Raw genomic sequence first — 57,671 nt, forward strand, 5'->3', positions numbered from 1 at the left:
TTAAAAAGGGAACCTAAACTATTTTAAAATAGTTTAGGTTCCCTTTTAGCCTTATTTTTCACAATTAAATTGATACGATGTCGTGACGATAAAGCCACCTTTTTCGACGATTGCCTGGCCGCCCTCACTCTCACAATTTGTAACCAGCAAATCAATTTGTTTATTATAAATAACTGACATAGCTATGGTGAAACCTAGTCCGATAATGGCAATAATTCCACCAATAACAAGCCACGCTCGGGCATTATTTCGTTGTTCATTTTGTTCCATTTCAAATTCCCCTTAAATGAATGTAAACGGCTCTGTATGAATTTGGGATTGAATAAATTCTACTGGCAATTTTTTCTCTGAACAAAGCGTTGCCATTTTCTCAACAACACCTTTGATCATCACTTTTTCTACATGATGACCTGGATCTACAATGCTCAGTCCTTGAACCTCTGCATCTTGCGCCATGTGGAAGCCGATATCACCTGTAACAAATACATCTGCACCGGCACGTTTTGCAGTACGGATATATTTATTACCATCACCACCAACAACCGCTACCTTTGATACAAGCCCTTCAACAGGACCTACTACACGCACACAAGGCACGTCTAGCTGCACTTTAACGAACTCCGCGAACTGCTTTAATGTCATTGGCTCAGCAAGCTTTCCAATGCGTCCTAAGCCCTGTTCGTTCGTTTCAAGCGCCATGACAAATAAATCATACGCTGGCTCCTCATATGGATGTACGTTTAACATTGCCTTCAATACTTTATTTTTCATCCAAGTTGGAAACACGACTTCAATTTTTTGTTCTGTCTCCTGTTGTACCTCACCAATTTCACCAACGAACGGATTCGCGCCTTCAAGTGCTCGGAAGCGCCCTTCACCTAATACGCTAAAGCTACATGTATCATATTGACCAATTTGGCCTGCACCGGCTGTAGCAAGTGCCGTACGCACAGTTGTCGCATACTCCACTGGTACAAACACAGCGAGCTTCATTAATTGCTCACTATACGTATGCTCTAAAATTTGACGTTGCTGCAATCCTAGTGCGTCTGCTAATAAATCGTTCACACCACCTTGTGCAACATCCAGATTTGTATGTGCCGCATAAACAGCGATATCATTTTTAATAAGCTTTTCATACAATTTGCCTTGTGGGTTGTCCGTTCGTAAATTCGCCAGTTTGAAGAAGATCGGGGGGTGATGTGCAATAATTAGCTCACATCCCTCCGCAATCGCCTCCTCTACAACAGCATCAGTTACATCTAGCGTGACAAGGACCTTAGTTACTTCTTTATTTAATGTACCAATCGCTAGTCCAATCGGATCATTTGGCATACATGCAAGTTTTTTTGGCGACCATGATTCAAACAATTGAATGATTTCATTGCCATTTACTTTCTTCATGCAAGCGCCTCCTGTACGAGCGAAATGAGATGATTTAATTCTGCACGTTTTGCTTCAATTTCAGCTGTTGCATCTGCTTTTTCAATTGATGTTAGTACACGCTGCCAATTTGCCACTTCACGGCTCCATTTTTGTACAAAAATATTCGTACGATTCGCAAGCAACTGCTTCCCTAATAGAATTTCGGCTTCTGTTAATGCCATTGCACCTCGTTGTAGTACTAATACTTCATACACTTTCTCATCTTCTTCTAAAATCACTTCATCTTGTAAAGCCCAACCATTTTTTAACGCCCATTCACGAATGACTTTCGCATGAATATTTGGTTGAAGGATTAAGCGTGTCACAGATTTCAAGGCCCCTGGATGCTTTTCTAAAATCGACACAATTAATGGACCACCCATACCAGCAATCGTTACCGTATCAACACGATCCGACTCCTCTATAGCAGCTAACCCATCTGCCATACGAACGATAATTTTTTCAGTTAGTTCTTCTGTACGCACTTGACGCACCGCCGATTCATAAGGACCCTTTACAACCTCGCCAGCTACTGCACGTGCAGCGATGCCTTTATGAATTAAATAACACGGTAAATACGCATGATCACTACCAATATCTGCAAGTACTGCTCCTGTTGGAACAAAGAACGCTACCGATTCTAGTCTTTTTGAAAGCTTTTGTGCATTCATAATTTATTACCTCACTTAAACATTTTCGCTAAATTTCAGCATTCCTCTTCTATTATATAAAAAAATAAATCCTTAGTCGCCTAAACAACTAAGGATTTACAAAAAATATTATTTTAATGAAGAAATGTAATCAGCAATTGCTTGAGCTTCAGCTTCAGATTTCATACCTGGAGTCATAAAGTTAGAGCCTTCTAAGCCGTTTACTAGAACGTCAGTGATATGTGCTGGATCTTGACCTACTAATTTAGGACCCATACCACCCTCTAATTCGCCGCCGTGACAGCTAATGCAAGATGCTACTAAGTCCGCGCCACCTTCTGCTGTTTCAGTAGTTTCTCCGCCTTCTGCTGCTTCTTCCTTGGTTGCACCTTCTAATGACATAAAGAAAATAAGTCCGATACCGAATGCCATAATTAAGATGTAAGGAATAATTGGATTGTTTTTCATCTGTGTACCCTCCCTCATTTATAATTCTACTTCTATAAATAATAGAATCTAGTCAACAATCATTATTGTACTGCATTCTATTCAAAACGAAAAGCCCTAAACACGAACTTTTACGATGATTGTAACAAAATAGACATTTATCTGTTATTGTTGCAAAATATGTCTTGCAATAACCATTTTTTGGACTTCGGACGTTCCTTCCCCAATTTCAAGTAATTTTGCATCGCGTAGGAAGCGCTCCACCTCGTATTCCTTCATATAGCCATATCCCCCGTGTATTTGAATTGCCTCATCACAGACCTCCATCGCCATTTCCGAAGCAAAGTATTTGGCAATGGCCGCTTCCTTGCCAAACGATCGACCTTGATCTTTTAGCCATGCCGCCTTATAAACAAATGTGCGTGCCAGCTCGATCTTTACTGCCATATCAGCTAATTTAAACTGCGTAGCCTGAAATTCAGCAAGCGCTTTACCAAACTGCCTACGCTGTTTTGAATATTTTACCGCTTTATTAAAGGCTCCTTGCGCAATCCCTACAGCCATCGCAGCAATTCCTATACGCCCACCATCCAGTGTCGTTAAAAACTGCTTAAAGCCATTACCGCGCACACCTAGTAGATTTCCCTCTGGTACGACGACATTATCTAGAATGAGTTCAGTCGTATTTGAAGCATTAAGGCCCATTTTGTCATAATCCGCTTTAATGGTAAAACCTTGCGTATCAGTTGGAACGATGACCGCACTTATTTCTTTTTTCCCTTTTTCAATATTCGTAATCGCTGTCAATGCTAAATGCTTAGCATAGCTAGCATTTGTAATAAACACTTTTGAACCGTTAATTGTAAACTGTCCATTTGCAAGCTTAGCACTCGTTTCGGTACCTCCCGCATCAGAACCTGCATTCGGCTCCGTTAAACCAAATGCACCAAATGACTCGCCTTTACAAATAGGCACCAAATATTTTTGCTTTTGCTCCTCTGTACCGAATAAATTTAGCGGCGCGCCGCCTAGTGAAATATGTGCAGAATACGTAATTCCTGTCGATGCACATACGCGGCTCAGCTCCTCTGTAACAATGGCAAAACTGATAGTATCAGCACCTGCCCCCCCGTATACTTCTGGAAATGGTAGTCCCATCATGCCCATTTCAGACAATTGTTTAAATACTTTCAGGGGGAATTCCTTCGTTTTATCACGTTCAATCGCACCAGGGGCAACTACCTCATCAGCAAACTCCTTTAGTGTCTGTTGAATCATCTTCTGTTCGTCCGTTAAATCGAAATGCATCACGTTCACCCTTTCGGTAAAATGCTAGCTATAATCCTATTTTAATAGAAATTCCATTCTTTTAACAGAATAAACCAAACATATTGTAGAATATTTTAATACCACAAAATTATTTCAAGGTTTGTAAAATTTATTATTCAAGGGATTTATTATGCTGATATTTTTTTATATTAGAAAGACACAACTCACCCAAAATAGGATCAGTTGATGTCCTTACTTATGTGGATGAGAAAGCTATACTTTCTTATTCACCAAAATAAAAAAAAGCCCTTCCTCGAAAGGAAAGACCGTCATGCTTTACCAAAAATAAACCAAAAACCCGCCATTACAACTAAGCCAAGCCCCCCTGAAAACGTGAAATAGACTAGCTTCATCTTTAAACCAGATAATAACCACATAGCACAGTTTAATGCGAGTAAACCGTATAGCACCATATCATTATTCTCGAAATAGGAGGCACTTACTTTTACACTTAACCCTAAAAACAATAAGGCAGACGTCAATTGTAATACAGGTGCCAATACGTTATTTTTTTTCGCAAAATAAAACGCAGTCATTAAACAAATAAAGGCCGCTACACCTACGATAACTGCAACGAGCCACACAACTTTCACTGTAAATAGTAGCGCTAATAAAATAATTGCGACAAGTGGAAATATTAAAGCTCGTCCCTTACTTTTACGATTTTCCTGTGCTTTAACAGCCTGTGTGGCATTGCCCTTCATTTCTTCTTGATCTTGATTTCCTTCTGTGTAAAGCGTCAACAAAAAGTCACAATAATGTTCCGGCAATAGTTTATTTTTCTTCCAAAATGCAATTTCATTAACAATGATTTGCTTTTTTTGATTTGACATAAGCATTTCTCCAAAATTGTTTAATTATGTATATACAACTATTGTAAGTGAATCGGAGTTGTTCTCGCATCCGTAAAAAGTAACATCATTCACACATAATAGACCTATTTTAAAGAAAAGCTTTGTTGAACGCTACTATTGATTTTTCAACAAGCGTATAGTCTCGCCAAAGGTCAACACAACGTCGGTTATGCTGCATGGATGCCGTATTTTTACGGTTCTTTGTCAATAGTTGGGGTGGGGATACAATTCTCCACCCTTATCCTATTTCATTGCCGACTGTTTTGTATTGATGTGTTAATAAAATTTTGGCGCGTAATCGATCAAATCGACGGTAGCCAAAAGCATTGCGTTTAATTACTTTTGTTAAATTATTTAAACCTTCTACGAAGCCATTTGAATAGTTAAATGTAAAAGAGTTGAGGATTTCTGTTTGCCAATTTTGAAGGGTTTTCACACTGCGTTGAAACTCCGGAATATCAGCTTCTTCTACCGCTTCATAAAACTTCAGAAGGAATTCCTTCGTTTCCTTTAGTTTCTCTGCACCATTCTCTTTCGCCAGTTCAAACCATTCTCGAAACTGTTCCTTTAACTGATAAGCCAATTTTAATTCTGCTGAAAAGCTGAAATAGCGTTTTAAATACCACTGGTCTTTCTCAGTTACATCCTTAGGTTTCTTAAAAAATACATGACGCTTCTTCTTTACTTTCTTACGATCGTAATCATTCCATTCCTTCTGAATACGTACTCGAACACGATCGATTGCCCAATAAATATAGCGAACAAAGTGAAAGCGATCCGCAATGATAATTGGGTTATCCAGCGCTTCTTGAACTGCTGCTTTAAATGAATGACTCATATCCATAACGACCATTTCAACATTTGCCCCATGCTCACGCAAATAGGCTTTAATGGTTTCTTTTTTCCGGTCCGGTAAAATATCAATAGGTTCTTTTGTCACTGCATCGGCAATAATTAGTTGAAACTTTTCCCCACCTGCATTGCCTTTGAATTCATCAATGGCAATCACCTTTGGCAAGGCTGTTTCTCCCTTAATTTTTCCAGGAACAATCCGATCAAATCTGCGAATGATGGTACTAACCGATGCCCCATATTGGTGCGCAATCTCAGTGAAGGTTTTGGCTTTCACTGAACGGATTTGAGCCATTTGATTCCACTCATTAGAATAGCGTTGATAGGGCGAAACAACTTGATTCTTCTCCGCAAAACGCTTCCCGCACGTACAAGCATAACGGCGTTTACGATAAAATAAAGTCGTCATTCGTTCTGCCATTTTTAAATGTTTTACCTTAGTCCAACGATAATCGTGCACACGGCGTGTATCTTCTCCACAGTTTGGACAAACCTGCGTCGTTATGGGCATTTCAAAATGAATCAGATACTGCCCTCCACGCACCTCTGTCTTTAAAATAATCGCGTCTTCAAATCCTGGTAAACTTATGTTAGAATGCATGTACACGTAACCCCCATCTTATCTTTTGTTCAGCAACTAAAGTATAAGACATTTGGGTGTTACGTGTCTTTTTTTACCCTCAAATTGTAGTAATACCCCAACATTTAGTATAGAACCATTTTTACCAACCCCACCTGCTATACAAGGCAAGGTTGCACAAAGTTTTTAGCTACTAACCCTTTTTTCATAAAATTCAACAATGAAATTTAACAGAGCCTATAGAAAAAGAGCACTCCGGCTAACCGAAGTGCTCGTAAATACTATTCTAAAAAGTCTTTTAAACGTTTAGAGCGTGATGGATGACGTAGCTTGCGTAGAGCTTTTGCTTCGATTTGGCGAATACGCTCACGTGTAACGCCAAATACCTTCCCTACTTCTTCTAAGGTACGTGTACGGCCATCATCTAAACCGAAACGTAGACGTAATACATTTTCTTCACGGTCTGTTAATGTGTCCAACACATCTTCTAATTGTTCTTTTAATAACTCGTATGCCGCGTGATCAGATGGGGATTGTGCTTCTGAGTCTTCTATGAAGTCTCCTAAGTGGGAATCGTCCTCTTCCCCGATTGGTGTTTCAAGAGATACTGGCTCTTGTGCAATTTTTAAAATTTCTCGTACTTTTTCAGGCGTTAAGTCCATTTCTTCCCCGATTTCCTCTGGAGAAGGCTCGCGACCTAAGTCTTGAAGTAATTGACGTTGTACACGAATCAGTTTATTTATTGTTTCAACCATATGCACAGGGATACGGATTGTACGCGCTTGGTCAGCAATCGCGCGTGTAATCGCTTGACGGATCCACCACGTTGCATAAGTTGAGAATTTGAATCCTTTGCGATGGTCGAACTTTTCAACCGCCTTAATAAGACCCATATTCCCTTCTTGAATTAAATCAAGGAATAACATACCACGACCAACATAACGTTTTGCAATTGATACTACAAGACGTAAGTTCGCTTCTGCTAAACGTTTACGCGCTTCTTCGTCACCTTGCTCAATACGTTCTGCTAAACGAATTTCTTCTTCAGCAGATAATAAATCTACACGGCCGATTTCTTTTAAATACATGCGTACTGGATCGTTAATTTTAACGCCAGGGGGAACACTTAAATCATTTAAATCGAATGCTTCTTCGCTGGCTTCTTGCTTAGAAAGTGCATCCTCCTCAAATTCTTCTTTCCCATCAACTGTAATATTATCATCGGCATCTAATAATTCGGCAAAGTTGAAAATTTCTTCATTCTCAACATCGAATTTAGATAATCGATCCGAAATTTCCTTCATTGAAATTTCGCCGTCTTGTTTAGCCTTTTCTTGAAGTAACTTTTTAACCTCTTCTATTGAAAGCCCATTTACTAATGTTTCTTTCGAACGTTCTGACTTGTCCGCCATAAACCTTCCTCCTTCTAACAACCAAATCGCGTTAAATTCCCGTTAACGATCTTCTTAAATGAATTATCTGTTGGGCAATTTCAAGTGCTCGTCTATGTTCGTGCATCTTTTCCGCTTCTTTTTGATCATGACTTAATCTATCTATTTCTACTTTTAAACGGTGTTTTTGTATTTGCTTTAAACAATCTGCAATTTCGGCTTCAGCATGTTCTGGATCACGTTCTACAAGGGCCGCCTCCATTACTATTTTGCGCAATTCTGCATCATTTAAAACTTCGGCAAAGCGCTGATAATCAGCTGTGGGAAATTCCTCATAAAAACCGATTAAACGTACAAATACTGCAGCGTATTCATCTCGGATAAATGGATGGGGATCCTCACTATTTAATACTTTATCCACAACATGTACATTGTGTAACATGTGTGACAATAATAAACGTTCTGCACGGTCAGTCGCGGTTAGTGGCTTCCTATGTTGCACCATTTCAAGCTGCGGTCGCATTTTTTGCTGTACGCGCTTCTGATGCTTCACTTCATCTGCCCCTAATTTACGAAACTGTGCATAAATGGCCTCTTGCGAAATATCCGTTTCACTCGCAAGCTGTCGAATATATAAATCGCGTTCGGTTGGCGAAGATTTACCCGTAAGATGCTCAAGCACCTCTTGGATATACTGCAATGTATCATTTTCAAATTGAAAATTTTTACCTTTCTTAGCGTGCATCATCATGAAAGCAATGTAAGCATGAGGTTTTTCTAATATTTGATCCGTAAATGCCTCTGCTCCGTATTGTCGAATGTAGTCATCCGGGTCAAGCTTATCGGGTAAAACTGCTACCTCAACTTTCAGCTTTTCTTCATGCAACATTTGAGCGGCCCTCTTTGCAGCCTCAAAACCAGCATTATCACCATCATAGCAAATCGTAATTTGCTCCACTAAGCGCTTGAGCTTTTGTATATGCTGGGGTGTTAAAGACGTACCCATTGTTGCTACTACATTAAAAACGCCTGCTCGATTTGCGGCAAGCACATCGACAAAACCTTCCATTAATACAACTTGGCGACTTTTTCGAATCGCGGCTCTTGCCTTGTCCAAATTGTATAGCACCTGACTTTTATGAAAAATCGGTGACTCCGGACTATTTAAATACTTTGCTTCATCGGCACCTGTAGTTAATATACGTCCAGAAAAAGCAATGACCTTGCCGTTTTCATCGCGAATCGGGAATATAATTCTGCTCCGGAATCGGTCAAAATACGTTTGATCGCTTTCTTTTTGAATAATGAGGCCACTTTCAGCCATTTCGTCTAGCGGAAACCCTTTTCGTTCCAATAGTACAGATAGGGTGTCCCAAGAAGGTAACGCCCATCCTATACGATTTGTTTCGATTAGTTCACGGGTAAATCCTCTTTCTAGCAAATAATTTAATGCAGGTTCCCCGTCTTCCGTATTGACCAACAAATGATGATAAAATTCGACAGCAAAGGCATGGGCCTCGCGCATCGATTCCTCTTTCTTTGAAAAAGGCTTGGTAGCTTGTTGTCCAGTTTGTACCTGCACATCTATCGAAACGCCTACGCGCTCTCCAAGTTTCACTACCGCATCTGGAAACGCGATATTTTCCATGTCCATAATGAACGTAATCGCATTACCTCCTGCTCCGCAGCCAAAGCAGTGAAAAATCTGTTTATCTTGAGACACTGAAAAAGAGGGTGTTTGTTCACCGTGAAATGGACATAATCCAAACCAGTTGCGCCCTCTCTTCGTTAACTGCATATAATCGCTAATTACATCGACTATATCAGACTGCGAACGAATCTGCTCAATCAAATGTTCAGGTATTTTCCCAGTCATTTCATCACCATCTATAAGTTGCTATCTAACAAGATTCGAGATGAATTCGAAAAATCCTCTATTTTACGACAAAAAAAGTAGGTTGTTTCTTACTTATCTCTCTTAAATAATATTTTTACCACAATTTTATTATTATAAAACAAAACGAGTAATATATCCATGTTTTTTAAATAATTCGCGTTAAAAAAACCTCCTCTTTACCTAGAGGTGGCTTTATTTAAATTATTTATTTGTTTCGTTCAAGAATATCTATTATTTTATTTGCTGTTTCTTCTACCGCTTTATTTGTCACATCAATTACCGTACATCCGACTTTATTCACAACTTTATAGAAATGTTCAATTTCTTGTTCAATGCGAGAATGCTGTGCATACACTGCATCCTCCGTTAAACCAAGTGCAATTAAACGTTCCTTACGAATATTATTTAACTTTTCTGGAGAAATAACTAAACCAAAACATTTTTTCGGATCAACTAATTCTAACTCTTTAGGTGGTTCTACTTCTGGTACGAGCGGGACATTTGCCACTTTTAAACGTTTATGAGCTAGATATTGTGATAAAGGCGTTTTTGACGTACGTGAAACACCGAGAAGTACAACATCTGCAAGTAAAAGCCCACGCGGATCTCTGCCATCATCATATTTCACTGCAAATTCAATGGCCTCTATTTTTTTAAAGTAGTAGTCATCTAGCTGATGCACAAGTCCTGGCTGCTCCAAAGGTCGCTCGTCCACTGAACGTTCAATGAGTTCCATCATTGGACCAAGTAAATCTATTGCTGGAACATTATTTTCGACCGCTATACTGTACAGCGCTTTACGCATTTCCTTTTCAACAAGAGTAAATACAATAGCCGCCTTTTGCTTTTTAGCAATATGTACAATTTTTTCGATTTGATCAATTGTCTCAATATGAGGAAATCTACGAATGCTTACTTTTTCGAAATTTGGTCTAAACTGGCTTACAACAGCCTTCACTGCATTTTCACCTGTTTCACCTACAGAATCCGAAACAACAAAAATCAATAGTCTTTTCATGTTATACTCACCTTACAAATCATGCGTATCTGCTAGAGAAATAAACGCACGCGTAATATTTGTTTTTGTTAAACGTCCAACAATTTCAAGTCCGTGCTCCGTTTCATTCACAACTGGCATGGAATCAATTTGACGATCAATTAGCTTTTTTGCAGCTAAAATAAGCGAATCTGTTTTTAAACAATACGCAATATTCGGCATTCTCGTCATAATAATATGTACAGGAATTTTATTTAAATCTTGCGTCCCAATACTTGATCTAAGAAGATCTTTACGAGAAAGAACTCCTTGTAAATAGGCATTTTTGTCCACAACAAATAAAGTACCCACATCCTCTAAAAACATATGACAAATGGCATCATATACCGTCATATTTTCAGAAACGACAACTGGTACTGCCTGAAAATCTTTTACTTTTAAATTCATCATAGACTCTGTTATTGATACTGCTGATTTCTTACCAGCGTAAAAATAGCCTACACGTGGTCTTGCGTCTAAAAAGCCCGCCATTGTTAAAATTGCTAAGTCTGGTCTAAGCGTTGCGCGAGTCAAACCAAGTCGCTCTGCAATTTGCTCTCCTGTAATAGGTCCATTCTCTTTGACGATTTGTAAAATAGCGTCTTGACGTTTATTGAGTTCTATTGGACTCACCCGCTTCAAATAGTGTTATACTGATTACTTAATTATTATATACTATTCTGTTATATATTGCTAAGAAAAGAACTGCATGCTAAAGTATTGACACAGGTTAATTTTTGACGCATAGTAAAGTCAAATAAGCAATGAACGGACAATAAGTATCTTTTCGACACGAGCGAGTAGGAGATGGTGAAAGCCTACAACAGAAAAGAGAAACGGCATCCGGGAGCTATCTTTTAAAAAAGTGGTTTATGAGTAAATAGTGATTACAAATATTACGTTTACTTATTAACAAACAGGGTGGAACCGCGGGTATTAGCACTCGTCCCTGGGCAAATATGCCCAGCGACGGGTGCTATTTTTGTTTCACTAGTCAGAAATTTAGCTCTCGTACTTGCTGTGGCAACACTATTATTGAAGGAGGTCATTTATATGACAAAAAAAACAATGGAAACAATCGTTAGCTTAGCTAAACAACGTGGCTTCGTTTTCCCAGGCTCTGAAATTTATGGCGGCTTAGCAAATACTTGGGATTACGGTCCACTAGGGGTCGAACTGAAAAACAACGTAAAAAAAGCTTGGTGGCAAAAATTCGTTCAAGAATCAGAGCACAATGTTGGTCTTGACGCTGCTATTTTAATGAATCCACGTGCTTGGGTTGCATCTGGTCACGTTGGTAACTTCAACGACCCAATGATCGACTGTAAATCTTGTAAAGCTCGTCATCGTGCAGACAAATTAATCGAAGACGCTTCCCTTGAAAAAACAGGCAAAGAAATTATTGTTGATGGTATGTCATTCGACCAAATGAAAGCAAAAATGGAAGAATTAGAAGTAACATGCCCAGACTGCGGTAAAGTAGACTTCACTGACATCCGTCAATTCAACTTAATGTTTAAAACATTCCAAGGTGTAACAGAATCTTCAACAAACGAAATTTTCCTTCGTCCAGAAACAGCACAAGGGATTTTTGTTAACTTTAAAAATGTTCAACGTTCAATGCGTAAACGTACGCCATTTGGTATCGCACAAATCGGTAAGTCATTCCGTAACGAAATCACTCCAGGTAACTTCACATTCCGCACACGCGAATTCGAACAAATGGAGCTTGAATTCTTCTGTAAACCAGGTACTGACCTTGAGTGGCACGCTTACTGGAAAAACTTCTGTAAAGACTGGTTATTAAATTTAGACATGAAAGAAGATTCTATGCGCCTACGTGACCACGAAGAAGACGAATTATCACATTATTCAAATGCAACAACAGATATCGAATTCCGCTTCCCATTCGGATGGGGCGAATTATGGGGCGTTGCTGACCGTACAGACTTTGACTTAAAACAACATATGGAGCATTCAGGTGAAGATTTCACTTATATCGATCCAATTACAAACGAACGCTATGTACCTTACTGCATCGAGCCGTCTCTAGGTGCTGACCGCGTAACGCTTGCATTCTTATGTGACGCTTATGATGAAGAAGCTTTAGATTGCGATGACAAACGTACCGTATTACGTTTCCACCCAGCTCTAGCTCCATTCAAAGCAGCAGTTCTTCCTTTATCTAAAAAGTTAGCTGAAGAAGCAACTGACGTATGGGCTGATTTACGTAAAGCATTCCCAGTTGATTATGATGAGTCACAATCAATCGGTAAACGCTACCGTCGTCAAGATGAAATCGGTACACCATTCTGTATAACGTTCGACTTCGACTCAAAAGAAGACGGCCAAGTAACAGTACGTCACCGCGACTCAATGGAACAAATCCGCATGCCTATTTCAGAAGTTAAAGCCTATATTGAAAAGCATTTACAATTTTAAGGAAAAGATTGGGACAGTGCCGCACTTAGCGGACTGTCCCTTTTTCTATGCATGCGGATTGCTGATGTAAAAGCCTATATCGAAAAGCATTTACAATTTTATTAATAACATTAGCGCTACCCAACAATTGGGCGGCGCTTTTTCGCGAGTTTTCATGGAAATAAATTGCATTTCACAAACTAAAAAGAATCAGATGAATATGTTGGATACTACACTAGTAGATATATAGGTGGTTACCTATTTTGAAGCAGGTCAATTTCGCTACTCTATTAATAAGACGAGGTAACCATTCTAGCATGTAGTAGAAATCGTACAACAAGCATTAATACACGTTCCAACGGTATTAAACGCAGTAGAAACACCAACAGTCGAATCATTTGACGAAGCATAGAAAAGTTTAAAGGATGACAGCGAAGAAATTATAAAAGCAAGCTATGGTCATCTCGATTTTTCAGCAACAGAAGATCGCTTAAAAGTACTTAAATAATAAGAAAGGCTATGCGGAAGTTATATAGAACTCCCGCATAGCCTTTTTTATTTCGTTAATTCTTTATATTCATCTATCCTAATTACTCACTTTAACATTTGCAACACGTAAGAGCTCTGAGATGGTGACAAATTTATAGTTTTGTTTTTGCAGTTCCGGTAAGATTTCTTTGAGTGCTTCTACAGTTTGCTTACGATTCCCTCCGCCATCGTGAAATAAAATGATATTCCCGGGTTTCGTCCCTTGCATTACTTTTTTGACAATTTTTTTTACCCCTGGATTTGTCCAATCTTCCGTGTCCTGATGCCAAGACCACATGACTACTTTATAGCCCTTATTCGCAACAAGGTCGATCATATCATCTGTATATTGCCCACCAACCGGTCGAAACAGCACCGGATAAAATCCTGTAATGCTGTAGATAATATCATTTGTCTGTTTTAATTGTTTTTCTAGCTCTGGCACAGTTATTTTCAATGGATGTGTAAAAGTGTGATTTGCTAGTTCATGTCCTTCGTTATATTCCCGTAAAACAACATCAGGATTCTTTTCTGCGTTTGCACCAACTACAAAAAACGTTGCTTTTGCATCGTATTTGGCAAGTAAATCTAAAATTTGCGCAGTGTATTCTGGATGTGGCCCATCATCAAATGTTAGGGCAATCTTTTTTTCCTCTGTTTTAATCTCCCAAAGCACTTGTCCGGTTTCTTCATAATAACGTCTCCCCTTGTCAGCGGCAGTAGTAAAGGTAACATAACTTATCGAAATGCAGATGAATAATACAATTAAAATAACAATACTTTTACGTGTCAAATCGTCACCTACCAATCATCAAGGACATCGTGTTCTTAATATTTTCTGAAAGCGATTAATTATACCTTCATAATTTTTAACACATGCAAAACTTAGTAATTGTTGATTTTTTCAAATAGGCACAAATAATAAAATTTAACTCGTTAAAATACGCGGTTTTGGTTACCGAAACGACTCTCATTTCTTCCTGTAACTTCACTTTTAAACGGGGCGTTAATTTTGTCATGCCCGGCTTTTCGGGATGAACCCAATCTGACTAACAAATATATATATATATATATTTATTTATTATCTAACGACCAGTTTAAAAACTACAAATTACTACCAATAAAATTTTACTTTTCCAAATTGATTATAATTTACTTTTTTTGCGAATTATTAAATATAGAACAATATCCATACATTTTGGAGAGGAGGATTTATATGAGTTCGGATAATAATAATAATAATAATAATAATAATAATATATCACGCCGTAACTTCTTAAAAACTACAGGTATTGCAGCAGGTACACTCGTCGGTGGTGGATTAATAGGAGGGCTTGTAGGGTACAACCTAAACGGCAATATAGGTACTTCTACTTTAGATCATGCACAAAATGGTGTAACTAATGAGGCTACCGGTTCACCAAAAGCAAAGATGTTTTTCATGAATAATCGTGATTTCAGTATTTTATCGAATGCCACAGAGCGAATTTTCCCTGAGGACGATTTAGGGCCAGGAGCTATTGGCTTAGATGTACCATATTTTATCGACCACCAACTAGCTGGGCAATACGGAAGTAATTCAAAAGAATATATGCAAGGTCCGTTTGCTGAAGGGGCGCCAACCCAAGGCTATCAAAGTCGCTTAACACGGGCAGAAATTTTCAAGCAAGGCATTCAGAAAATAGAAGCCGAGGCGCAAAGCCGATTCAAGAAGGGTTTTAACGATTTAGAAGGTGCTCAAATGGATGAGATTTTAACTGCCTTCCAGAAAGATGAGGTTAAGATGACCGGTGTCACATCATCGTTCTTCTTTACATTATTACGAGCAGCTACATTAGAGGGTGCCTACTCCGACCCAATGTACGGTGGTAATCGGAACATGGAAGGTTGGCGTATGAAAGGCTTCCCTGGGCACCAGATGGCCTATATTACACAAATTGAAGATGCGAAGTTCAAAAAAATCGAGCCTAATTCTTTAGGCAATCACTAATTTCAAGGGGGTTTTTATAGATGGCAACAACATTACCAAGTGTAGACGTTGTAACAGTTGGTGTAGGTTGGACTGGCGGTATTATTGCTGCGGAGTGTACAAAAGCTGGCTTAAAAGTTGTAGGTTTAGAGCGTGGACAAAAACGCGGGACGGAGGATTTCCTGAATGTCCATGACGAGTATCGTTATGCCATTCGCTATGACTTGATGCAAAACCTTTCAAAGGAGACTATATCCTTCCGTAATGACCGCAAAATGAAAGCTTTACCGATGCGTCAGCTCGGTTCCTTTTTATTAGGAGAGGGACTTGGAGGGTCTGGAACACACTGGAACGGTCAGACTTATCGCTTTTTACCGTATGATTTCAAGATTAAAACAATGACAGACGAACGTTATGGTGCCAATAAATTAGGCCCCGATTATTTATTGCAGGATTGGGGCTTAACATACGATCAGCTAGAGCCCTATTTCGATAAATTCGAAAAAACGACAGGTATTTCAGGTGAAGATAAAAATCCGTTTAGTGGAAAACGTACCAATCCATTTCCAACACCTCCAATGAAAAAGACACCGATGCTTGTGCAATTTGAAAAAGCAGCAAAAAATTTAAAATTATCGCCTTACATGGTTCCTTCTGCAAACTTATCAGAAGCCTATCAAAATCCTGATGGTGAAACAATTAACGCCTGTCAATATTGCGGATTCTGCGAGCGTTTCGGTTGTGAATATGGCGCAAAAACATCAGCAGAAATTACAGTTGTACCTACCGCTTTAAAAACAGGTAAATTTGACCTCCGCTTCAATTCCAATGTTGTTGAAATTTTAAAGCAGGGCAACAAAGTAACAGGTGTCAAATATTTAGATACGATATCCGGTGAAGAATTCATACAACCTGCGAATGTTATTGTGTTGACAAGCTATGTCTTTAACAACGCCAAACTGTTAATGGTTTCCAATATTGGACAGCAATACGATCCAGCAACAGGTAAAGGAACACTTGGACGAAACTATTGCTATCAGATTTTACCAGGTGCGGCTGGATTCTTTGATGAACAATACAACACATTTATGGGTGCAGGTTCACTTGGTATGACCATAGACGACTTTAATGGTGATAACTTCGATCATAGTGAATTGAATTTCATACATGGTGGAAATATTGCACTTACGCAAACAGGTACACGTCCAATCGGCTCGAACCCAACACTACCCGATACACCAACATGGGGACCAGAGTTTAAAAAACAATCGATTCATTACTATACACGTTCATTTGGTGTTGGTGCGCAAGGTGCTTCCATGCCATATAAAGAAAACTATTTGTCACTTGATTCCGTATACAAGGACGCTTATGGTTTACCATTAGTGCAGCTAACGTACAACTTTACGGATCAAGATCGTGCGCTTCATAAATTCATTTCTGCGCGTGCGGCCGATATTATGAAAGAAATGGGTGCAAAAACCGTCGTCCCAAGTGGAGAGATTAAAGACTACAACATCGTCCCTTACCAAACGACGCATAATACAGGTGGAACAGTCATGAGTTTAACGCCAGAGGATGGCGTTGTGAATAACTACCTACAGCATTGGGACGTAGAAAATCTTTTCGCTGTTAGTGCCGGAAACTTCCCTCATAATAGTGGTTATAATCCAACAGGTACTTTAGGAGCGCTAGCCTATCGCTGTGCAGAAGGCATCATTAAATATAGTAAATCAGGTGGATCTTTAGTTTAAGTACGGTGCATCCGTTACCTTAAGCTTGCTGCAAGACTGCCTAAATATGTATAAAAAGGAGGCATGACCTATGGGAGGACTTGGTGCAATTGGTGTTCCTGGATTAATCATTATTTTGGTCATTGTGTTAATCGTTTTTGGCCCGAAGAAATTACCTGAAATCGGTGGCGCAGTGGGTAAAACCTTTGCAGAGTTTAAAAAATCCACTAAAGGCTTAATTGACGACGATGATGATGTACCAACAAAGAAAATAGAAAAAAAATCAGATGTTTCGTAGGGGGCTTTCCTATGGACCCATATGAAAAAAAAAAATATTTAAGTCCCATTGATAAAATAAAAAACGAGCCTCCCGCACCGATGGAGGCTTCTATTGAATCATCATATGATTCCAGTACATCGGACATTGTGCTTGAGGAAACCGTAAAGAACGAGCCACTTATTCCTGGCGAATCACTATTTGGGCATCTTACGGAGCTACGTAAACAGATTATAAAAGCTCTAGTCGTCTTTGTACTATTTTTTATAATCGTATTCTCTACTATTAATATTTGGTTTCCATATGTCACACGTGGACATTCACTTGTGATTTTAGGACCGCTCGAGGTTGTAAAATTCTATATGACGATTTCATCAACTTTAGCCCTCGGATTGTCCTTGCCCTTTTTCGTTCACTTTCTTTGGAGTTTCGTAAAGCCTGGCTTAAAGGAGGAAGAAAGTCGCTTTCTTGGGCTTTATGCGCCAGTTATGTTTTTACTATTTTTACTAGGCATAGCATTCGGTTATTTTGTCGTCAATCCGCTCAGCTATTCGTTTTTAGTGGGCCTTGGTGCAGCGAATTTTAATGTCATGGTATCTGCAAGTGAATACATGCATTTTTTAATCATGACAACGGTACCACTTGGGTTATTATTTGAATTGCCGATTGTTGCACTTTTTTTATCATCCTTAGGTATATTAACGGCCGAATCCATGAAAAAAGTACGCGGTTGGTCTTACATCGCGATGGGTTTAGGCTCTGCGCTCATAACACCTCCCGATTTCATCAGTCAGCTACTCGTATTAATTCCAATGATTATTTTATATGAAATAAGTATTACCCTTGTAAAACGTATAGAACGTAAACAAATAGAAAGCACTGTATAGTAATGATGCAGTGCTTATTTTTTCTTTAATTCCTTAACAAATATTTCACATAGGGTAAAAATACGATAAGGCACATTACTATTACCAAAACTTCGGCTTACAGGCGGTTTTGGCTACCATAATGACACTCATTTCTTTCTGCGACTTTGCTTGGAAACTGGGATATAAATTTTCTTACCCTACTTTCGGTGATGAACCCCATTTTTATTCCAAATATTATATAATTTAACTAAAATGAACTTTGATTGAGGTGGGAGATATGTTTTTTTCATTGACGAAGCAGGAGAGCAAAGACGTTGAGACAAAGGATTTATATGAGCAGCTTTATACAATCGTACTAACCTTATTGAAGCAGGAATTACCGGAACTGAACGGAAGACATCATCTACTCTATACAGCAAACGTCCAGTTGGAGCAGTACCGAACAAATTCACAGCTCCACCGTAAACGTGCTAATGTGCATACAGCAATCGGCGCATTTCATAAACAGGCGTATGATTTTAGCTTAAAGCACTTTAATCAGCTCCAGATTTTAATAGATTCGTATATTCATTTAAGCGTTATTGAGGAGCGTAATTTATTTAATCATCGTTTAAAAATGAAAGATGGTCTCATTACATTAATTTATGAGGAACTCCAGCAAAAAAAACAACTCGAGTTTCCTCCACAACTAGAAGAAAAATTTTGGCATGCATTAAAAGAAGACATTTTTCCTGTTTTAGCAATACTTGAGGGATAACATAAAAAATAACCACAAATCGAGATTAATAGTTCCTCTTTTATGTTAAAAGACGGTAAATTACAAACTTAAAAAAGCAGCTGTCTAATAAGTCAGATTTTGAATTAAACGGAGATAGCATGAGCTGAAGGTCTCGTAGGAGGCATTTAGGAACGAAGGCTAAGAACGCCACGTCCTGTGGTAACGCCTTCGTGACCAACATCGTGTTGGCCCGAGGAGACTGCAGCCATGCCTGTGGTAAGCGTCCGCCGCAGCGGAAATCAACCTTGCAGAATTTTATTAGAAAGACACAACTCCCCAAAATGCGGTGAGTTGAAGTCCTTTTTTATGTGGATGGGAACGTGATTCTTTCTTATCCACTTATAAAATTTGACAATCATTTTTTATTTTTTACTTTTGGATAACCCCTTTTTTGTATATCTATTTATTGGTGTATCGCAACAGCATGTGCCCCTAATTGTTGATAGCTTTTAAACACTTGTGCCTGGTTATGCTCTTGAATCCCATGAAGTGGATTCATGAGAATAAGAGAATCGTCTTTTCTTCCCACAAGTACAACTGCATGTAAATTCTTAAACATTTGGTGGTATTCATTTGTTTCTGTGATATACCAGCCATCCCCAGCTATTGGCACACTTAAATCTAATGTTACCCATAGAACAACCGGTATTCCTTGTTCTAACGTATTCAAAATAGCTTCAGGTGAATAACCACTTAAATTGCTTACGTTCAAATTTACTTGCTTTTTTGTAATAATAGCAAGTGCTGCGTCCACAAGTGGATTCGCTAAGACATACGTTCCATTTACGCGGTCACGAGGGTCTCCAGCAAAGGCCATTTGTGGATCAGGTCCATACCTAACTCCATCTTTCCATTTAAATGCTTGCTTCGGTAAATAGTCATCTGCCATTTCAGTTTTGGATACTTCCACACCGTAATAGTTCAATACAGCTGTCAAAGAAGTAATTTCACAACCATGTGGCAACTCAGGGTTTTGTAAAACGACCGGCACTGCTAAATTATTGTGCTGATTAACCGCATGTGTTTGAATAACAAAAACGGGTCTTTCTTTTTGATAGATGAAATCTTTCACAGTCACATTTGCGAGCGTTTCTTGCATAGCGTTTTCGGTCTGCACATGTACGGTATATTCTTTTCCTACAATTAAGTCATGAAAAATGAACTCCCCTTCAATAGAAGCGGATTGCTCACTTAATACTTCTTTTGTCTCAGCATCGAATAACGTCACGCTTGTATTCGTTAACGGCGCGCCGCTTGAAAATTCTACAGTGAGAATCTTTAATTCACCTGAAGTGACGTGCATAATTTCTTGTTGACAAGCTCCCAACAAACATAAGCAAACGCTCATTAAAATCCCAAGTGACTTCACTCTGTTCAATGAATTCATTCTCCTGTGCACTCGCTACTTATAATCAATAAAAAACCGTTTATACCAGACTAGGAAAACATATACCGTCCAAATATAACGTGCATGATTGGCTTTTTTATCATAATGTTCTTCTAAATAGCCGATTAATTTTTTACAGTCAAAGAACTCTGCTGCAAAATCTGCTTGGAACATTTCCTTTACTTGCAAATAATAGTTTTCTTCACGTAGCCAATGACGAATTGGTACAGGGAAACCTAGTTTTGGACGTTGCGCCCATTCCGCTGGTAACTCTTTGTGTGCAGCTTCACGCAATACATGCTTCGTATTGTGCTCATTCACCCTATATTGTGAAGGAATATTTTTAGCCACTTCCATGACATCTTTATCTAAGAAAGGAACACGTAACTCAATGGAGTGAGCCATACTCATTTTGTCAGCTTTTAATAAAATATCTCCTGGCAACCACAAATGTAAATCTAGATATTGCATTTTTGTCACATCATCTTCACCAGGTACCTCATCATAGATCGCTTTTGTAATGGTCTTAACAGATGGTCCTGCTTGATATTCTGATGTTAATACTTGCAGGGCGTCTTGTTCATCCCAGACGACTGCCTCCCCAATAAATCGTTCTTCTACCGTCTGACCGCCCTTTACTAAAAACTGCGTGTACTTGTTTTTTGGCAGTTTTTCGGCTTGCTTACGGATACCTTGACGTAAGCTGCTTGGTAATTGCTCATAAGTTTTCATTTTAGATGATGGTTGGTACCATTCGTAGCCACCAAAAATCTCATCAGCACCTTCACCCGATAACACAACCGTTACATCTTTACTCGCTAGCTCAGATAAAAAATATAACGGTACTGAAGATGGATTTGATTGAGGTTCATCCATATGCCATTGAATATCCGACAATGCCTCAAAACACTGCTCTGCTGTTAAATATTTTCGTTCATTTTGTACACCAAGTTGATCTGATAAATCCTTGGCTAAATGCGTTTCATTAAACATCGCCTCATGTTCCTCAAAACCAACAGAGAATGATTTAGTTGGTCTTAAGAGAGACGTAATGTAACTCGAATCAATTCCACCAGACAAGAAAGCTCCCACTTTTACATCACTAATTTTATGTGCTGCTACGGACTCTTCCAACACTTGTTGAATCTCTTGGACATAGTGCTCCATTGACGCTTCTGTTGCATGGTATTTCTTATCCCAATACTTCGTGATCTTTCTTTCGCCGTTTTGAATGACCATATAGTGCGCCGGTGGTAATTTATAAACACCCTTGAAAAACGTTTCATTCATTGCTGAATATTGAAATGTTAAATATGGACGTAGCGCATCTTTATTTAACTCTTTCATAAAGGCCGGGTAAGGTAAAAATGACTTAATTTCAGAGCCGAATAAAAAGCTACCGTCCGTTGTATGATCTGTGTAATACAGTGGCTTAATGCCAAACCCATCGCGGGCAATAAATACAAGATCCTTTTGTTGATCCCAAATACAGAAAGCAAACATGCCTTTCAGTTTTTGAACAAATTCAAAGCCGTATTCCACATAGCCATAAATAAGCACCTCACTATCGGATTCCGTCTTGAACTGATGTCCTTTAGCAATTAAATCGGCTTTTAGTGTTTGATAGTTATAAATTTCACCATTGAATACAAGTACAATTTGACCATCCTCGCTATAAAGTGGTTGATTTGCATGCTCATTTAAATCGATAATACTTAAACGACGAAATCCCAAGGTAATATGGTGATCTGTATGTACACCGCCACTATCTGGGCCACGGTGAATAATCGTATTCATCATTTGTTGAATCACTTCTTCATGTTTCCAATCTTTCTTTCCATGTATATAACCGATAAATCCACACATATATAAGTTCTCCTATTTTTCTACTTGTTTTAGGTTGTGAAATTGTATGCTTCATATATTTCACCCAATAGAAATTTGTTTCATGCTGAACTAACGGATTAGAGAATCACCTAGAAGGACACAACTCTTACAAAACAGGGTGAGTTGATGCCCTTTTTTATGTGGATGGGAACGTGATACTTTCTTATCCACCAAGATAAAAAGATCGAATACCAATCATACTCTACCTAAATACTGAAAATTAATTTGTTCCCGTTTCCATATGGAGTAAAATCCAATCCATTCACTTTTTAAGTATAATATAAGTTTATGTATGAATTGTTTTTATTTGGAAAAATAAAAACATAAAATAAAAAGATGTCGTAAATTAGACATCTTTCATCCTGTCTATTCAATTCCTTGAGGCTAAGACCATTTCTTTTTTAGCTGTACACCGATTAAAAATAATACACCGCTAAATAAAGACACCCATATAACCGTTAGCCATCTATCATTAGCAATGTTATGACCTGCTAGTGTATATGCTAACATTGTTGGAAACTTCCCTAAAACTGTCGCTACAAAAAATGATGAAAACGAGATTCCCGCAATACCTCCAAACATATTAATCGCTGCGGATGGAAGTACAGGAATTATACGTGCGATTAAAACCGCTAAAAAACCATTTTGTTGAAGTAAATTCAAAAAACCTTCAACTTTCGCCCAACGTTCTATTTTTCTTAGCGCCCAGCTCTGAAAAAAATGACGTACAAAGAGGAACATTAGACTCGCCCCAACTACTGTACCTCCCCAACTAATTGCCAAGGCTGGCCAAAAATCAAAAGTGGTCGCGATTGTCCCTGCAATTAAAGGAATCGGAAACGCTGGTACAAAGGAAAGAGCCATCATAATCAGAAAACTAATAAAGCCTGCAAATACATGCCCAGCTTCAATCCACTCGTTAATCTGTGCCATTGATACACATGCTTTCTTTTCTCAAATAGTATATTTCTTCAGCTACTGGTTCTAGCTCAGACTCTTCTGCTTTTTCACTTTAATTAAGTGTAACTGTTGACCATTTTTTAATGCTAAATGCTTCGCTTTAGTATAAGACAACGAAAATCAATGTGATTTAACAAGCTAGTAACGATTCATTTGATATGGTTCATACCTAAACCTGAACCCGTTTAACTTGAAATAGTCGTTTATTGTTCTTTTTCTTCCACCTTGCGTGGCTGTAATTCTGGTGTTCGCTCCAACTGCTCAATAAACGATCTTGATTTCAAACGAATGCCTGTTTGCTCCTCGTAAATCGTCGTGACAATTCTTTTAATGAATTGTTTCGTTTGCAGCTTGAGCTCAAGCTTGCCTATTTGATCAATCGGGACTGTGTAAAACATGCGGATGAGCTTCACCTGCGTTGGTGTCAGACGAATAATGTACGGATCTAAATGGAAGCAGCGGTGACATAAAAAGCCTCCCTGACTAAAAGAAAAAGCAAATTCTCCGTCCACTGCACCACAGCCTGCACATGCATGAAGAATAGGCTGCACACCCGCGTAAGGTAGTAGCTTCCAGTCAACAAATAAAGCGACCGCTTCTGGATCATATCCTTCATCAATTGCATTCAACGCCTGAAGTAGTACATCAAATACGAATGGTTCAGGGGTGCCTTCTTCGACTAAACGATCTGTTAATTCAACAATATAGCTCGCATACGCCGTTGCAACGATATCCGTTTGCACATGACGCATTGCGTTAAAATGCTCACCCTGTTGCATCGTGCCCATGCCGGACGTGCGCTGTACTAAATATGAGCCGTGCATAAATGGTTGTGTTACCCCAGCAAGACGACTTGTTGGTTTTTTCGCGCCTCTCGCCATACAGGCTACTTTTCCAGCCTCGCGTGTCATGAGCGTCACAATTTTATTTGATTCCCCGTAAGCACGGGCTTTTAAAACAATGCCTTCCCATTTATGAAGCAAAGACTCGCACATCCTTTAAATGACTATTATCTATTTATTATACATGAAAAAAGACGTATAGAGGCAGTAGCTGTCTTACATTTATATTTATTGTATTTGTCAAATCGTTTATCACAGGGTTGAGCAAAAGCGCTAAATTACCTACCTAGCCTCCCTGACATGCGCTGGCCGAAAACAACGCCGCGTCCATGCGGCATTGTCGGCATTAGCACGTCCTTGTGCGTCGAGAGTCCGAAGTGAAGGCGTTCTCTCCCTTCGCCTTGTCGATGGGAGAGTCATCCGTTATTATCCACAAAAAAAGGATAGCAACGGCATGCCGCACTATCCTAAAGTATTAATATTCGTCGTCACGGAAACCGAAGTCACGTAGTTGTGTCGACTTGTTACGCCAGTCTTTTTGTACTTTTACCCAAAGCTCTAAATATACTTTTGAGCCAAGTAGCATTTCGATATCTTTACGTGCAAGCGTTCCAACTTCTTTAAGAAGTGCACCGCGTTTGCCAATAACGATCCCTTTTTGTGAATCGCGCTCCACCATAATTGTTGCCTGAACATGTATCATATGTTCTTTTTCTTCGTGTGGCTTAATGCGGTCAATAACAACTGCGATTGAGTGTGGAATCTCCTCACGTGTTAAATGCAGTACTTTTTCACGAATTAATTCAGAGATGATGAAACGTTCTGGGTGATCCGTTACTTGGTCTGCTGGGTAGTATTGTGGGCCTTCTGGTAAATATTTTTCAATTGTTGTCAGTAAGTTTTCCACATTATTCCCTTGTAGAGCCGAGATTGGAATAATTTCAGCAAAATCATACTTATCTTTATATGATTCAATAATTTTGATTAATTCATCCGGGTGTACTTGGTCAATTTTATTAATAACTAGGAATACTGGTGTTTGATTACCTTCTAGTAATTCTAAAATAAATTCGTCACCTTTACCGATTTTTTGCTCTGCGTTCACCATGAACATAATGACATCCACTTCTTTTAACGCATTGCGAGATGTTTTTAACATGAATTCGCCTAATTTGTGCTTCGGCTTATGAATGCCTGGTGTATCAATGAAAATCGTTTGTGAGTTTTCTTGCGTTAATACGCCTTGTACTTTATTACGTGTTGTTTGTGGCTTATCTGACATAATCGCAATCTTTTGTCCGATCACACGGTTTAAAAACGTTGATTTCCCAACGTTTGGGCGGCCAATAATCGAGACAAAGCCCGATTTAAAGCCATTATTATTTGCTTGCTGCATAGTCTAAATCCTCCGGTGTGAAAGCGCCTGGTAAAAGTTCGCCCACTGTTGTTTGTTGTACGTCCCCTTTAAGGTTCGTTAAGTATACTGGCATATCTGGCTTGCAAAATTCTGACATGACTTGACGGCAAGCCCCACATGGTGAGCAAGGGCGTTCTGTGTCAGCAACGATAGCAATCGCTGCAAAATCACGCACTCCTTCTGAAACTGCTTTAAAAAATGCGGTACGTTCTGCACAGTTAGTCATACTATACCCTGCATTTTCAATGTTACACCCGTGGTAAACTGTTCCGTCTGTTGCTAACAGTGCTGCGCCTACAGGAAACTTTGAATAGGGTACATACGCTTTTTCACGTGCAATTTTTGATTGTTTTAATAATGAATTCATGTCCATCATCATTAACCCCCCATTTCCTTGAAAAACTTTACTAATTAAAACCACTTCGGAATAAAAATCAGTACTCCGATTATAACAGACGCACAGGCAATTACAAGTACAGCCCCCGCTGCAACGTCTTTTGCATCTTTAGCGAGCGGATGCAATTCCGGCGAGGCAAGGTCTACTACTCGTTCGATTGCGGTGTTGATTAACTCTGTAGCCACGACAAGTGCTGTTACTAGTACAAGAATGAGCCATTCTGTTGTAGATAAACCGGTCCATAAGCCGGCAATGAGCACAAAAGCCCCACATAGCAAGTGAAAACGCATATTTTGTTCCTTCGTTGCGGTCATAATCCCTTGGGCGGCATAACCAAATGAATGAAAAAATTTACGGACGTTCATTGGTGTCACGACCTAAACCGTAAGACGCCAAAATTTCGTCTTGTTTGCCGAACATTTCCTTTTCATCTTGTTCTGTCATATGATCATAGCCAAGTAAATGCAAGAAGCCATGCACCGCTAGGAAGCCAAGCTCACGTTCAAATGAATGACCATATTCCTGCGCTTGTTCTTTCGTGCGATCTGTCGAAATAATAATATCGCCTAAAATACGCGGAATCCCTTCCCCAATAATTTGCACTTCCCCATCGCCTAATTCCTCTAGCGCGAAAGATATTACATCTGTCGGTTGATCTTTATCGCGGTATTCGCGGTTAATTTCATGAATCGCCTCATTTGTAACAAATGAAATCGACACCTCTGAGCCGTCCTCGATATTTTCTACTTCTGCAGCATGTTGTAATAGTTTTTCAACAAGTGCAATATGCGCCTCTTTTACTTCGTTTGTTTCATCTAAAAAATCAATATTTAACATATTGTTCCCCTCCTACGCTTCTTTTGGATACTCAATGCGTGAATGGAAAATCCCATTTAACGTTTCACATAACACTCGTTCAATCGTTTTTAACTCTTTAATCGAAACGTCACATTCGTCAAACTGATTGTCTTGCACACGGTCTTGAATAATTGATTGAATTAATTTTTGAATTTTTTCTGCGCTTGGTTGCTTCATAGAACGCACCGCTGCCTCTACACTATCCGCAATACTAATAATAGCAGCTTCCTTCGTTTGTGGTTTTGGCCCTGGGTAACGGAATACCATCTCATCTAGCTGTTTCCCTTCTTCCTTTGCTTTAAACAAGAAGAATTTCAGTAGGCTTGTTCCGTGATGCTGTAGCGCTATATCGATAATCTCTTGCGGCATTTTATGTTTCTTTAGAAGTTCCGCACCGTCCGTCGTATGCGCAATTATAATTTCTGCACTATTTTCAGGGGACATGCTATCATGTGGATTAATTCCTGACATTTGATTTTCAATAAAAAATAACGCGCGCCTTGTTTTTCCAACATCATGATAATAACAGCCCACGCGTGCGAGTAGTCCGTCTGCACCGATTGCCTCGCATGCCGCCTCTGCCAAATTCGCTACCATAACACTATGATGATATGTACCTGGTGTTTCCATTAAAATTTTCTTCAGTAATGGATGATTCGGGTTCGATAATTCGATTAAACGCATTGTCGACAACAATCCAAATGCAGATTCGAAAAACGGCAGTAACCCCATCGTTAGCGCGCCAGATAAAATCCCAGACACAATCCCTGCTGAAGTATAGAAGCCAATCTCCATAAAGCCATATCCAGACTGTGACATTAGTAAATAAAAGGCGATAAATAATAAATTTACAACCATAATGACACCGCAAGCCTGCAATAAATGCGCACGCTTTTCCAAACTGCGCATAAAGAATAATGATGCAAAGCCTCCGAAAATAATATACAGCGCAATATCCATTTGTAAAACAGCCGCATAGCCTTCATGAAACATAACACCTGCAGCTGCTGCAGTCATAACCGTTACTACGCTCGCTGCCTTTTCATTTGCGAGTAAGCGGACAAGCATAGTCGCCAGTGCTGACGGATAAACAAATCCTATCATGACGTCAAAATTTTCTGCTACAAGACTCATTAACTTCATCATAACAATAGATAATGAATATACAATTACTGTCACAAGAAGTGCATTGCGTTTTTTTGTTAGCTCCGCTTTTGAATGGTCGAATAAAATATATATAAAGGACATTTGCAATAGTACTAATATTATTAATCCAATAATTGGCTTCATAGAAGTTTGATTATCGATCATGCCAAGCAACTCTAATTGGCGATATACTTCGCGGTTAATGACTTCGCCTTCCTGTATGATAATTTGCCCTTGTAAAATACGTGTTGGCTCTATTGCTTCACGTGCCTGCTGAACTAGCGCTGCTTTTTTTTCTTCATCTAGCAGTTCTGTCTCTACAATAGCAGCTCGACCAATTGTAATTACCACGTTTAACACGGATTCATCAATGCTAATTTGCTGACGTATTTTACTTTCAAACTCATTGCGAAACGCAGTTAAATTTTCTTTACGAATCGGCTTTTTTAAACTTCCTTCTACTAAATTAGTTAATATATCTCGAGCATTTTGCAAATTCACTTCGCTCGCTGTTAATAAAGACTCTAGCTGCGTATCCGTAATTGTTAACGATTCTTGATTTTCAATAATATCTTTTAGTTTATTTCGTAATAGACTTATCCGTTCTTCACGTGAATATGGTTTTTCCATTTGTGAGAGTTCGGTTTTCACATCAATAGCAATGTCAAATATCGTAGTTACAAATGTCTCACGATGACCAGCGATTTCATCATGAAAAACATAAACGGGCTCAACTGCATTTCCTGCTACGGTACGCTCTTGCTCAGTTTTGACGGTATCCTCAACCGTTTTGACGGACCGAATCGTTTCCGGGGCAAGCTCAGTTAACTGAATATCATATGTAACACCTAAAACGTTTCCAAGCATTAAGAAAAACTGTAAAAACGCGGTAAGGAGAAGGACAGAAATTAAAAAAGATCTAAAACCAATTAAATCAACTATTTTTTTCAGTTGCTTATCCATTATGCACCCCCAACTCTATATATGTTTATTCTACCAATTTATTAATATTATTTCATGAAAACAACAGATGTTTTTTTATTCAATAATAGAAACATACATCTAGCCAAAAATAGGGCGAGCGTTTAAGAAAGGTATAATTCCCTTACCACGAACTAAAGCGCTAAAGCGCCTGCTTAGCCCCGACAAGCTGCTTGCTAGCCCGAAGCGAAAGTAAACGATCCACCACTTTCGCTAGAGGGCAGACCGCGACCTTGAGGGGCTGGCGCTTTAGCCTAGACGTAGCATTTACTTATTTGAAAGTTATCCACATGGCGAAGTTTTATAATTCCCTTACCACTAAAAAAGCAAAACCCTATGAAGGATTTTGCTTGTCGTTTTATAATTCTTGCTCGGCGTACGCTTGAATTACTCTTGCTACAAGTGGATGTCTTACAACATCGCCCTGTTCAAGGATTTGGAAGTGTATATCTTTTACATATTTTAATGTGCGCTCGGCGATAATTAAGCCTGATTCTCTGTTTTTTGGTAAGTCAATTTGTGTTTTATCCCCTGTAATGACCATTTTCGAACCGAAACCAAGTCGCGTTAGAAACATTTTCATTTGCTGATGTGTAGTATTTTGTGCCTCGTCTAAAATTACGAAGGCATCATCTAATGTACGGCCACGCATATATGCAAGCGGTGCAATTTCAATTGTACCTCGCTCAATTAGGCGCTGGGTTTGCTCAGTACCGTAAATATCATGTAGCGCATCATATAAAGGGCGTAAATACGGATCTACCTTCTCTTTCAAGTCCCCTGGTAAAAATCCTAGTGACTCCCCAGCTTCTACAGCAGGACGTGATAAGATAATACGCTTCACATGTCCATTTTTAAGTGCCTGAGTTGCCATCACTACCGCTAAATACGTTTTCCCCGTACCTGCTGGACCGATACCGAAAATTAAATCCTTATGACGAATCGCCTTTATGTATTCGCGCTGACCAATAGTTTTTGCACGAATGGTCTTGCCCTTAGAATTACGTGCGATTTCTTCATCGTATAGCTCAGCAAAATACTCAATAGTGCCCTTGCCCACCATTTCAATTGCCGTCGTCACGTCACGTTGGTCAATATTAATATTTTTTCGAATTACTTTTAGTAAAGCTTCTAAAACAAGTGATGCATTCCTTTTTTGCTGTTCATCCTCGCCAGCAATTTGAATCACTTCGCCTCGAGTAATAATTTGCACTTTGAATGTCTCTTCAATGAGCGTAATATTCCCATCTGAGATGCCAAGTAACATAACTGCTTCATTCGGATTATCAATTTGTAGCTCTACTAGTTTTTCTGACATAATCATTCTCCTTGATAAATAGGGTAGGGTGTCGCAATGTTTTCATTTACCAAAAATAGGACTTTCCCCTTTACTGTATCATCATCAATCGTCACGTGCAAAAGATTTTCTTTTTTTATGACTGATTTTAACGGTAAAGACTGCAACATCTTTTCATGAAGTAACGGTAAAACGAATGATTCGATCTGCTCCTCTTCTAGTACCTCTGTAACACTTGCGAACTTCTGATAAGGTACTCTATCTACCAGCAATGCTAACGGCTTTACAGACTGTCCCTCGATCGCCTCAGCAATACGTTGCCAATCCCATTTGAGCTCCCACCCGTGCTCAATTAGCGTCTGGTACTCGACATTACGCGGAATTGTAAAAGTAGATTCAAGCCAGTAATCCGCATATACCTCCCCCACGGCTCCGACGACGAAGCGTTCCTCCCCCCTTTCTAATATCCCTGACACGAGCGTATCGCCTTTATAAACAGTCATATTTGGAAATACTTTACGCTCTCCACTTTGTAGCTGAAAATGCGTAATGACGCCACTATTAGACGCTATGAGATGATGTGGCTTTGATAGGTTTTCTTTCGATTCATTAATCGGTGCCAACTGCGGCGAAATAATTATTTTGCTTCCTTGCTTTGTTATATGTACCCATGAAAATTCTCTGTAATTTTGCATGATCTCTTGACGCATTAAATAGTCATTTAGCAATCGGCTTTTGTGCATAGGTGCATGTAATGTTAGCTCCTCCTGTAAAAACTGCTGTACGCTATCTGCTAGTTCAATTGTTGGTGCCTCCACGTCGATGCGCCAAATAAATTGCATGAGTACGAGTGGCATAAGGATTAACAGCATCACACCGAACAATGTTGTGGCATCCTTTTGTAAAATGCGTGACGGGTTTGCATATCTAATTTGAAGCTTTAAGCGAAAACGGCGGCGCCCCTTTCTTACATGGGTGAGATGACGGCGTTCCAATGCAAATTGTATTGTTTTTTCCTTTACTGTAAACTGGTACATATTTACGCGTGCACCATGTAAATATTGGAAAAATTCACCTACACCTGTTGTTCGTTGCACTGTAATAAAAATTAGTCGTCGGTTCCACTTTTTCATAACACCAACCGCTCAATTGTGAAGCTTTGGAGCTCTTCACATAAAATAATAAAGCCGTCCTCTTGTAAGTACTTAACGGCTAATTCCTTCCCTGTAATATGAACGGAAAAGGGCTTAATTATACAAGTACACTGCTGCTCTGTAATGGATTGTATTGTGTAATCACCACTATATTTCATCACTTCAAAGCGGTTTAACTGTAGCATTTGCTCGGTTTGGAATAATTTCTTCAATAAAAAAACCCCCTTTTGCCGTAATATATGCCGCGGCAAAAGAGGACATGTATCAAATTTAAACATTCACATTTACTCTTTTATCGGAAGTTCCCATATCGTGGTATCGCCGAGCGCATCACCTGAGCTCACACTATTTGGTTCCTTGAATGCTACTGGTACAGTTACCTCAAGCGTATCCACTAACTTATAAACAGATTTAGACAGGTTAAAAGCAATACGAAATTGCAATTCTTCACCCTTCTCAAGCGTAAACTGCGCTTTTCCATCGGATTTCACTAATTGCTCAGCAATATTTCCAAAGCGCTGACCGGTAGAAGTTTCTGCAAAAAAGCTTGGTGTGTAATAAATAGTACTTTCAGTGCCGTTTCGTAACGTTAAATAGCCTGCAACGTTAACCGAGCCTTTTTTTATTTCATTTTTCTTCTCAATTTCAGATAAGTTTTGTAACTCACTCACCTCGTACGACATTTCAAGTAACACGCCTTCCATTTCGTGCATGAGCGGTTCACTATGACTATATAAAAGGTTATTTCCAATATCCGCTTCTACACCTTTACCACAGCCTCCTAGTAACGCGCTAAGTAGAATGACCGGTAGTATTAGCCTTTTCATTCGCCTGCACCTCCAATGAATCGATTCTTACGTTACATTACCCAAACATAAGGTTATTCAGCTACTTTTTTGTGGTTCAACACCATAACTTGGGGTTGATTTATGTTTTGGCTGGATGCCTTCTAGGGGGCGTTCGATGTGCCGCTTTCCTCGCTACGCTTAGTCATTAATTTTTTTCAGCCAAAATTCCACTTTTATACTTGCTATAACGTTGTGCACTGGCTACATTGCCTTGTTAATACCTACCATCTTTTTGTCGTTGGTGCGGATTTATTCTATATTTTCCCATTATATAAATTATATACCACACCCACTCTTTTTACACAACTTAAGCAAGATGAACTAACCACGAACAAAAATGCGAAGGCGCTCTTTGCCTTCTTCGCATGAGGACAGACCGCGACCTCGAGGGGCTGGCGCTTTAGCCTAGACGATTCATTTACTTATTTAAATGTTATCCACATGGCGAAATTTTATAATTTCCTTCACAACTAAAAAACCACACCTTAGTCCGATGTTTCGCGGCTAGGGTGCGGTTCATTTATTATTGCCTGTTTAATAGCAGTTACCGTTGTTTTGCTTTCGGCGGACCTAAAACTTCAGACATGATGATTGCTTGCATTAATTGTTTTTTTGAAGTAGGCACTACATAAAACGGATCATTCGTTTCCTGTTCCTTTATCTTTTGTACAAGTGGACGTTCTTGCTTCTCAGTCACTTCTGTACGCATCGGTGCACGTTTATTATTGGCACGTGACACAGGTTCTGCAACTTTTTGTTCGAGTACTGGTTCCGTTACAAGCTCAGGAATCGGTTGGCTTTTTTGAGTAAGTTGCCCAAAAATTTCATTCGTGAACTCCTCAAGTGACTTAGCCGGTCGATTTCGCTCCGTCGTTTGAACAGGAGGGTAAAGCGGTTTTGGCATTTGTTGCTTACTAAATGGAGGCATTTGCTTGTCGTTTTTTTGTTTATTTTTTTTACCATTACTTAGTAGCAAACTAATAGCAAAAATGATGATTGGAAATAATAAACTACTCATACGTACAAATACTCCTTTCTACAGGCTGCCGCGCACTCACTTCGACGTTGAATCCGGCTTATCTGTTGATACTTTTGAAATCGATTCACGCATTGATGTATCCGCTTGAATATTTTTATAGTTCATATAGTCCATAATTCCAAAGTTGCCTGAACGTAATGCTTCCGCCATTGCCATTGGAACTTCTGCTTCTGCTTCTACTACTTTTGCCTTCATTTCTTGGACTTTCGCGACCATCTCTTGTTCATTCGCTACGGCCATTGCACGACGTTCCTCTGCTTTTGCTTGGGCGATGTTTTTATCTGCCTGTGCTTGCTCCATTTGAAGCTCGGCCCCGATGTTTTTACCGATATCAACGTCCGCGATATCAATCGATAGAATTTCAAATGCTGTACCGGAGTCTAACCCTTTTGCTAGAACCGTTTGTGAAATTAAGTCTGGATTTTCTAATACTTTCGAGTGTGACTCAGAAGAACCCAAAGTACTTACAATCCCTTCACCAACACGGGCAACAATTGTTTCTTCTCCAGCACCACCGACTAAACGGTCTAAGTTTGCGCGCACTGTAATACGTGCCTTTGCTTTTACTTCAATACCGTTCATCGCAACACCAGCGATAAATGGCGTTTCGATCACTTTTGGGTTTACCGACATTTGAACTGCTTCTAATACGTCACGTCCAGCAAGGTCAATTGCTGCTGCACGTTCAAATGTTAATTCAATGTTTGCACGGTGCGCTGCGATTAATGCATTGACTACGCGGTCTACATTACCACCCGCTAAATAGTGAGACTCTAACTGGTTAATTGTCACGTCAATACCTGCTTTATGAGCTTTAATTAATGGATTAACGATACGTGACGGGATAACACGACGTAAGCGCATCCCAATTAATGTGAAAATACTTACGCGAACACCTGCTGCAAGTGCACTAATCCATAGCGCAACTGGAACAAATGTGAAAAATACAGATAATATGACGAACGCTACTACAATGACAATAATAAGCGTAATCGCTGCTGCATCAATAACCATTGTTATTCCTCCACTCTCTCTTTTAGTTCTCGCGCAACAATACGCGAGCCTTCAACTTTAATAATCTCTACTTTCTTGCCAGCATCAACATAGCTTCCTTCAGAAACTGCATCGATTCGTTCTTGATCGACTTCAATAACACCTGAAGGTCGCAATGGAGTTAATGAAGTACCGACTTTACCAATAAGCTCGATGCGATTTTGATTGGACACATAGCCCTCTTCTGTTGTTGTCGCATCCCTCAAGACAAGCTTATTAAAGACATGCAGTTTTTTTCCGAAGAACTTCATAATAATCACCATTCCTATTACTGCAATAAACATTGCAATTAAAATTGAGTACGCCATATGAACGAGGCTCGCACCAGAAAATAATAAGCTAATAATAATAAGTGCTCCACCAATTAGGCCGACAATCGCACCAGGAACGAAAAACTCTGCCACAACTAATACTAGCCCAATAACAAATAATATAATTGTTTCGTAGCCAGCAAAACCTGCAATTGTATGGCCGAAGAAAAACAGCCCTAAAGAAGATAAGCCAACAAGACCCGGTACACCAAAGCCTGGTGAATATAACTCAAGCACTAAACCAAGGCTTGCAAGTGATAACAAAATAGGAACGACAACCGGATTGGTTATTATTCGTGCTACTTGCTCCGAAAGTGTAGGTTCCATGCCAATGACTTCACTACCCTTTAAATCTGCTAATACTAACACATCTTCCAGTGAGCTCGCAGTCCCTTCTGAATATCCTACTTCTAACGCCTCATCTGCCGAAAGCGTTAAAAGTTCGCCTACTGGTGCTAGTTCCGGTATATCAATTCGTTTATTCGCCATGGCTAGAGCATATTTCGGATCACGACCAGACGTTTCTGCCGCTGCCCTCATTTGTGCTAGCCAAGCGCTATTTGCCTTTTCATCTGCCGCATTACCTGCTGAGTCGATTACCGCCGCTGCGCCAATTGTTCCATTAGGTACCATATAAATTTCATCGGCATGCAGCGCAATAAATGCACCTGCTGAATGCGCTTTCGAATTAATAAATGCGATTACTTTTATAGGAGCTTCATCAATCAGCTTCCCAATATCCGTTGCAGCATCTACAAAACCACCTGGTGTATGTATTTCCAACACAATGGCTTCTGCATTATTTTCGGTCGCTTCTTTAAACGCACGCTCTAAAAATGCCTTTAACCCTTTTTCTACCTCCGCTTCAATCGGTACATGGTACACCTTATCACTCGCAAATGCGGTCATTGTCGGAAGAACTAATGTGAAAGATAGAACGAGAATGAAAATCCAACTAATTCCTTTTGCCTTTTTCATCTTGTCACCCCTTTCTCATCTTTTTCAAGCTTATAGTTCTTTATACGACTCACACCTGCAAAAGTTTCAAATTTCATTAAAAATTTGCCAATTAATTTTATTGTACACTATGCTTAAACTAAATGTGGTTTAGTTGCCCCTCCTGTTAAATTCCCTCATAAAGTGAATGGCTATTTAAAAGTTGGCTTTGCTTTAAATTAACGTCTGAATTTTTCATCAAAAATTCAAATTAACAAATAGAACATACAACTTAACGGTAAATAAGTGCCAGTGTCGCTTAACTTCAAATAAGTTGTAGATCAATTTCGCCAAATGAGCCAAAGTACGAAAAATAACAATAGAATTTATTTTTCGAAAGACACAACTCGGCTAAAAAAATTTTAAAAGCTCTCCTCTATTTAGACATTTCCTCTTTTACACAATATTTTATTTTTGAGTGAAATTTTTTCGTACCTTTGCCCCCTAAATTCCCCTTCGCAAGTTTAGCGGGATTTCATTGTTTGTCAGTGCTCCTGTATCGCTTCACTTGCTTCTCCACAGACAGTATATTTTTTGAAATTTGATTTTTGATGAAGAAAATTTCCGTTTCTAAAGCAAAACATGGGTATCCATTAATAAGGATACCCATGTTTCATTTTTGTCGTACGACTGGAACTATGCTCTCGTGACAACCTATAAAGTTTTGCTGATCGAATATTAACGAGCTTTTATACCGTTTTCTTTTCTCAGCAAAATACCCCTAAACTCACCTTCGCAAGTTTAGGGGTATATGATTGTTTTCTGCTCAATGAATCATAAAATTGCGTGTTATGAACGTAGGGATTTTTAATGGGAAATTAAATTACCACTTACGTTTACGTGCAGCTTCTGATTTCTTTTTACGTTTAACGCTAGGTTTTTCGTAGAACTCGCGCTTTCTAACTTCTTGAATTGTACCACTTTTTGATACAGTACGTTTGAAGCGGCGAAGAGCATCTTCAAGCGATTCGTTTTTGCGAACGACAGTTTTTGACATCTCTCTTTCCCTCCCTCCGAACACACGTCAATACATAGCATTAACTCACTGTTAATGTGTACTAAAGAATTATATCGTAATGTTACGATACAGTCAATAGAAACTATACGAAATTAATAGTTTGATTCTGAAATTAATCCATTCATAATGGCAACACCTGATGAAGCACCAATTCGAGTTGCACCATTGGCAATCATTTTTTGCATATCTTCTAAGCTACGAACCCCACCAGATGCTTTTACACCCAAATCTGGACCAACTGTTTGACGCATTAACGCGATATCTTCCGCCGTTGCGCCACCAGTAGAAAATCCAGTTGAAGTTTTTACAAAATCAGCACCTGCTTCAACAGAAAGTTCGCAAGCTTTCACTTTTTCTTCTTCTGTTAACAGGCACGTTTCAATAATTACTTTTACTAAAGTACCATTTGCAGCATCTACAACTGCTTTAATGTCTTCCTGAACTAAGTCAAACTCACCGTTTTTAAGTGCACCGATGTTAATAACCATATCGATTTCACCCGCGCCATTCGCGATTGCATCTTTTGTTTCAAAAGCTTTTACCGCTGATGTAGAAGCACCTAATGGGAAACCAATAACTGTACATACTTTTACTTCAGTTCCACCTAATAGTTCTGCACTGTACTTTACCCAAGTCGGGTTTACACAAACCGATGCAAAAACGTACTTTTTTGCTTCTTCACAGATTGTAGCAATTTGTTCGCGTGTAGCGTCTGCTTTTAATAAAGTGTGGTCAATCATTGCATTATAATGTTGCGTCATGTTCATAGCTCCCTTTTGGAATTTATATAGGTTGTCCGTACGTCTTTATCATATCATTAAATTAGTCACTCATGAAGTGCCAGACAATTCTTTTAATTTTCGCTAATAATCTTTTTAAGGAACTATTTTTTCAGCAATAAACTCATTATTTGCCGTATCAAAATATTGTATTTTTACAGTTGGCTCCATCTTATTGACAATCTGATAGGCTAATGCATTTTTCAATAAAATCTCTTCCGTTAGTACAAAGTTTTCGTCATATAACATCTCTTTACTTCTTACATTAAAAATGAATTCCGAGAAATGGTTATTAAATTGTACGTTCGTCACTATAGCCTCCGCGTTCTCATCAGAAACAGCTTTTTCGAACTCATTGAACATGGCGACAGCATGTTGTGAAATTTCCTCTGCGCTTTGTTGCTGCATGATGATCGTAATCGAGCCATCTGTGTTATCAACTTTTTCAAAATCCCCCGCTTTCAATTCCAAATTTAGCGCCCCGTAATGATCCGCTACTTCACTAGGAATTTCTATCTCAATGACAGGACCAACTCCCGTTTCACCAAAAATATGACTAACGGCAATCTCCTCATTCGCACATCCTATCATTGCCACTAGTAACACGGGCAAGAAAATTCTTTTTACATACTTCATCTCATCACCTTCTATTCCGTTAATTTCTACTAAAAACTATCATTTCATTCATTCTTAGTTGGCTAAAAACGGTCGACAAATATGGTTTTTTTCTATGCATCTCTATATTGTACGTTGGCACCAATTTTCTTACGACTAGATAACTAATATTTTTGTGTATCTTTTACAATACTTAACTCTACCATCTTCTCCTTAATATCATTTTTATATAACACAATATGAACGAGTAACTATTTCAAATCAAAAAAGCTGAGCTGAAAGTGAAATTGTCCACTTTCAGCTCAGCTCTCTATTAACATGTTTATTATTTTACTTGTTCTTCTAATATACGAACAAATTGACCTTCATTGTATGGATAGCCCGCTTTTGTAATTTTTACTTTCACAAGCTTGCCTACCATATCTTCACTACCTTCAAATAATATTTTTAGGTAGTTCGTTGAGTAACCAACATAAAGGTTTTCGGTGCCGCCTTCATTGAAACGTTCTTCTGGAATGACTTCAAGTACTTCGTTTTCAAAACGTGACGCGTACTCTTTTGCTAATTGGTCATTTAATGCGATTAGGCGGTGGACACGGTCGTTTTTAATGTCTTCATCAATTTGATCGTCCATGCGTGCTGCTGGTGTGCCAGTACGTTTTGAGTACGGGAATACGTGTAGCTCCGAAAACTTGTGATCACGAATGAAGTTATATGTTTCCATGAACTCTTCCTCTGTTTCACCAGGGAATCCAACGATAACGTCCGATGTAACGGCTAAGTCAGGTAGGGCTTCCGAAAGTTTTTTAATACGATCAGAGAAGAAGTCCATTGTGTATTTACGACGCATACGTTTTAATACAGTATCCGACCCCGATTGAATCGGAATGTGTAAGTGATTTACGACGATATTTGATTCACGAATTACATCAATTACTTCATCAGATAACTGAGAAGCCTCGATTGAAGAAATACGTAAACGTTTAAGACCTGTTACTTGTGATTCAAGATCACGTAGTAATTGTGCCAAGTTATAATCTTTTAAGTCTTCCCCGTAACCACCTGTGTGGATACCTGTTAGGACGATTTCAAGATAGCCTGCATCAACAAGTTGCTGTGCTTGCTTCACTACTTCCTGTGGATCACGTGAGCGCATGAGTCCTCGCGCCCAAGGAATAATACAGAAAGTACAGAAGTTATTACAGCCTTCTTGAATTTTTAGTGATGCACGTGTACGGTCGGTAAACGCAGGAACGTCTAATTCCTCATACACACGGTTTTTCATAATGTTACGAACTGCGTTAATAGGTTGACGCTCTTCGCGGAATTCGTCGATATAACCGAGCATTTTTTCGCGGTCTTGCGTACCTACAACGATATCGACACCAGGAATCGCCATAATTTCTGCTGGTGATGTTTGTGCATAACAGCCTGTTACGCAAATAACCGCATCTGGATTTTGTCGAATGGCGCGACGGATTACTTGACGAGATTTTTTATCGCCGGTATTTGTTACGGTACATGTATTTACGACATAAACGTCCGCTTGATGTTCAAAGTCCGTACGGTCATATCCTTGCTCTTTAAATAGCTGCCAGATTGCTTCTGTTTCGTAATGATTTACTTTACAGCCTAATGTGTGAAAAGCCACAATTGACAAGGCTTGTACACCTCTTTCATTCAAATTCATAAGAAATGGCAGAGAGCGCATAAAGTGGCGCTGTTTCTGCACGTAAAATACGTGGTCCGAGTGACATAGTTTGCGCGCCGGCATCAATTAATGCTGCTGATTCCTTGCGCGAAATTCCGCCTTCAGGTCCAAAGATTAATAAAATAGATTCCGATTTCATATCATACACTTTTTTTAGCTTATCCGCAAACCTTGTGCGCACCTCTTGCTTCGCATCTTCCTCGTCTGCAATAAATACCGCATCATAATTTGGAATAATTTCTAAAAGTTTTTTGAATGCAATTGGATGCAAAATCGCCGGTACATGTGTACGGTGAGATTGCTCCGCTGCTTCCTGGGCAATTTTTTGCAGACGCTCTGTTTTCTTTTCACCTTTTTTATCATCCCATTTTACAATAGAGCGTTCAGCTGAAAACGGGATAAGTGCATGCATGCCAAGCTCGGTGCCCTTTTGTGTAATTAAGTCAAGCTTATCACCCTTCGGCAAACCACAAGCAATATCGACATTAATCGGCATTTCTGGTGACGGAATCGTTTCGCCAGTTTGACGAACTGTTACATTCTGGTCAATGTCTAGTATTTCACAAATATACGCTGTATCAATATGTACGGCGATGATTTTATCCCCTACTGCCATACGCATAACTTTACTCATATGACGTGCATTGTCACCTGTAATGACCGTTTCTCCAACCTCATTAAAAGGCTCCTGTACAAAATAACGTTGCATAAAAAAAGTACCTCCTTATTAGAAAGACACAACTCGCCCTAAATAGGGCGAGTTGATGTCCTTTATTATCCACTAAGAAAAACAACAGCTACTTGATAGCAGCTGTTGAATTTTTCATTTCATTACGCTAGTGGGCGACGTGCAATAATCGCTACCCAGTCTTCCATCATTAATACTTCTTCAATGATAAAACCTGAAGCTTCTAATGACGTTTTCACATCTTCTTTTTTCGCACCGATAATACCAGATGTTACGTACAGTCCGCCGGGTTTTACGATTGAAAATGCATCGTCAGTAAAGGTCATAATAATTTCAGCTAAAATATTTGCTACGACTACATCTGCCGGTTCCTTTACTGTATCCAGTAAGTTACCGTGGAATACTTCGACTTTGTCAGCAACTTTATTTAATGCAACATTTTCACGCGCAGAATTTACCGCGACTTCGTCTAAGTCAAGTGCGTGAACACTCTTTGCGCCTAGCATTGCAGCACCAATTGATAATACTCCGGAACCTGTACCTACATCGATTACTGTATTGCCTTGTTCGACTACTTTTTCAAGCGCTTGAAGACACATAACCGTCGTTGGATGTGTACCCGTACCGAATGCCATACCTGGATCTAATTCAATAATTAACTCATCTGTGCTAACTGGTGTGTAGTCTTCCCATGTTGGAACAATTGTAAAGCGCTCTGAGATTTTTACTGGGTGATAGTACTGTTTCCAAGCCGTTGCCCAGTCTTCTTCATTTACTTCACATACCGACAGGACATTGTCGCCAATATTAATATCGAAATTGACTAGATTAGCAATTGCAAGTCTGATTTCTTCAACAGTTTCAGCCAAAAAGCTTGTTGCCGATAAATATGCTTTTACATTGACGCCTTTTTTAGGGAAATCAGCTGGATTTAATGCGTAAATTTCACCAAAGCGATCGACTCTTTCTTTATCCAATTCCTTTGAATCTTCAATTACAACGCCGCTCGCACCAGCTTCATGTAAAATGTTTGTTACAGCATCAACGGCTTCGTGTGTTGTTAAAATCGATAATTCCGTCCATTTCACTTGCATTCCGCTCCCTTACTATTCACCTTTTAATTTTTTCTTAATTTTATCTAATAGTGAGCTTCCTTGTTCTTCAGGAATATCACCACTAATTTCTGCAAATTCACGTAGTAAGTGCTTTTGTTTTTCAGTAAGCTTCGTTGGAGTTGCAACGTTTACGATTACATATTGGTGCCCCATACCGTAGCCGTGTACGTTTTTTACACCTTTATCTTTTAGACGGAATTGTGCGCCTGATTGTGTACCCGCCGGAATTTTTAATTTCACTTTTCCGTGCACTGTCGGTACTTCAATTTCGTCCCCTAGTGCTGCTTGTGGGAAGGTTAATTTTAGCTCATACATAATATCGTCGCCGTCACGTTCGAAATACTCGTGCTTGCGAACATTAAATACTATGTATAGGTCACCTGCTGGGCCGCCGTTGATACCTGGCTCCCCTTGACCTGATACGCGTAATTGTTGCCCATCATCAACACCAGCTGGGATGTTAACTTTGATTTTCTTACGTTTTTGAACAGTTCCTGCACCGCGACAAGGTGTACATTTTTCAACGATAATTTTGCCTGCGCCACGACAGCTAGGACAAGATCGCTTATTCGTCATACGTCCAAACGGTGTATCCACAGCCTGGTTAATTTGTCCTGCACCGTTACATTGCGAACATGTTTGTGGGTTTGTTCCTGGTTTTGCACCAGAACCATTACATGTGTCGCATTTCTCGTCTTTCGGAATTTCAATCTCTGTTTCTTTTCCGAAAACGGCTTCTTCAAAACTAATGTTCATGCGGAATTGTAGGTCGTCCCCTTTACGAGGTGCATTTGGATCTTGACGGCGTCCACTGCCACCAAAGAACGAGCTGAAAATATCTTCGAAGCCGCCAAAACCACCACCGTTGAAGCCTCCTCCACCAAAGCCAGCATTTGGATCTTCGTGACCGAATTGATCATAGCGCGCACGCTTTTGGTCGTCGCTCAATACTTCATAAGCTTCCGCAACTTCTTTAAACTTTTCATCAGCACCATCTTCTTTATTTAAATCTGGGTGGAATTGTTTTGATAATTTACGGTACGCTTTTTTAATTTCATCTTTACTTGCACTTTTTGAAATGCCAAGTACCTCATAATAATCGCGCTTACTCATTGTTCACTCTCCGCTCTTTCTACATAACGTCTATTGTAACATGATAAAAAAATGATGTATGCCTAGCTTTTATACAAAATTATTTTTTTCGTCTATACAGTGAAAAAGTCAAAGCCGTCTATCCGGTCTTTGACTTTGGTCCGACAGGATGTCGGTCAGACAACAGTTGCCGCAGAACGCGGCAAACTTAGGTTGTCTTCCTTAATGCTATTTTTGTAAAAAATGGTAGTAGATTATTTAGTGTCCTTAACTTCTTCGAAATCTGCGTCTACGATACCGTCGTCTTTTTTTGCACCTGCACCATCGAAGTCAGCACCTTCAGCACCACCAGCTTGAGCAGCAGCTGCCGCTTGTTCGTATACTTTCATTACAAGTGGTTGAAGAACACCTTCTAATTTTTCTTTAGAAGCTTTAATTCCTTCTAATTCACCAGCTTCTAGAGCTGCTTTTAACTCGTCACGAGCGGCTTCTACTGATTTCTTTTCGTCTTCAGTAATTTGCTCACCTAAGTCTGTGATTGTCTTGTCTACTTGGAATACAAGTTGGTCTGCTTCGTTGCGAAGATCCGCTTCTTCTTTACGTTTAGCATCCGCTTCAGCGTTCGCTTCAGCATCTTTAACCATACGTTCTACTTCTTCATCAGTTAATCCAGAAGCAGATTGGATTACGATTGTTTGTTCTTTTTGTGTACCAAGGTCTTTCGCCTTAACAGATACGATACCATTTGCATCGATATCGAAAGTTACTTCGATTTGTGGAATACCACGTGGTGCTGGTGGGATATCTGATAATTGGAAGCGACCTAACGTTTTGTTGTCAGCTGCCATAGAACGCTCACCTTGTAATACGTGAATGTCTACTGCAGGTTGGTTGTCAGCTGCAGTTGAGAACACTTGAGATTTAGATGTTGGGATCGTTGTGTTACGATCGATTAATTTCGTCATAACGCCACCCATTGTTTCGATCCCAAGTGATAATGGAGTTACGTCAAGTAATAATACGCCTTGAACATCTCCAGAAAGTACGCCACCTTGTACAGCAGCACCCATTGCTACTACTTCGTCAGGATTTACACCTTTATGTGGTTCGTGACCTGTTGCTTGTTTAATCGCTTCTACTACTGCAGGAATACGAGTAGAACCACCAACTAAAATTACTTTATCTAATTCAGAAGCTGAAAGGCCCGCATCTGATAACGCTTGACGTGTTGGAGTGATCGTACGCTCTACTAAGTCACGAGTTAAATCGTCAAATTTTGCACGAGTTAATGATACTTCTAAGTGAAGTGGACCATCAGCTCCTGCTGTGATGAATGGCAGTGAAATTTGAGTAGTCGTAATACCTGATAAATCTTTTTTCGCTTTTTCAGCTGCATCTTTTAGACGTTGCATAGCCATTTTGTCTTTTGATAAGTCGATGCCGTTTTCTTTTTTGAATTCAGCCACTAAATATTCGATGATTTTATCGTCGAAGTCATCGCCACCAAGCTTATTGTCACCAGCAGTTGCTAGTACTTCGAATACGCCGTCAGCTAATTCAAGGATAGATACGTCGAACGTACCGCCACCAAGGTCGAATACTAAGATTTTTTGGTCAACGTCTTGTTGATCTAAACCATAAGCTAATGCTGCTGCAGTTGGTTCGTTGATAATACGCTCTACTTCAAGACCAGCGATTTTACCAGCGTCTTTTGTCGCTTGACGCTGTGCATCGTTAAAGTAAGCTGGTACTGTAATTACCGCTTTTGTTACTTTTTCGCCAAGGTAGTCTTCAGCATAGCCTTTTAAGTATTGTAGGATCATTGCTGAAATTTCTTGTGGTGTATATTCTTTATCATCTACAGTTACTTTTTCAGAAGTGCCCATTTTAGATTTGATAGACATAATTGTGTTTGGGTTTGTTACTGCTTGACGTTTTGCTACTTCCCCAACTTGTTTTTCACCATTTTTGAAAGCTACTACTGATGGAGATGTACGGTTACCTTCCGGATTTGGAATTACTTTTGGTTCGCCGCCTTCTAATACTGATACACATGAGTTTGTTGTACCTAAGTCAATACCGATAATTTTGCTCATCTTATTTTGCCTCCTAATATTTAAACACATAAAGTGTAAATAACCATTTTATTATTCGTTTACAGAAACCATTGCTGGACGTAATACGCGGTCTTTTAATTTATAACCCTTTTGAAGCTCGCGTAATACAGTGCCCGCTTCTTTTTCACTATCCTGTTCTTGCATAACAGCTTGGTGAATATTTGGATCAAAGGACATGCCCTCTGCAGGGATCACCTCAAGGCCTTCACGATTTGTTGCTTCAAGGAGTTGCTTGAAAACCATTTCAACCCCTTTATATAACGAAGCCGCTTCTTCAGACGCCACTTCAACTTGAAGTGCTCGGTCTAAATTATCAAGCACAGGTAATAGCTCCGTTAATAGGCTTTGTGCGCGGTACTTTTCCGCAGCTTCGCGGTCCAGCTTGCTACGACGTGCTAAATTATCATAATCTGCACGTAAGCGTAAGTAACGAGCTTCCTCGTCCGCTAGCTTTGCTTCAAGCTCCCCGATTTTTGCTTCGTTTTCATCAACAACAACTTCTACTTGCTCTGTTGCTGTTTCAACTTCTTCTACAGTTGCTGTTACTTCTTCCACTACTTCTTTGTTTTCTTTCACTTCAGACACTAGTAATCCTCCTCATAGTGAATCATTGCGACCCTTCATAAAGGCGTGTGTTAAGCCCCTGCGCATCACATCAAGAATTGTAACAACTCGTTGGTAATCCATGCGCGTTGGACCAATTATTGCAATTGATCCATGCTGCTCGTCACAGACTAAAAAAGATGCCGTAATAACGCTACAATTTTCCATTGCTAAATGGTTATTTTCCGAACCAATTCGAATTTGAATCCCTGAACTGTCTGGTTGGAAAATCGATTGCAATTGGCTCTCCTTGTCCATCAAATCCATCAGCATTCGGACTTTATTTAAATCGTGGAACTCGGGTTGGTTGAACATATTTGTTTTACCACCGTAGTATATTTTACCTTCTGATTGATTCGTTGCAACAGTTAATAATGATTGAATAACTGATTCAGCCGTACTAACATGTTGCCTCAGTAAGGCGAGCGCTTCACTTTCAAGCTTCAAATGAAACTCATGCAAGGAAACACCTGTTAGCCGGTCATTTAAAATATTTACCATTTTTTCAATGTCAGAAGGGCTAAAACCTGGTGGCAATGTTAATAGTCGATTTTCAACATGTCCATTGTCCGTCACGATTATTGCCACTGCGGTATGCTCCGTAAGTGGAACAATTTGAAACCTTTTCACCCGGTGTTTTTGTACATCGGGTCCAAGTAAAATTGTCGTGTACGTCGTCAGCTCCGATAAAATATTCGCAGATTCACGAATAATTTGCTCAGTCTCCACAATTTGTTTTTGGAAAATGGAATGGATTTGCTTGACTTCATTTGATGTTATAGTTTGAGGCTGTAATAAATGATCTACATAAAAACGATAACCTTTTTCGGACGGTACACGACCAGAAGATGTATGCGTTTTTTCTATAAAGCCTAGTTCCTCTAAATCAGCCATTTCATTACGAATAGTAGCAGAACTAAAGGTAATTTCTTCTTTTTTCGAAATTTGACGCGACCCTACTGGTTGAGCAGACGACACAAAATCATCTACTATTACTTGTAAAATTTGTAACTGCCGATTTGTTAACATCGTTATCACCTCTGTTAGCACTCGGTAAGAAGGAGTGCTAATACTATTATTAAATTAGCAAATCTCTAATTTTATGTCAATGGAATCGCTCAATCTTCTAATAAAAAATGTTGAAAAACTTCATTTCCGACAAATCGACCTTTTCGTGTAAGGCGAATTCCGACGTCATCTACTGAAATTAGCTTGGCCTTTTGTAACGTTTTTATAATTTCTCCGTATTTTTCATGCATCGTTTGACCAAACTTTATTTCAAACTCTACATGCGTCACACCCGCTGTTTTTCGTAAGCCTAAAAACATTTGCTCTTCTAATTTTTCCTGGTCCGTTACTTCATGTGTAAAAATGAGCGGACGTTCACCACTCATAATCGCATCAATATATTTTTTAATTGGACCATGGTTAGAGTAACGTACACCTTGTAAATAACCGTGTGCACCAGCGCCAAAACCCGCGTATTCATCATTATCCCAATAAATTTTATTATGTGTTGAAGCGTACCCTTCATGCGCAAAATTACTTATTTCGTATTGCCCCTTACCGTGAGCCGCCATCGTGTCCATTAATACGGCATACATATCTGCCTCTAAATCCTCTGTTGGCAAATGTAGCTTCCCCTTTGCATATTGGATGTAGAAAATTGTTTTTGGCTCAACGATTAATGAATACGCTGAGTAATGTGGCAAGCCTAGTGCTAGTGCCTTATCTAAAGTATCCTTCCATTGCTCCATCGTTTGTCCAGGCAAGCCGTACATCAAATCGACACTAATGTTTTCGAAGCCGACACGTTTCGCATTTTCGATTGTTTCATACACATGCTCATTTGAGTGTGTTCGGCCGATTTTTTGTAGCAGCCCCTGATCAAATGACTGGACGCCCATACTTAGACGGTTTACCCCGCCATTATAAAGTGCCTGTAACTTTTCAACTGTAAGCTCATCAGGGTTTGCTTCTGAGCTAAACTCTTTTAAGTTTGACATTGGAATATGTTTCGCAATATGCGCAAGTAATGTTGTAATTTGTTGTGGAGACAAGGAGGTTGGTGTGCCCCCACCTAAAAATATTGTTTCAATATTAGCAAATGCTTCTGGCATCAGAGCAACCGTTAGTTCGATTTCTCTACCAAGTGCCTCAATATATTCATCAACTGGCTGATTTTTAAAATACACTTTATTAAAATCACAGTAATTACAAATTTGATGACAAAAAGGAATGTGAATGTATACACCTCTAGCCATTAAAACCACTTCCTTTAAATAATTTAAACGCTTCTACGTCTATTACTTCCCTTATTGTAGCGTTTCTTTCGTAAAAAACAATTTTCTGCTATTTAAGAAATTAGAAAGACACAACTCGCCCAAAATAGGGCGAGTTGATGTCCTTACTTATGTGGTTAAGAAAGTTATACTTTCTTAACCACTAAAAAACCGTACTCTGCGTATGAGAGTACGGCAACATTTTATATTGAAAATACTGGTTCTTCTTTATTCAACATCATGACAAGATCGATAGCATTGAGCTCTGGTAACTTCGCCGAGAAACGTTTTGCCTCAACCGTTGAATTAAACGGAAATGCATCCAGCTCTTTTATTACTTCATATTTATCGTCTATTAAACGCATTAAATATAGTCGTACAGTTGGGCTGCATGTTTTTGATAAATCAAAGTTCTCACCCGCCATTAAAATACCGATATTTTCCGAATTTGGACTAATAATCGTATCAAGTGTATGTAGTTCGTCAAGAACAAACCACTCTGGCACATTGATTTCAATTTGCTTACTCATAAAATCCATCTCCCTAACTGAAGTATTTTTTGCTCCATCACATAGGATGTAATTACTTGCTCGCTATAGTGATTGTCATATCTATCAAGATGCTTTTACGTGTATTGCTTATTTAGTACTTGTTTCAAATTTAGGGAACAAATTTGTTTCTCTAAATCTAAATCCTAGATTCACTCGCCATAAACGGGCGATAAAACTCCAACACAATTGAAGTTTTACGTAACGTGCTAGGCACTAAAAATAACAAGCATGTGAAGCTTCATAGCTACTAACATCATTTGTTAATATTAACACCATTTTACTACAATCATAAAATTATTAAAAGAACCAATATTAAAAATATTTTTATTATTCAGATATTCAAAATAGGTATTTATACTATTTTTTACCATATAATTATAAACTTCTTTTGCTACACCATTTAAGCTAACAATAATGGTTTTTGTTATAAACTTATGAAAAATAGTAAAAATAAAATCTTATAATTATTGAATTATGTATACATATCACAAAAATATTACATCGCACCATAATATTTTTTTCTTAAACATCAATTTATTTTTAGCATTCCACACAAAAAACAACCCTTTTTTTACCAAAAACCATTTTATGTAGCATATAACGCTATGCTAAGATACGAATTTTTATGCAACGGAAAGATTTTTTATTCAATTTGACCAAAAAAAGAGGACGCCTGTAATAATTACATTACAAAGACGTACCTCTTTTAGGAAATCATTATTTAGAATCATCCATTTTCAGTACAGCCATGAACGCTTCTTGTGGTACTTCTACTGATCCGACTTGCTTCATACGTTTTTTACCTTCTTTTTGTTTATCAAGAAGTTTACGTTTACGTGAAATATCTCCACCGTAACATTTTGCAAGTACATTTTTACGCATTGCTTTGATTGTTGAACGGGCGACAATTTTTTGACCAACCGCTGCTTGAATTGGTACTTCGAATTGTTGACGCGGGATCAGCTCTTTTAATTTTTCTACGATTATTTTTCCACGCTCATATGCGAAGTCACGGTGAACGATGAAGCTTAGTGCATCTACTTGCTCAGCATTCAATAAAATATCCATTTTTACAAGCTTCGATGGTTTGTAGCCGATTAATTCGTAATCAAATGACGCATAACCTTTTGTATTTGATTTTAAATAATCAAAGAAATCATAAACGATTTCTGATAACGGCATTTCATACGTAATTTGTACTCGAGTTGTATCGATATACTCCATGCCCATGAAATTTCCGCGTTTTAATTGGCAAAGCTCCATTACAGCACCAACATAATCATTTGGTACCATAATTGTTGCTTTTACATAAGGCTCTTCAATGCGGTCGATTTTTTGTGGATCTGGCATCATTGATGGATTATCGACTTTCAGCACTGTGCCATCCGTCATGTTTACATCATAAATTACAGATGGTGCTGTTGTAATTAGGTCGATATTGAACTCTCGCTCGATACGTTCCTGGATAATTTCCATATGAAGAAGACCTAAAAATCCGCAACGGAAACCGAAACCTAACGCTTGAGATGTTTCTGGCTCGTATTGCAGTGCAGAGTCATTTAGCTCTAATTTTTCTAATGCATCACGAAGATCGTTATATCTTGCTGTATCAATTGGGTAAAGACCACAGTATACCATTGGATTTAAACGACGGTATCCTTCAAGTGGTGCCTCTGCAGGACGGTTAGCGAACGTTACTGTATCACCTACACGTGTATCACCCACATTTTTGATAGAAGCTGTTAAGTACCCAACATCTCCTACGGTTAATTCAGCTTGTGGTACTGATTTCGGCGTATGAACACCAACTTCAATAACTTCAAACTCAGCACCAGTAGCCATCATTCGAATTTTATCGCCTTGCTTCAGTGTACCATTCATAATTCGAATCGAAATAATAACCCCTTTATAGGCATCATAAACCGAGTCAAATATTAGTGCCTGTAGTGGCGCATCTGGGTCTCCAGTTGGTGCCGGTACTTTTTCTACGATTTGCTCTAAAATATCTTCAATTCCAATTCCAGCTTTTGCAGAAGCGAGTACTGCTTCAGAAGCATCAAGACCAATTACATCTTCAACTTCTTGACGTACACGCTCTGGATCCGCTGCTGGTAAATCGATTTTATTTATAACAGGTAAAATCTCTAATTCATTATCAAGCGCTAAGTATACGTTTGCTAACGTTTGTGCTTCAATACCTTGTGCCGCATCTACTACTAAAATAGCACCTTCACATGCAGCTAATGAACGCGAAACTTCATACGTGAAATCGACGTGTCCTGGCGTGTCAATTAAGTGGAAAGTATATACTTCACCGTTTTTTGCTGTGTACTTCAACTGTACAGCATTTAATTTAATTGTAATGCCGCGCTCACGCTCTAAATCCATAGAATCAAGTAATTGCGCCTTCATTTCACGTTGTGTGATTGATTTTGTTTTCTCTAAAATACGGTCAGCTAACGTCGACTTCCCGTGGTCAATATGTGCGATAATAGAGAAATTTCGAATGTTCTCTTGTCGTTTTAAACGTTCTTCTCGGTTCATGTATTCGTCCACTCCTATATCAATTACGCCTCGGCGTAATTGCGTCTAGATTTTGAATTGTGCATGCACAATTAACTCCTTTCAAAATCTATGACATCCACCGTAGGCATTAAATTCATTCAGCGGGTAACAGCTACCCTATAAAAGAGCCAAAAATTAATGCATTCCACCGCTGTAATCGGTGAAAGAATTTGGCTGAATGGATTTAAACTATCTGAATTATAGCAGTCGAACGCCTACTTTAGCAATGTTGTAGTAAATTATTCACTTGTCTTTCTCTATTTCAGTAAAACAATTTCTCCCTCACAAATGTATTACAATTGTTCGGTTACAAAAGTTTTTGCAATCGCCTGTGCTAGCACCGCCATTGTCCTTTGTAACTGCTCTTCAGAATTATCAATTCCACCTAACTCCACAAGTAGCATAACCGGTGATAAATCTTGATTATAAACACCATCAACATCTTCACCTTGCTTTTTAATAACACCACGTGAAATTCCTGGCACAATTGTATTTAAGCGTTCACTTAGGATTTCCGCATAGGCAAAATTACTTTCATAGCCCGCATGCTCTGCACCGATCACGAACGCAATTTTGGCAAATTTTTGTCCGTCAGCTTCAATCGTTGTTACAGCCGACTTTGCTGAATCACGGTGAATATCTAATACAAGATCATACTGATTTTTATTCAGTTCCTCCGCTAAATATGGACGCACCACATCGTACGCTTGATAAAAATTAGCGCCTTGCTGTTTCATCACCGTCATCACATCTAAATCCAGTACAGTAGATTGTAAGCCATTTAGTTGTAAATAATGACCGATTAGCTCCTGCATTGAAAAAATATTCGTTTGCTCATCATAAACAGCCTGCACACCACTTTTTAACTTGACAACTGGTTTATACGTCTCATGCGAATGCGTAAATAGCAGGAGTACTTGAAATGGTGATGGTAAATATGGTTCCTCTGTCTCGATCATCGGTGCTGCTGCATAAGCTACCAATTTTTGCTCCGGCTGTTCTTCCAATGAAGTTTTGTTATTTGGAAAAGGTAATTGCCCAATTGCAATTGGTAACATAAATAAAAAAAGGAGTAAACCTAATAATCGTTTCAATTTATGCATGTATGACACACCCTCTCTCCACTACATTATGGAGGAGAGGGTGCGATTAGAACGTATCTTCAGCAGTTTTTATCCATTTGAAAAGGCAGTTACTTAACAGGAGTGCATACTGAATTAGCCAAATATCTACTTCCTTTGGTGAAACAATTAAACGCTCAGGGTGACTAGAGAATACTTCTTCAAATAACTGTCGACGATCCTCAGTAGTCCACGTCGACCATTCCCCGAAAATTGGTTTAATTAATTCTAAATCCACACTCTCCGTTGATGGCGTCCACGGCTTAACAGATAATTTGCGTGATGGCTTTCCCCTTTCTTCAATTTGAGCAGCAATCGAACGAAAAACAACATCGATTGCATCTGCAATTAAAATCGGTGCTTCCACGACAGTCGGTATACCAATTGCCGTAACTGGTACGCCGATTGCTTCCTTTGAAACTTCGGCACGCTGATTTCCAACACCAGAACCCGGATGGATACCTGTATTTGTTAGTTGAATTGTCCGACAAAGGCGCGCACTCCCACTCGTTGCAAGCGCATCAATGACAATAACTAGGGCTGGCTTAATTTTATCGGTAAGAGCAGCGATAAAATCACTCGTCTCAAAGCCCGTTTGTCCTGTTACACCCGGCGCGTACAAAACAAATTGCGGCGACTCGAGCTCTGATTGTAGCTTATGCATCGAATCAATGGTAAATGGGCCGATTGCATCTGGTGTAATTGTTTTATTTCCTAGTCCTATAACGAGCACCTTTTGATCCTTTGTAAAGACGATATCTCGGTGCATTTCCTCTAAATGATGTTCGAGTGCCGCTTCAAGCTGTGAAAAGCCATCTTTGTCATCTGGTGTCAATGTCGGCACGGATAGCGTGACATAAGTTCCCTTTTTTTTACCGATTTGCTTTTCACCTTTTTCATCCACCGTTACTTTTGTTATTTTTACTCGATTCTCCTGTGACTCTTCTATTAGAATTCCACTCGAATCCTTCAATTTCTCCTTTTGCTGTTTTGTTTGATGAATGACAACTTCTTCTGCCTCATCAATTAAATCCGTTCGATTCCACTCGATCTTTTTCATTTCATCACCTCATTTTAAGTGTGGTCAAACTGTCAAGTAAATATTCTTTGCATTTATGTATTGCAATTAGTCTCATCCTTTGGTAGAATGATTTTTGTTGTATTGACACATGAAATAAGTGAGAAGATACTCATCTCGTACCTATAATTTAGGAGGTGAAAGATATGCCAAACATTAAATCTGCAATTAAACGTGTTAAGGTTGCTGAAAAAGCAAACGCTGCTAACGTACAAGCTAAATCAGCTATGCGTACTACAGTGAAAAAAGCTGAACAAGCTCTAGCTACTGGTGCTGAAAACGCTCAAGAATTAGTTGTTGCTGCTTCTAAAGCTTTAGATAAAGCTGCTTCTAAAGGTCTTATCCACAAAAACGCGGCTTCTCGTAAAAAGTCTCGTTTAGCTAAAAAAGCTTAATACCGACTCTTAAAGGTCAATCGTTCCATGGGACGATTGGCCTTTTTTCGTTTTGTTTTGTTTTGTTTTGTTTGAATTCGATATCCGCCAAATTCTACAGTATATCCGCGCATTTCATACAGATATCCGCCAATTTCCCCTACTTATCCGCCAAACGTAAAAAACCGCCCCACAAGGACGGTTTTGCATCAAAATTTTTATAAAGCTTTCATTAAAAATAATTCTAAGTGGCGCTCACGATTACCGCCTGTTGTTTTTAACTGTAAATCTACCTGCGCTAAGCTATACAATGCCTGCAACAACCGCTCATCAGATGGGCGATTCCGTTGTTCCGTAATCATTTTCACACGGTACGGATGAATTTTTAGCTGCTTGGCAATTTGCTGTGGGTGATAGCCCTTTTTCTGTAAATAATACACATTACTCATCGTCCGAATATTCGACGCCAGCAATCCTACGAGCATAATCGGTTCTTCTTTTTGACGCAGTAGATCATGATAAATTTTCAGCGCCTCTGCTTGATTATGTGCTAAATACGCATTGAGCATTTTAAACGCATCATGTTCCAATGTTTTGGCAACTAAATCCTCTACAAGCTCCACTGTAATTTCATAATCCTCACCAAGATATAACGCCAGCTTCTCAATTTCCTGTTGTAGCTGTAGCATATGTGCGCCGACCATTTCGACTAATTTCACCGCTGCATCATCAGCAATTACTTTACCAAACGCTTCAACCTCAGACTGAATCCATACATATAAATCATTATTTTGCGGTGTTTCTGCGAGAAGCATTACACTTTTTTCTTTCATCAGCTTTGTCACTTTTTTGCGCTCGTCCAACTTTTCATACGGTGCAATAAATAGTGTTATCGCTGTATCTGACGGGTGTCCCAACCAATTTTCCAAACGTTTGAGATCATGATCTATTTTTTCCTTGCCTTTATCGGTCGCCTTTAAAAAGGATGCATTTTTTGCGATAATACATTTTCGGTCAGAGAAAAATGGAATCGTATCTGCCTCATCGATGACATAATCAATCGGCTGTTCATTTAAATCAAAGGTCATCACTTCAACCTCGTCACCATCGCCAAGTGCTTCTTTCAATCGCATAATTGTTTCATCTATGAAATAGGATTCTTCCCCGACTAGTAAATAAACAGGCGCAAATTTCCCATTCTTAAAATCTTTCCATACTTTTGTAAACATGTGGGAGCCCCCTCTATCTTCTGTAAATTCTAGTATACACATTTTTTTGTGGCTTGCGAATGTGTATAAATTAAGTCAATCTTTTGCAATCTTACATTAGGAAATCGTACTATTCCATATAGCTTTTTAAAACCCATTCACTTATAATAATATTGGAGTAGGAGGGATATATATGGCACATCAAGATCCAAATTACGTTGCAGAAAATCCATTCGAAGGCCGAGGACGTGCATCTCAACGTAACGATGCAATCGACGCTGGAATTGGCATGGGCGTATCATTCGCTTTCTTCGCTGCTATGTTCATCATCGCTATGATCGTAGAAGTGGCAACACGCTAATTTTAAAGCATAAGAAAAGGCTTTGTCGACATTGACAAAGCCTTTTCTTATTTTATAAACCATTCATTCGACGTTTCCACCTGCATGCCACGGTTCGTAATCGTCACTTCAACCGTACCAACCTCTCCTGTCGTTAAATGCATTAATCCCTTATCATCAAAACGACCTACTACTTCTGCGTGTGGATGCTTATAGCGATTATTTTTTCCTGCCATAAAAATTGTAAGCATAGGATTTGTCAGTGCAATAAATTCTTCTGTACTTGATGTTTTACTCCCGTGATGCCCTGCTTTTAATAACGCGACATTCGAAATTTCTGCAGCTGCCTGTTTCACCAGTTCCGCTTCCCCTTCTTTTTCTAAATCACCTGTTAGCAGCGCCTTAAATGGACCTGTTTGAACAAGTAACACGAGCGAATCATTATTGCCTTCGTATTCTGTTTCATACGGCCATAAATAGCTAAACTGCACACCTGCCTGCTCCCAGCTATGTCCGCTCATGCGCTCCCGAATAATCGTCCTTGAGTTTTGTATTTCATCTAAAAAATCGTCCATGACAGGCTTTGCCAATGAATTCGGTGTGACATGTACTTCCTTCACGCGAATTTCGCGAAGTACCTCTTCCGCACCTTCAACATGATCTGCATCAGCATGCGTCAAAATAAAGGAATCCACCGACTGAATACCTTGCCCCTTTAAATACGGCACGACAATTTCCCGACCTACCTCAAATAAATTAGTACGTGCCTTCCATTGCTCCTGCTCAAAACGTAGTAATCCACCTGCATCTATTAAATAGATTCCTTTTCGGTGTGGCAGTGAAATGACAATACAATCTCCTTGCCCCACATTCACAAATGATAACTTTAAATCCTTTTGCAAATACGGCTGCACATGAAAAGCAATCGCAGGCGCAAGTAATACCACAGCAACTTTCTTGTAACTAGCACGCGAATCCAGAAAATAGAACGCGGTAAAAACACTTACGTACATGATGATGATCCACAACAGTGACGGTTTTCCCGGATTCCACATTTGGTACGAGGAAGCCTGTAAAAACAAGATGCCGTCTGTTAGCCATAAACGACAAGGCTCATACAGTTCAAAAAACAAGCCTGCAAAAGGGCCTGGTATCCACGTTACAATCAGGAGTACAATATTTACCGGCAAAATGACAAATGAAAATAACGGTACAAAAACAATATTGGCAATAAACGAGGAAATACTAATCTCAAAAAAATGATAAAGCAAAAGTGGATATACAAGGATTTGGCATACAAACGTAATAAAAAAAGACTGCATCCACCAGTTTGCATAGCGCGTTAAAATCTGCCCCGAATAAATTATACTAAGCGTTGCCAAATAAGATAATTGAAATCCTACTTGAAATACCACGCCTGGCTCTAGTAATACAAACACTATAAAACTCATTGCCATTGCATCATCAATCGGGATTGTCCAGTTTAAATAGCGAGCCAGCATAATGAGCTCAACGACGGAAACCGCGCGCCAAACAGACGGCGCACCACCGGCTAAAATCGCGTACATCGGCAACAGCACTAATAAAATTATTGAAGCTAGCTCCCGACGCACACCTACTCGGAGCATACTTTGAAAAAACAGCCAAGAAATTAGTGCCACGTGTAGGCCAGAAATCGCAAATAAATGTGTAATGCCTAGTTTTTGATACGCTCGGTTTAATTCATCATCTACATTTTCCTGCAATCCGATTAATAGCGCCTGTGCTTCTGCTACGAGCGTTTTAGGAAAGTATTGTTCAATATGTCGTTTCACCTTAAAACGTTGCTTATACAGTGGCTGAAGGGCATTATTTGCTTGTCCTACGTAAGTTAAACTCGAAATTTCTAAAATCCCCCGTGCACCTTTGCTCATCAAATAGCCTGCCATAGAAAACCCGTAACGATGGGCAGGCATTGCCGGCTCTTGCAATTCACCCCGCACAATAAAACGATGACCACCAAGTGCGGTGCTTTGGAAGCTTTCCTTTTCACTCTCACTTTTTAACGTATACGTCGCATAAATTTTCGCCCCTTTGGCATCCTTCATAAAGCCGCGCAACGTCGTACCACTAATTTTATACTCATCGGTCCATGTTAATGTTGTTGGGAGCTGTAGTGGCTCCTGGAGTTTACCTACCTCATAGGAAAAATAATAAAAGGACAATAATCCAACGAGCGCTAGGGCAACAATTTGACTTAAGCAAAAGCCTTTATAATAGCAAAACGCAGTTAATAAAATGAGCAAAAATAAAAGCCCCGCCGATTCATGAGCAGCAACCGCGCTAATAAGAATCGACAAGGCGTAAAAAATCCATTTATGCTTGAATAAGTTGACCAAATAATGCATGCATCTTCTCCTCAAGAGGGGCCAATTCCTCCTGCTTTGCACCTAGTGCGCGCAACTTTTCTAATAGCTCAAAAGTAAGCGCATACTTCTCATCCTTCAAGAAGTCGATTTTCGTTTCGTTAAACGGCACTTGAACAACGTTGACATTCGCTTTTGCAAATAGCTCCATAGCATACGGATTATTTTTATAATCTTTCGCATAGTACACATTTTTTATCCCTGCTTGAATAATCGTTTTCGTGCAAGGCAAGCACGGGAAATGCGTTACATATAAATCAGCTCCGTTTGCAGGAGTACCGTATTTTGCACATTGCAATAATGCATTCGTTTCAGCATGTACCGTACGTACACAATGATTATCTATCACATAGCAACCTTGCTCATTGCAATGCTCATCGCCAGAAATCGAGCCGTTATA

54 protein-coding genes (1 of these 54 running past the window's edge) are annotated in these 57,671 nt (G+C 39.2%); 8 read left to right on the forward strand and 46 right to left on the reverse strand.

Features of this window, described 5'->3' with window-relative positions:
- Nucleotides 1-51: 51 nt before the first annotated feature.
- From MHH87_RS11265 to MHH87_RS11315, 11 genes are all read right to left on the reverse strand, one after another.
- On the reverse strand, nt 52-270 hold the full coding sequence (locus MHH87_RS11265) for a hypothetical protein (protein WP_340749402.1): 219 nt from the start codon (nt 268-270) through the stop codon (nt 52-54).
- Between the two features lie 12 nt (nt 271-282).
- Nucleotides 283-1,404: a Nif3-like dinuclear metal center hexameric protein gene (locus MHH87_RS11270; RefSeq protein ID WP_340749403.1), complete on the reverse strand. Its 1,122-nt coding sequence runs from the start codon at nt 1,402-1,404 to the stop codon at nt 283-285.
- Nucleotides 1,401-2,096 carry a tRNA (adenine(22)-N(1))-methyltransferase gene (locus MHH87_RS11275; protein ID WP_340749404.1) on the reverse strand — a complete coding sequence of 232 codons (696 nt, stop codon included), beginning with the start codon at nt 2,094-2,096 and terminating at the stop codon, nt 1,401-1,403. Before MHH87_RS11275 ends, MHH87_RS11270 begins: the two co-directional genes overlap by 4 nt.
- A gap of 108 nt (nt 2,097-2,204) precedes the next feature.
- Nucleotides 2,205-2,543: a c-type cytochrome gene (locus MHH87_RS11280; protein ID WP_340749405.1), complete on the reverse strand. Its 339-nt coding sequence runs from the start codon at nt 2,541-2,543 to the stop codon at nt 2,205-2,207.
- A gap of 144 nt (nt 2,544-2,687) precedes the next feature.
- Nucleotides 2,688-3,830: an acyl-CoA dehydrogenase family protein gene (locus tag MHH87_RS11285; protein ID WP_340749406.1), complete on the reverse strand. Its 1,143-nt coding sequence runs from the start codon at nt 3,828-3,830 to the stop codon at nt 2,688-2,690.
- A 290-nt stretch (nt 3,831-4,120) separates the two neighbouring features.
- The gene (locus MHH87_RS11290) at nt 4,121-4,684 is read right to left on the reverse strand and encodes a hypothetical protein (protein ID WP_340749407.1); all 564 of its coding nucleotides are present in this window, start codon (nt 4,682-4,684) and stop codon (nt 4,121-4,123) included.
- Nucleotides 4,685-4,943: 259 nt separating this feature from the next.
- Complete coding sequence (locus MHH87_RS11295) at nt 4,944-6,164, reverse strand: ISL3 family transposase (protein WP_340747992.1); 1,221 nt, start codon at nt 6,162-6,164, stop codon at nt 4,944-4,946.
- 254 nt (nt 6,165-6,418) lie between these two features.
- Entirely contained in the window at nt 6,419-7,549 is a 1,131-nt protein-coding gene (gene rpoD, locus MHH87_RS11300; protein WP_340749408.1) for an RNA polymerase sigma factor RpoD, read from the reverse strand.
- A 31-nt stretch (nt 7,550-7,580) separates the two neighbouring features.
- Entirely contained in the window at nt 7,581-9,404 is a 1,824-nt protein-coding gene (gene dnaG, locus MHH87_RS11305) for a DNA primase (RefSeq protein WP_340749409.1), read from the reverse strand.
- A gap of 226 nt (nt 9,405-9,630) precedes the next feature.
- A complete protein-coding gene (locus MHH87_RS11310; protein WP_340749410.1) occupies nt 9,631-10,443 on the reverse strand; it encodes a pyruvate, water dikinase regulatory protein in 813 nt (270 codons plus the stop codon).
- A gap of 12 nt (nt 10,444-10,455) precedes the next feature.
- Nucleotides 10,456-11,094: a helix-turn-helix transcriptional regulator gene (locus MHH87_RS11315; RefSeq protein ID WP_340749411.1), complete on the reverse strand. Its 639-nt coding sequence runs from the start codon at nt 11,092-11,094 to the stop codon at nt 10,456-10,458.
- 420 nt (nt 11,095-11,514) lie between these two features.
- Here MHH87_RS11315 and MHH87_RS11320 point away from each other — a divergent pair, with 420 nt between their 5' ends.
- The gene (locus tag MHH87_RS11320; protein WP_340749412.1) at nt 11,515-12,903 is read left to right on the forward strand and encodes a glycine--tRNA ligase; all 1,389 of its coding nucleotides are present in this window, start codon (nt 11,515-11,517) and stop codon (nt 12,901-12,903) included.
- A 565-nt stretch (nt 12,904-13,468) separates the two neighbouring features.
- Here the strand turns inward: MHH87_RS11320 and MHH87_RS11325 are convergent.
- Nucleotides 13,469-14,203 (reverse strand): polysaccharide deacetylase family protein, encoded by a 735-nt coding sequence (locus MHH87_RS11325; protein ID WP_340749413.1) that lies wholly within the window; start codon nt 14,201-14,203, stop codon nt 13,469-13,471.
- 423 nt (nt 14,204-14,626) lie between these two features.
- On the opposite strand from MHH87_RS11325, the gene MHH87_RS11330 reads away from it, so the two are divergent.
- From MHH87_RS11330 to MHH87_RS11350, 5 genes are all read left to right on the forward strand, one after another.
- Nucleotides 14,627-15,400 (forward strand): gluconate 2-dehydrogenase subunit 3 family protein, encoded by a 774-nt coding sequence (locus tag MHH87_RS11330; protein WP_340749414.1) that lies wholly within the window; start codon nt 14,627-14,629, stop codon nt 15,398-15,400.
- Nucleotides 15,401-15,420: 20 nt separating this feature from the next.
- Nucleotides 15,421-17,133: a GMC family oxidoreductase gene (locus tag MHH87_RS11335; protein ID WP_340749415.1), complete on the forward strand. Its 1,713-nt coding sequence runs from the start codon at nt 15,421-15,423 to the stop codon at nt 17,131-17,133.
- 70 nt (nt 17,134-17,203) lie between these two features.
- A complete protein-coding gene (tatA, locus tag MHH87_RS11340; RefSeq protein ID WP_340749416.1) occupies nt 17,204-17,410 on the forward strand; it encodes a twin-arginine translocase TatA/TatE family subunit in 207 nt (68 codons plus the stop codon).
- Nucleotides 17,411-17,421: 11 nt separating this feature from the next.
- A complete protein-coding gene (tatC, locus tag MHH87_RS11345; protein WP_340749417.1) occupies nt 17,422-18,276 on the forward strand; it encodes a twin-arginine translocase subunit TatC in 855 nt (284 codons plus the stop codon).
- Nucleotides 18,277-18,535: 259 nt separating this feature from the next.
- Nucleotides 18,536-19,015: a hypothetical protein gene (locus MHH87_RS11350; RefSeq protein WP_340749418.1), complete on the forward strand. Its 480-nt coding sequence runs from the start codon at nt 18,536-18,538 to the stop codon at nt 19,013-19,015.
- A gap of 424 nt (nt 19,016-19,439) precedes the next feature.
- On the opposite strand, the gene MHH87_RS11355 is transcribed toward MHH87_RS11350, so the two are convergent.
- The 31 genes from MHH87_RS11355 to gpr all read right to left on the reverse strand — a co-directional run bounded on the left by MHH87_RS11355 (nt 19,440) and on the right by gpr (nt 52,926).
- The gene (locus MHH87_RS11355) at nt 19,440-20,405 is read right to left on the reverse strand and encodes a C39 family peptidase (protein ID WP_340750974.1); all 966 of its coding nucleotides are present in this window, start codon (nt 20,403-20,405) and stop codon (nt 19,440-19,442) included.
- Nucleotides 20,406-20,438: 33 nt separating this feature from the next.
- Nucleotides 20,439-22,289, reverse strand: coding sequence for an asparagine synthase (glutamine-hydrolyzing) (gene asnB / locus MHH87_RS11360; RefSeq protein ID WP_340749419.1), 1,851 nt, complete (start codon nt 22,287-22,289; stop codon nt 20,439-20,441).
- Nucleotides 22,290-22,694: 405 nt separating this feature from the next.
- The gene (locus MHH87_RS11365) at nt 22,695-23,243 is read right to left on the reverse strand and encodes a TVP38/TMEM64 family protein (RefSeq protein ID WP_340749420.1); all 549 of its coding nucleotides are present in this window, start codon (nt 23,241-23,243) and stop codon (nt 22,695-22,697) included.
- Nucleotides 23,244-23,473: 230 nt separating this feature from the next.
- A complete protein-coding gene (gene recO / locus MHH87_RS11370) occupies nt 23,474-24,253 on the reverse strand; it encodes a DNA repair protein RecO (protein ID WP_340749421.1) in 780 nt (259 codons plus the stop codon).
- A gap of 334 nt (nt 24,254-24,587) precedes the next feature.
- Entirely contained in the window at nt 24,588-25,508 is a 921-nt protein-coding gene (era, locus tag MHH87_RS11375) for a GTPase Era (RefSeq protein WP_340749422.1), read from the reverse strand.
- On the reverse strand, nt 25,492-25,908 hold the full coding sequence (locus tag MHH87_RS11380; RefSeq protein WP_445683091.1) for a cytidine deaminase: 417 nt from the start codon (nt 25,906-25,908) through the stop codon (nt 25,492-25,494). Before MHH87_RS11380 ends, era begins: the two co-directional genes overlap by 17 nt.
- Nucleotides 25,909-25,940: 32 nt before the next feature.
- Nucleotides 25,941-26,291 carry a diacylglycerol kinase family protein gene (locus tag MHH87_RS11385; RefSeq protein WP_340749423.1) on the reverse strand — a complete coding sequence of 117 codons (351 nt, stop codon included), beginning with the start codon at nt 26,289-26,291 and terminating at the stop codon, nt 25,941-25,943.
- On the reverse strand, nt 26,278-26,763 hold the full coding sequence (gene ybeY, locus MHH87_RS11390; protein WP_340749424.1) for an rRNA maturation RNase YbeY: 486 nt from the start codon (nt 26,761-26,763) through the stop codon (nt 26,278-26,280). The genes MHH87_RS11385 and ybeY overlap by 14 nt, the downstream gene beginning before the upstream one ends.
- Before the next feature lie 12 nt (nt 26,764-26,775).
- A complete protein-coding gene (locus tag MHH87_RS11395; protein ID WP_340749425.1) occupies nt 26,776-28,893 on the reverse strand; it encodes an HD family phosphohydrolase in 2,118 nt (705 codons plus the stop codon).
- Between the two features lie 376 nt (nt 28,894-29,269).
- Nucleotides 29,270-30,229, reverse strand: a complete 960-nt coding sequence (locus MHH87_RS11400) for a PhoH family protein (RefSeq protein WP_340749426.1) — start codon at nt 30,227-30,229, stop codon at nt 29,270-29,272.
- Nucleotides 30,230-30,231: 2 nt separating this feature from the next.
- Nucleotides 30,232-31,341, reverse strand: a complete 1,110-nt coding sequence (locus MHH87_RS11405) for a sporulation protein YqfD (RefSeq protein ID WP_340749427.1) — start codon at nt 31,339-31,341, stop codon at nt 30,232-30,234.
- The gene (locus tag MHH87_RS11410) at nt 31,338-31,574 is read right to left on the reverse strand and encodes an RNA methyltransferase (RefSeq protein ID WP_340749428.1); all 237 of its coding nucleotides are present in this window, start codon (nt 31,572-31,574) and stop codon (nt 31,338-31,340) included. Before MHH87_RS11410 ends, MHH87_RS11405 begins: the two co-directional genes overlap by 4 nt.
- A 72-nt stretch (nt 31,575-31,646) precedes the next feature.
- Nucleotides 31,647-32,189, reverse strand: coding sequence for a hypothetical protein (locus MHH87_RS11415; RefSeq protein ID WP_340749429.1), 543 nt, complete (start codon nt 32,187-32,189; stop codon nt 31,647-31,649).
- Nucleotides 32,190-32,754: 565 nt separating this feature from the next.
- Nucleotides 32,755-33,228 carry a hypothetical protein gene (locus MHH87_RS11420; RefSeq protein ID WP_340749430.1) on the reverse strand — a complete coding sequence of 158 codons (474 nt, stop codon included), beginning with the start codon at nt 33,226-33,228 and terminating at the stop codon, nt 32,755-32,757.
- 36 nt (nt 33,229-33,264) lie between these two features.
- Nucleotides 33,265-34,263 carry a flotillin-like protein FloA gene (gene floA / locus MHH87_RS11425; protein ID WP_340749431.1) on the reverse strand — a complete coding sequence of 333 codons (999 nt, stop codon included), beginning with the start codon at nt 34,261-34,263 and terminating at the stop codon, nt 33,265-33,267.
- Nucleotides 34,264-34,265: 2 nt separating this feature from the next.
- Entirely contained in the window at nt 34,266-35,591 is a 1,326-nt protein-coding gene (locus tag MHH87_RS11430) for an NfeD family protein (protein ID WP_340749432.1), read from the reverse strand.
- A gap of 841 nt (nt 35,592-36,432) precedes the next feature.
- Nucleotides 36,433-36,606: a 30S ribosomal protein S21 gene (gene rpsU / locus MHH87_RS11435; RefSeq protein ID WP_004227078.1), complete on the reverse strand. Its 174-nt coding sequence runs from the start codon at nt 36,604-36,606 to the stop codon at nt 36,433-36,435.
- A gap of 113 nt (nt 36,607-36,719) precedes the next feature.
- Nucleotides 36,720-37,388, reverse strand: a complete 669-nt coding sequence (deoC, locus tag MHH87_RS11440; RefSeq protein ID WP_340749433.1) for a deoxyribose-phosphate aldolase — start codon at nt 37,386-37,388, stop codon at nt 36,720-36,722.
- A gap of 114 nt (nt 37,389-37,502) precedes the next feature.
- Nucleotides 37,503-38,042: a hypothetical protein gene (locus MHH87_RS11445; protein ID WP_340749434.1), complete on the reverse strand. Its 540-nt coding sequence runs from the start codon at nt 38,040-38,042 to the stop codon at nt 37,503-37,505.
- Between the two features lie 304 nt (nt 38,043-38,346).
- Complete coding sequence (gene mtaB / locus MHH87_RS11450) at nt 38,347-39,681, reverse strand: tRNA (N(6)-L-threonylcarbamoyladenosine(37)-C(2))-methylthiotransferase MtaB (protein ID WP_340749435.1); 1,335 nt, start codon at nt 39,679-39,681, stop codon at nt 38,347-38,349.
- Between the two features lie 16 nt (nt 39,682-39,697).
- Nucleotides 39,698-40,441: a 16S rRNA (uracil(1498)-N(3))-methyltransferase gene (locus tag MHH87_RS11455; RefSeq protein WP_340749436.1), complete on the reverse strand. Its 744-nt coding sequence runs from the start codon at nt 40,439-40,441 to the stop codon at nt 39,698-39,700.
- 122 nt (nt 40,442-40,563) lie between these two features.
- Nucleotides 40,564-41,508: a 50S ribosomal protein L11 methyltransferase gene (gene prmA / locus MHH87_RS11460; protein WP_340749437.1), complete on the reverse strand. Its 945-nt coding sequence runs from the start codon at nt 41,506-41,508 to the stop codon at nt 40,564-40,566.
- An 18-nt stretch (nt 41,509-41,526) separates the two neighbouring features.
- On the reverse strand, nt 41,527-42,648 hold the full coding sequence (gene dnaJ, locus MHH87_RS11465; protein ID WP_340749438.1) for a molecular chaperone DnaJ: 1,122 nt from the start codon (nt 42,646-42,648) through the stop codon (nt 41,527-41,529).
- Between the two features lie 233 nt (nt 42,649-42,881).
- Nucleotides 42,882-44,723, reverse strand: a complete 1,842-nt coding sequence (gene dnaK, locus MHH87_RS11470) for a molecular chaperone DnaK (protein ID WP_340749439.1) — start codon at nt 44,721-44,723, stop codon at nt 42,882-42,884.
- Between the two features lie 51 nt (nt 44,724-44,774).
- Nucleotides 44,775-45,329 carry a nucleotide exchange factor GrpE gene (grpE, locus tag MHH87_RS11475; RefSeq protein WP_340749440.1) on the reverse strand — a complete coding sequence of 185 codons (555 nt, stop codon included), beginning with the start codon at nt 45,327-45,329 and terminating at the stop codon, nt 44,775-44,777.
- A 12-nt stretch (nt 45,330-45,341) separates the two neighbouring features.
- Complete coding sequence (hrcA, locus tag MHH87_RS11480; protein WP_340749441.1) at nt 45,342-46,376, reverse strand: heat-inducible transcriptional repressor HrcA; 1,035 nt, start codon at nt 46,374-46,376, stop codon at nt 45,342-45,344.
- Between the two features lie 89 nt (nt 46,377-46,465).
- Entirely contained in the window at nt 46,466-47,611 is a 1,146-nt protein-coding gene (hemW, locus tag MHH87_RS11485) for a radical SAM family heme chaperone HemW (RefSeq protein WP_340749442.1), read from the reverse strand.
- 221 nt (nt 47,612-47,832) lie between these two features.
- Nucleotides 47,833-48,159 (reverse strand): geranylgeranyl pyrophosphate synthase, encoded by a 327-nt coding sequence (locus MHH87_RS11490; protein WP_340749443.1) that lies wholly within the window; start codon nt 48,157-48,159, stop codon nt 47,833-47,835.
- A 738-nt stretch (nt 48,160-48,897) separates the two neighbouring features.
- The gene (gene lepA / locus MHH87_RS11495) at nt 48,898-50,724 is read right to left on the reverse strand and encodes a translation elongation factor 4 (RefSeq protein ID WP_340749444.1); all 1,827 of its coding nucleotides are present in this window, start codon (nt 50,722-50,724) and stop codon (nt 48,898-48,900) included.
- 314 nt (nt 50,725-51,038) lie between these two features.
- Entirely contained in the window at nt 51,039-51,848 is an 810-nt protein-coding gene (gene spoIIP, locus MHH87_RS11500) for a stage II sporulation protein P (protein ID WP_340749445.1), read from the reverse strand.
- A 46-nt stretch (nt 51,849-51,894) separates the two neighbouring features.
- Nucleotides 51,895-52,926: a GPR endopeptidase gene (gene gpr / locus MHH87_RS11505; RefSeq protein ID WP_340749446.1), complete on the reverse strand. Its 1,032-nt coding sequence runs from the start codon at nt 52,924-52,926 to the stop codon at nt 51,895-51,897.
- A 164-nt stretch (nt 52,927-53,090) separates the two neighbouring features.
- Here gpr and rpsT point away from each other — a divergent pair, with 164 nt between their 5' ends.
- Nucleotides 53,091-53,339, forward strand: a complete 249-nt coding sequence (gene rpsT, locus MHH87_RS11510; protein WP_340749447.1) for a 30S ribosomal protein S20 — start codon at nt 53,091-53,093, stop codon at nt 53,337-53,339.
- A 197-nt stretch (nt 53,340-53,536) separates the two neighbouring features.
- Here the strand turns inward: rpsT and holA are convergent, their stop codons facing one another.
- Complete coding sequence (gene holA / locus MHH87_RS11515) at nt 53,537-54,547, reverse strand: DNA polymerase III subunit delta (protein WP_340749448.1); 1,011 nt, start codon at nt 54,545-54,547, stop codon at nt 53,537-53,539.
- 172 nt (nt 54,548-54,719) lie between these two features.
- Between holA and MHH87_RS11520 the strand changes: the two genes are divergently transcribed.
- Nucleotides 54,720-54,887, forward strand: a complete 168-nt coding sequence (locus MHH87_RS11520; RefSeq protein ID WP_340749449.1) for a YqzM family protein — start codon at nt 54,720-54,722, stop codon at nt 54,885-54,887.
- A gap of 47 nt (nt 54,888-54,934) precedes the next feature.
- Here the strand turns inward: MHH87_RS11520 and MHH87_RS11525 are convergent, their stop codons facing one another.
- Both MHH87_RS11525 and MHH87_RS11530 read right to left on the reverse strand, forming a co-directional pair.
- Entirely contained in the window at nt 54,935-57,253 is a 2,319-nt protein-coding gene (locus MHH87_RS11525) for a DNA internalization-related competence protein ComEC/Rec2 (RefSeq protein WP_340749450.1), read from the reverse strand.
- Nucleotides 57,222-57,671, reverse strand: the 3' portion of a protein-coding gene (locus MHH87_RS11530) for a ComE operon protein 2 (RefSeq protein ID WP_340749451.1). It continues 126 nt past the right edge of the window; only the last 450 of its 576 coding nucleotides appear in the window; its start codon lies beyond the right edge, outside the window — the gene reads right to left on this strand; its stop codon occupies nt 57,222-57,224. Before MHH87_RS11530 ends, MHH87_RS11525 begins: the two co-directional genes overlap by 32 nt.

Origin of the sequence: Solibacillus sp. FSL H8-0538 (assembly GCF_038003525.1) — a bacterium.
GTDB lineage: Bacteria > Bacillota > Bacilli > Bacillales_A > Planococcaceae > JBBOPI01.

Excerpts from the sequence above, each read along its gene's own strand:
- dnaG (WP_340749409.1), bottom strand. The coding sequence starts at position 9,404 with ATGACTGGGAAAATACCTGAACATTTGATTGAGCAGATTCGTTCGCAG.
- MHH87_RS11265 (WP_340749402.1), bottom strand. The coding sequence starts at position 270 with ATGGAACAAAATGAACAACGAAATAATGCCCGAGCGTGGCTTGTTATT.
- tatA (WP_340749416.1), top strand. The coding sequence starts at position 17,204 with ATGGGAGGACTTGGTGCAATTGGTGTTCCTGGATTAATCATTATTTTG.
- MHH87_RS11285 (WP_340749406.1), bottom strand. The coding sequence starts at position 3,830 with ATGCATTTCGATTTAACGGACGAACAGAAGATGATTCAACAGACACTA.
- MHH87_RS11445 (WP_340749434.1), bottom strand. The coding sequence starts at position 38,042 with ATGAAGTATGTAAAAAGAATTTTCTTGCCCGTGTTACTAGTGGCAATG.
- MHH87_RS11310 (WP_340749410.1), bottom strand. The coding sequence starts at position 10,443 with ATGAAAAGACTATTGATTTTTGTTGTTTCGGATTCTGTAGGTGAAACA.
- MHH87_RS11385 (WP_340749423.1), bottom strand. The coding sequence starts at position 26,291 with ATGAACGTCCGTAAATTTTTTCATTCATTTGGTTATGCCGCCCAAGGG.
- lepA (WP_340749444.1), bottom strand. The coding sequence starts at position 50,724 with ATGAACCGAGAAGAACGTTTAAAACGACAAGAGAACATTCGAAATTTC.
- MHH87_RS11520 (WP_340749449.1), top strand. The coding sequence starts at position 54,720 with ATGGCACATCAAGATCCAAATTACGTTGCAGAAAATCCATTCGAAGGC.
- MHH87_RS11490 (WP_340749443.1), bottom strand. The coding sequence starts at position 48,159 with ATGAGTAAGCAAATTGAAATCAATGTGCCAGAGTGGTTTGTTCTTGAC.
- MHH87_RS11420 (WP_340749430.1), bottom strand. The coding sequence starts at position 33,228 with ATGAGTAGTTTATTATTTCCAATCATCATTTTTGCTATTAGTTTGCTA.
- MHH87_RS11395 (WP_340749425.1), bottom strand. The coding sequence starts at position 28,893 with ATGGATAAGCAACTGAAAAAAATAGTTGATTTAATTGGTTTTAGATCT.
- gpr (WP_340749446.1), bottom strand. The coding sequence starts at position 52,926 with ATGAAAAAGATCGAGTGGAATCGAACGGATTTAATTGATGAGGCAGAA.
- hemW (WP_340749442.1), bottom strand. The coding sequence starts at position 47,611 with ATGGCTAGAGGTGTATACATTCACATTCCTTTTTGTCATCAAATTTGT.
- ybeY (WP_340749424.1), bottom strand. The coding sequence starts at position 26,763 with ATGTTAAATATTGATTTTTTAGATGAAACAAACGAAGTAAAAGAGGCG.
- MHH87_RS11350 (WP_340749418.1), top strand. The coding sequence starts at position 18,536 with ATGTTTTTTTCATTGACGAAGCAGGAGAGCAAAGACGTTGAGACAAAG.
- spoIIP (WP_340749445.1), bottom strand. The coding sequence starts at position 51,848 with ATGCATAAATTGAAACGATTATTAGGTTTACTCCTTTTTTTATTTATG.
- MHH87_RS11290 (WP_340749407.1), bottom strand. The coding sequence starts at position 4,684 with ATGTCAAATCAAAAAAAGCAAATCATTGTTAATGAAATTGCATTTTGG.
- MHH87_RS11455 (WP_340749436.1), bottom strand. The coding sequence starts at position 40,441 with ATGCAACGTTATTTTGTACAGGAGCCTTTTAATGAGGTTGGAGAAACG.
- deoC (WP_340749433.1), bottom strand. The coding sequence starts at position 37,388 with ATGACGCAACATTATAATGCAATGATTGACCACACTTTATTAAAAGCA.
- MHH87_RS11405 (WP_340749427.1), bottom strand. The coding sequence starts at position 31,341 with ATGAAAAAGTGGAACCGACGACTAATTTTTATTACAGTGCAACGAACA.
- MHH87_RS11320 (WP_340749412.1), top strand. The coding sequence starts at position 11,515 with ATGACAAAAAAAACAATGGAAACAATCGTTAGCTTAGCTAAACAACGT.
- MHH87_RS11400 (WP_340749426.1), bottom strand. The coding sequence starts at position 30,229 with ATGTCAGAAAAACTAGTAGAGCTACAAATTGATAATCCGAATGAAGCA.
- MHH87_RS11275 (WP_340749404.1), bottom strand. The coding sequence starts at position 2,096 with ATGAATGCACAAAAGCTTTCAAAAAGACTAGAATCGGTAGCGTTCTTT.
- dnaK (WP_340749439.1), bottom strand. The coding sequence starts at position 44,723 with ATGAGCAAAATTATCGGTATTGACTTAGGTACAACAAACTCATGTGTA.
- rpsT (WP_340749447.1), top strand. The coding sequence starts at position 53,091 with ATGCCAAACATTAAATCTGCAATTAAACGTGTTAAGGTTGCTGAAAAA.
- hrcA (WP_340749441.1), bottom strand. The coding sequence starts at position 46,376 with ATGTTAACAAATCGGCAGTTACAAATTTTACAAGTAATAGTAGATGAT.
- MHH87_RS11335 (WP_340749415.1), top strand. The coding sequence starts at position 15,421 with ATGGCAACAACATTACCAAGTGTAGACGTTGTAACAGTTGGTGTAGGT.
- era (WP_340749422.1), bottom strand. The coding sequence starts at position 25,508 with ATGCAGCAAGCAAATAATAATGGCTTTAAATCGGGCTTTGTCTCGATT.
- MHH87_RS11525 (WP_340749450.1), bottom strand. The coding sequence starts at position 57,253 with ATGCATTATTTGGTCAACTTATTCAAGCATAAATGGATTTTTTACGCC.
- asnB (WP_340749419.1), bottom strand. The coding sequence starts at position 22,289 with ATGTGTGGATTTATCGGTTATATACATGGAAAGAAAGATTGGAAACAT.
- floA (WP_340749431.1), bottom strand. The coding sequence starts at position 34,263 with ATGGTTATTGATGCAGCAGCGATTACGCTTATTATTGTCATTGTAGTA.
- holA (WP_340749448.1), bottom strand. The coding sequence starts at position 54,547 with ATGTTTACAAAAGTATGGAAAGATTTTAAGAATGGGAAATTTGCGCCT.
- MHH87_RS11380 (WP_445683091.1), bottom strand. The coding sequence starts at position 25,908 with ATGATGATGGACATGAATTCATTATTAAAACAATCAAAAATTGCACGT.
- tatC (WP_340749417.1), top strand. The coding sequence starts at position 17,422 with ATGGACCCATATGAAAAAAAAAAATATTTAAGTCCCATTGATAAAATA.
- MHH87_RS11330 (WP_340749414.1), top strand. The coding sequence starts at position 14,627 with ATGAGTTCGGATAATAATAATAATAATAATAATAATAATAATATATCA.
- MHH87_RS11280 (WP_340749405.1), bottom strand. The coding sequence starts at position 2,543 with ATGAAAAACAATCCAATTATTCCTTACATCTTAATTATGGCATTCGGT.
- MHH87_RS11270 (WP_340749403.1), bottom strand. The coding sequence starts at position 1,404 with ATGAAGAAAGTAAATGGCAATGAAATCATTCAATTGTTTGAATCATGG.
- MHH87_RS11430 (WP_340749432.1), bottom strand. The coding sequence starts at position 35,591 with ATGAAAAAGGCAAAAGGAATTAGTTGGATTTTCATTCTCGTTCTATCT.
- MHH87_RS11415 (WP_340749429.1), bottom strand. The coding sequence starts at position 32,189 with ATGAAAAGGCTAATACTACCGGTCATTCTACTTAGCGCGTTACTAGGA.
- rpoD (WP_340749408.1), bottom strand. The coding sequence starts at position 7,549 with ATGGCGGACAAGTCAGAACGTTCGAAAGAAACATTAGTAAATGGGCTT.
- rpsU (WP_004227078.1), bottom strand. The coding sequence starts at position 36,606 with ATGTCAAAAACTGTCGTTCGCAAAAACGAATCGCTTGAAGATGCTCTT.
- MHH87_RS11365 (WP_340749420.1), bottom strand. The coding sequence starts at position 23,243 with ATGGCACAGATTAACGAGTGGATTGAAGCTGGGCATGTATTTGCAGGC.
- dnaJ (WP_340749438.1), bottom strand. The coding sequence starts at position 42,648 with ATGAGTAAGCGCGATTATTATGAGGTACTTGGCATTTCAAAAAGTGCA.